Below are 57671 nucleotides of genomic sequence, written 5' to 3'. Positions count from 1 at the left end.
ACATTGCTCACTTCTCCTCAATGGGTTTATAACTGTTTTTAATATTAATATTCAAAAATTATTCAGCTTGTAGCTCAAGTAAGCGCTGATATAGCGCATTCTTTTTGACGCCAGTGATATCAGCGCCCAATGCAGCGGCTTTTTTAACCGATAAGTCTTCAAGCAAGCGCTGCAATAATTTATCATGAATACTGATGTCATCGGCATCCTGCGCCACATTCACGCCAGCGACGACCACGACTATCTCACCGCGCTGTTGATTGTCATCAGCTTTGACAAATTCCACCAAATCCCCAAGGGTGCTTTTATGGACAGTCTCAAAGGTCTTAGTCAATTCACGGCAAAAAGTGACTTCACGATCTGCGCCAAATACCGCCGCCATGTCTTCTAAACTGGCGATAATACGATGCGGCGCTTCATAAAATATCAGCGTTTCGGTACGTGAGTTTAATGCTGCTAATTGCTTTTGGCGACCGTGGGTTTTGGCAGGTAAAAACCCAATAAAGCTAAAGCGGTCTGAGGGCAATCCTGCGACTGACAGTGCGGCAATGGCAGCAGAGGCACCAATGATAGGAGAGACTCTAACGCCTGCGGCATGAGCGGCCTGTACCAGTTGATAACCTGGATCACTGATGAGTGGCGTACCGGCATCACTAATCAAAGCAACCGAATGACCTTGCTCGATCATCTCGATAATTTTGGGTGTTTGAATGGCACTATTGTGCTCATGGTATGCCCAAAGCTTGTTATGACCTTTTTGCTTGGTCGCGGTATCAGCGTCTGTCACGTTATTATCGGTATTATTTTTAGTGTTAGGAGCTTCTGACTCTTTTTCGTCGTCGGCTTTACTGCCTTTGGTATCAATGCCAAAATGCGACAATAGCTTACCTGAGGTACGGGTGTCTTCACAGGCAATGATGGCGACTTGCTTTAAAACATCAATGGCATGCGGCGTCATATCGCTCATATTGCCAATTGGCGTGGCAACGATATATAGACAAGCTGGCATCGCGGTAGGGCTAGACATGAAAACCTCGGAGTATTAAAAGCGGGAATTAAAATATGATGTGGCGCGCTGACTGACAAAACTGGTCAAAAATAGAACTTAAGCAAAGCATAAAACACCATACCAGCATCTGCACGCGAAAGTGGCTAGTTTAGCATGATGTGCTATGATAATTCTGAAATGTTAACCAGACCTATCGACCTTATGTGCAGTCATAAACCTTTGAGCCTCACTTCACCAAAGCAGCGCCAAGGCAGTCTATTCGAGCAGCAGGCGTGTGAGTTTTTACAATCGCAAGGATTGATTTTGATTGCCCAAAATTGGCAGCAGGTCAAAGTGGGTGAGCTGGATTTGATTATGCTGGAGACAGGTTCAGCATGCTCGACACTGGTATTCATTGAAGTGCGTCAACGGCAGCGTTCAGGTTTTGGTGGTGCTGCACTGAGCGTGACGGCAAGCAAACAACGTAAAGTGATTAAAACGGCGCAATATTTTTTGCAACAGCATCCTGAGTATGAGGATTATGACTGTCGGTTCGATGTCATCGCTTATGATACGGTAGGTACTCATCTTAAGACCAGTGGTCAAAATGTAGAAAATCAACCACAATGGCTCAAAAGTGCTTTTATAGTAGATACGTGATATTAGGATGCAAAAGCTACCCAACTAGAAGGTAGTAAGTACTTATCATCGAGTGAGCGTTACCAAAAACCTAACCGCTGATAGTAAAAATTAAGTAAAGTAGCTAAGTTGTTATTAACTGAATTAACAGTTGTCAAAACAAATGTTATTAGATTAAAACTGGCTCAATCAATTGACTTTATACGATCGTCACACTCATGTTCTAAGAGGTAAATCATGACACGGATGCATTTGCGCACTGCTATTTTTGGCTCATCACGCCGCACCGCGATAGGCGTTATGCTAATCACCAGCATCGTCACTACGGGCTGTACCACCAATTATTTGACCAACAGTACAGAAGGTACGTATGGTGTACCGATGACAGAGCGTACCATTCCGCAGAGACTACTGGATCGCAGTATCGAACATACCGTCAAAATCAATGTTTATGGGTTAAAAGAAGACCTGCAACAAACCAGTCGTATGGGTATTGATAGCTTTAATAGTGAAGTGTTATTGACAGGCGAAGTACCCACTGAGGCCATCAAAGTAGAAGTCGAAAAAGTCGTCAGCTCTATGCCAGATGTGCGCCATGTCTATAATGAGCTAAACGTCAGCGCGTCTAAAGGCTATAGCTCGACGGTTCATGATGGCTATATCACCTCAAAGCTGCTGGCAAAAGTAGCCGCGAGTGATGGTGTCAAAGCCTCACAGATCAAAGCCGTGACCAATGATGGTGTGGTTTATATTATGGGACGTATGACACCGACTCAGCAGAGTCACCTAATCGATATCGCCAATAGCACCGTTGGTGTGACTGAGCTGGTGCTGCTGACGACCGTCGTTGATGACAGGGGCGTAAAGATAAGTAAAGACGACATTATGTCTGAAAATAACTTGGTAAATCCTGCTTCAGCACCAGTCGTTGTGGACGGGGTAGCTGCTGCTAGCGTTAATAATTCTGAAGCGCCAGCGTCCGTTGGCACATCGACTCCTATCGTCGTGACCGAAGATGGCACAACCGTTGAGCAACCGTCATCAAGCCCCTATATAGACCTGTATCAAGATCCGTAAAAAGTGTTCTAAAATACAGCTGTTATTTATTAATAAAACAAAAAAACAGTGGCTAAATAGCTTGTAGCGTAAGCTATTTGCCCCGTCAGTTTAAACCGTGTTTAATGACAAGAAACCTAAACACGGTTAACAGGAAAAACACGAGAACGTTTGAGCCAGCCAGTAAGATATAAAAAGCGAAGAATAGACAAGACAGACCCTAATGCTTATTCGATAAGACGGCTGTCTCAACGCTATTACTTTTGATCCATGTATAAATATAATAGGGATACTGGCAATGAAGGATGCAAACAAGCGCTTAGAATATAATAAAAGCCGTCAAAAAATAAATAATGAAAGCATGATTAATAATACTGCTAGCAAAGTAGGCATTCTAAAATTCACAGGTGTCGCCGCCTTAGCACTGGGTAGCGTTGCCCTAGTCACCCAGAATGCGCAAGCCTTATCGCCACTGGCTATCGTCAATGGCATTACTGCTAGTGGCGGCGTTGGCGTCAGCAAAAACATTCTCTATGGTGATGAGCCCGATCAAGATTTGGATATTTATTATCCCAAGCCATTAGCACAAGCGATGAAAGTCCAAAGCGCCATCAATGATGGTGCGATTAATGATAGCTATCCGATGGTGGTGTTTGTCCACGGTGGCTCATGGGAGAGTGGTAATAAAGAACAGTATGCCTTTGTCGGTCAGAGTTTGGCGCAAGCAGGTTATGTCACCGCCGTAATTAATTATCGTAAAGCGCCTGAGCATGTGTACCCTGATTATGTCAAAGATACGGCGCAAGCGATTGCTTGGAGTATCAATAATGCTCCGAGCCTACATGCTGATCCTAAACGCTTAGCGGTAATTGGACATTCTGCTGGTGCATTTAACGCGGTTGCAGCGGTCGCCAATGAAGATTTTTTAGCGCCTTATGGTATTAAGCCAAAGGATATTACCGCGGTCGTGGGTATTGCTGGTCCTTATAGTTACGACTTCCGTAAATTTGATAGCGCCACCGCCTTTGCTGCTGATGCTACGCCAGACGAGGTCATGCCAGACCGTCAAATCAAAGGCGAGCAGCCCCCGTATTTATTGTTGACTGCCGAAAAAGACAAAGTGGTGTATGCGACCAATACGATTAAAATGACCAAAGCGTTGCAAGAGGCGGGCGTCACCGTAGAAAACGGTGAAATAAAAGGTGCCAGTCATGCGACCAGTATTGGTGCGATGGCACCGCCGCTACGTTGGGTCAATGATGTACGCGCGCAAGTACTGACGTACTTGGATAAAATGCTCAAATAATGGACGGCAATCAGAAGTTAGGTGCAGTTGCGTAAGACAGTACTGTAAGATGCTTAAACTCTTGTTATAATACCCGCATTCAAAATAAAATCATTTTTTACCATTATCAACAGGATATTTTATGAGCATGAACGCTGATGATTTGATTGCATTTTTACAGACTCACTTCCCAGACGCTTTTATTCAAGCTGCCAATCAAGGTAATAAGTTTGATGTACGCGTGGTTGATGCCAGTTTTGAAGGTAAGCGTGCCGTGCAACGTCAGCAGGCGATTTATGCATTAGTCAATGATAAGATCGCCAGTGGCGATATTCATGCGCTCAATATTCAAGCGCTGACGCCTGTTGAATGGGAAGTTCAATCCAAAGGCTAGACCGTTATACATATGATTGGGCTTATTAGACTGGCTATTATGTTGGCTGGGTGTGATTGGTCTGATTTTCACTATTTTTAATACTCATCGTTAGGTTGTCACTTCTATGGATCAATTTTTAATCACTGGTAGTAGTCGTATCGCAGGGGAAGTTACTATCTCAGGTGCCAAAAATGCTGCTTTGCCGTTACTTGCCGCTATGATATTGGCCGAGACGCCAACGACATTGCACAATGTGCCATCGTTACAAGATGTGCGGACGTTGATTGAATTGATCGGTGGCATGGGTATCAAAATCCAAAAGCAGGACGATACTGTCACCTGCGATACCAAAAATATCGATAATTTCTATGCACCGTATGATTTAGTAAAGACCATGCGTGCCTCAATTTTAGTGCTTGGACCATTGCTAGCACGTTTTGGTGAGGCAGAAGTGTCATTGCCTGGCGGCTGTGCCATTGGTTCACGTCCTGTTGACCAACACCTAAAAGCCTTTGAGGCGATGGGTGCTGAAATTAGTGTCGAAAATGGTTACGTAAAAGCACAAGCGCCAAAAGGCGGTAAGCTGATTGGTTGTAACTACTCTTTTGATATGATTACCGTGGGCGGTACTGAAAACGTCATTATGGCAGCTGCACTTGCCAAAGGTACGACCGTCTTAGGTAATTGTGCCCTTGAGCCAGAAGTCGTTGATTTGGCCAATATGTTGGTTGCGATGGGCGCTAAAATAAGTGGTATCGGCACCTCAATCATGACCATCGAAGGCGTTGAGCGCTTACACGGTTGTGAGTATTCAGTGGTGCCAGACCGCATCGAAACAGGCTCTTACCTTGCTGGCGCACTCATGACGCGTGGCGATGTGTTGACTAAAAACACCTCTGCGCTATTACTAACACCTGTGTTAGAAAAATTCGAAGACATGGGTGCCATTATTACCACTGGTGATGGTTGGATTCGTGCGCAGATGAAAGGTCGCCCTAAAGCGGTTGATATCCGTACTCAGCCGCATCCAGGTTTCCCAACCGATATGCAAGCGCAGGTCATGGCTATTGCGTGTTTGGCGGATGGTACGAGTACCTTTATCGAAAATATTTTTGAAAACCGCTACATGCATGTCCCTGAGCTTAATCGTCTAGGTGCTTCTATCCAAGTAGATGGTCATACGGCCGTAGTAAAAGGCGTCGAAAACTTCACCGCTGCCCCTGTGATGGCGACTGATTTACGTGCGTCTATGTCATTGGTGATGGCAGCGGCAACTGCTGAAGGTGAAAGTTTAATCGACCGCATTTATCATATCGATCGTGGCTATGAGCATGTCGAAGAAAAGCTGCGTGCGCTTGGGGTCAATATCGAACGTATCAATACTAATGACTAATATCGATTTGCTTATCAAATCCATGACCTAAATGATTGATACGATTGGCATTGATATGAATAGCTTAGCAATCTACCATTATTAGTAACCTACCACTAAAAGCCCCCTTCAGCGGGGGTGTTAACTGCACATGGACACGATGTCATTATGACTGAAGCAAGCAATAGCCTACCAAATGATGGTTTATTAAATGAAGTAAATGATGAGTTTTCAGGATTAACACTGGCCTTATCAAAAGGTCGTATTCTAGAAGAGACCATGCCACTGCTACGCGCAGCTGGTGTTGAGTTATTAGAAGATCCTGAAGCCTCACGCAAACTTATTTTTCCAACCTCAAACCCCAATGTGCGTGTATTGATTTTGCGTGCCAGTGATGTGCCAACCTACGTTGAACATGGCGCGGCTGACTTTGGAGTGGCGGGTAAAGATGTGTTGCTTGAGCATGGTGCCAACCATGTCTACGAGTTACTTGATTTGCAAATTGCTCAGTGTAAGCTCATGACTGCTGGCGTAAAAGATGCGCCGCTACCCAATCGTCGCCTACGTATTGCGACCAAATACGTCAATGTTGCCCGCGCTTACTTTGCCAGCCAAGGTCAGCAAGTGGATGTGATTAAACTGTATGGCTCTATGGAGCTTGCGCCGTTGGTCGGATTGGGTGATTTGATCGTCGATGTGGTTGATACAGGTAATACGTTGCGCGCCAACGGTCTTGAAGCACGCGATCATATTTGCGATGTGTCCTCACGCCTTATCGTCAATCAAGTGAGCTACAAGCGTAAATTTGCGTTACTTGAGCCGATTTTAGATAGCTTCAAAAACAGTATTGCCAGCGCTTCATAAATTAATTCCTAATGAATCAATGCTTTATCAAACGATACTAATCATTGGTAATCTTAAGCATTGTCATACAAATTTTTAAACCAGTTTAGCGCTATAAGATAGATATAGCGTGCTAAACTGGTTTTGTTGTATTTGCTTGCCAGAAAGTATGAGGTTAGTATAATCTGAACAAACTAAATATATAGAAGCTGGTATATCAGCCATCACAATTATTATTAATACTCAATACCCCTCATTTTTACATCGCTAATTTTCAGCAGTTTTTTATGCTCAGATATAGGATTAAGTCATGCGCCAACTAAGTACCCAAGATGCCGATTTTGACAGTCAATTGACAGAGTTACTTGCCTTTGAAACCGTCAATGATGCTGATTTACTTAAGACTGTTGATGATATCATCGCGCAAGTTCGGCATGATGGCGATCGCGTCGTACTGGCGTTAACCCAGCAATTCGATCAGCATCCAGCGACGACAATGCAAGAGCTAGAGCTGTCTAAAGAGGCGCTTGCTGAAGCGTTTGCGAATCTTGATGATACAGTAAAATTGGCATTGACCACCGCAGCAACGCGTGTGCAGGCCTTTCATGAGCGCCAAGTACAAGAGACTTGGCAGTATGAAGATGAGCTTGGTAATCGCTTGGGTCAAAAAGTCACCGCACTTGATCGAGTAGGCATCTATGTCCCTGGTGGTTTGGCCTCTTATCCATCTTCTGTATTGATGAATGCCATTCCTGCCAAAGTGGCGGGTGTTAAAGAGGTCATCATGGTAGTGCCAGCGCCAAAAGGCGTGCTCAATCCATTGGTGTTAGCAGCAGCGCATTTGGCACAAGTCGATCGTGTCTTTACCATCGGCGGTGCGCAAGCGGTTGCTGCCTTGGCGTATGGTACCGAAACGATTCCAGCGGTGGATAAAATCACTGGCCCTGGTAATAAATATGTTGCAGCGGCAAAGCGCGCGGTATTTGGTCAAGTTGGGATTGATATGATCGCTGGTCCCTCTGAAGTATTGGTCTATGCAGAAGGCGAGGCGCAAGATCGCGCCGATTGGTTGGCGATGGATTTATTGTCACAAGCTGAACATGACCGTATCGCTCAAGCTATCTTTGTCACGACCAGTGAACAGCAGCTTGCAGACGTCGCGGCTGAAATTGAAAAAGCGCTGGCAGAGTTGCCAAAAGCCGATATCGCCCGCGATTCACTAAAAAACCGTGGCGCACTTATTGTAGTCAAAGACCGCGTGGAAGGTATGGCGGTGATTAATCGGGTTGCCCCTGAACATTTAGAGTTGTCAGTTGATCATCCTGATACGCTACTCAACGATATTCGTCATGCAGGTGCTATTTTCATGGGACGTCACACGCCTGAGGCGATTGGTGACTACTGTGCAGGACCCAATCATGTGTTGCCAACCTCTGGCACCGCGCGTTTCTCTTCACCGCTTGGTGTTTATGATTTCCAAAAGAAATCCTCTATTATTTATTGTACTGAAGCCGGTAGTAAGCCATTGGCTGAGACCGCAGATATTTTAGCGCAACGTGAGGACTTAGAAGCCCATGCGCGTTCAGCCCGTTATCGTTATCAGTAACGTGGCTTAATGATTACTTTTGAATTGTACTTTTGAGATTTATATTTAATAATTTATGTGGCTAATAGTAGGATAACTTATGAGTGAGTTAAAGATAGACACCAGACTTTGGTCATCTAAAGCGCGTAATTTGTCACCTTACGTTCCTGGTGAGCAGCCTCAGCATGAAAATTTATGCAAATTAAATACCAATGAAAACCCATTCCCGCCGTCACCGAAAGTAGGCGAGGCAATCGCAAAAGTCCTAGAGCAGCAAGCGGATGATCTGCGTTTATATCCAGCGCCTGAGTCTGATGATTTGCGTGCCGCATTGGCACAACTCTATGATATTGATATCAACCAAGTGTTTGTTGGCAATGGCTCTGATGAAGTATTGGCGCTAGTATTTGCCAGCTTTTTCCTAAAAGAGCGCCCTGTTTTAGCACCTGATATTAGCTATAGCTTCTATCCAGTCTATGCGCAGACCTTTGGTATCGAGCTGGTACAAATCGCCTTGGAAGAAGATTTTAGTATTGATCCTGATGCTTATCGCCAGCCTTGTAGCGGCATCATCATTGCCAATCCAAATGCCCCAACTGGACTGCTATTATCGCTTGCCGATATTCGTAAGCTGGCTAGTGAGCACTCAAACTCAGTGATTGTAATTGATGAGGCTTATATTGATTTTGCGCGGGCAGCTGACGGTAGCTCAGATGCAGAAATTTCAGCAGTGAGCTTAATCAATGAGTTTGACAACATTCTTGTGACCCAAACTTTTTCCAAGTCACGTTCGCTTGCTGGATTGCGCGTTGGTATGGCTTTTGGTAATGCCTCATTGATTGAAGCCTTAACCCGTATGAAAAACAGCTTTAATAGCTATCCACTGGATAAGCTGGCGCAAGTAGGGGCGACTGCCAGTGTATTGGATGTTGAGTATTTTACCCAGACCTGTCAGCAAGTCATTGACTTACGCCAATCTCTAACAGCAGAGCTGACAGCGTTAGGTTTTGATGTGTTGCCATCGCATGCCAACTTTGTCTTTGCCCGCCCTAAAGATGGTAATGCTAATACGGTAGCGAATGCGTTACGTGAGCAAGGCATCATCGTCCGTCATTTTGACAAGCCACGCATCAATGAGTATTTGCGTATCACTACTGGTACAGCAGAGCAAAACAGCCGCTTGATAGATGCTTTACAGACGTTGCAAAAAGAGGCTGAAATCATTGCTGATTAATATCTGGTTCGCGATTTTGACAGTTAATAATTGAATGACGATGCTTATATTGATAAAAAGCCTGCCAACATTATGTTGAGCAGGCTTTTTGACGAATTTATCTAGTCACGTTTTTAGAACAATCTTAAGGGTATTTGTGGATATTTTCTTGAGTTAAAACGCTTAATAGATTACCGACTTTATCCAAACATTCTTGGTATTCAGCATCGCAATCAGAGGCGACAGTGATACCACCGCCTGCCCATAAGCTAATATGTCTTTTTTTATCCAACTCATTATGCGATGAAGTGTTAGCTTGCAGCGTACGAATGAGTACATTCCATTGACCACTACCATCAAAATTCATATAGCCCAATGTGCCGCAATAAGCACCGCGCGGCGCAGTTTCTAGTTCAGATATAATTTCAACCGCTCGCTTTTTTGGTGTGCCAGTAATTGAGCCAGCAGGCAAACTACCAAATAAAACGGCGAGTGGGTGAGTGTCCGTCTGTAATTCTGCGGTAATGGTGCTGACCATATGGTGCACATTGCTAAAACTCTCAATCGCGAATAACTGCGGCACTTTCACGCTGCCTATCTTGGCATATTTACCCAAGTCATTACGCAATAAATCGACAATCATCACATTTTCGGCGCGATCCTTTTCACTATCAGTCAGTCGCTGTTTATAAGCATGGTCTTGTTGAATATTGGTGCTGCGCGGCATGGTCCCTTTGATGGGCTTAGTGATGATATGGTGCTTGCCAGTATCCATATCTTTGGTAAATGTAAAAAACAACTCAGGCGAGCAGCTCAATAATTCAAACGGATGCTGGGACGCATTATCTTTGATTTCACGGTTAAAGGGATTAACCGCTAAGTATCCAGCAAAAGGTGCTCGGGTATTACGATGTAAAGCAGGTAAGTAATCAATCAGCATCGGCAAAGCGCTATTATCGCTAGGGTTATGATCAAAAAAACCTTGCCATTCTTGGGTTAGGTTGATTTGATAACAGTCGCCTTGCTGTAGATATTTTTGGGTTTGATTGAATGCTTGTCGATAGTCTTGTTTGCGCCATCGTGATTTTAACACTAAAGGAGCAGGCGTTGATGATGCTGTCAGTTGCGTTTTATTGAGACAGTCATCAGCCAGCTTTTTATCTACTATATCTAAATAAGAGACAAGTGCCGTGATTATTTTATTTTTTTGCTGATTATTAAAGTCGCTTTCAGAGTCGTTAGCAGTTGCCTTTATCGTTAATTCCCAACCTGTGTTGCCATGATTTTCCTCAGGTGCTAGGTAAATATCATAATGTCCTAATACGGCACAAGGCTGTGCTGCTCGCTCAATTTTGGCGGCTGGACTTAGCTCATGAGCCGCAATATCATAACCAATAAAACCTATCAAACCATGATGATAACTTGGTTTTTCATTTAAATCGCTTACTGATTCTGAGTTTTCATTATCAGTCTCATAAGTTTGACTATAACTGATTAATTCATCTTGCCAGTCGCTATAACTCATATGAGTGATATCATTGTGAACGGCGTCACGATAGGTTTTTGTGACTTGATAAAGGGTTGCTTGTTCGTTCGAATCTGGCGTGTTTTCAGCGCAATCATAAACAGACCAGCTTACTTTTGGCAATAAGCCAATCACCGGTCGGCCATCATTGTTGAGCCAAACCAACTGCCAGTTTGCCTCAGTATCTTGTGCGATTAAATACTGCTGTAGCAGCGGCATAAGTTCTGCAGCCGATAGGTCACCAAAACGCCAGCTAGGTTTAGTAGCTGGCGATGGGTCAGACATTGTCTGCTCAGTTTTGAGAGGATGTGCTGCGAGCATAGTTAGGCGTCAAACTTTTTAATGATTAATGTGGCATTAGTACCGCCGAAGCCAAAGCTGTTGCTCATTAGTGTCTCAAGCTTGGCTTCACGCATTTCGGTGACAATATCAAAGCCTTCAGCCGCAGGGTCTAAATTATCAACATTGATACTGGGCGCAATGAAGCCTTCTTGTAGCATCAATAAGCAATAGATTAATTCTTGCGCACCAACGGCACCGAGGCTATGACCTGTCATAGATTTGGTAGAGCTGATCGCAGGTACTTGACTGATATCATCACCAAATGCTTTAGCAATGGCTTTAAGCTCAGTGATGTCACCAAGTGGCGTACTAGTACCGTGGCTATTGATATAGTCGACAGTTTGCAAACCAGCTTCGGCCAGTGCTTGCTGCATACAGCGCACAGCACCTTCACCACTTGGCGCAACCATTTCAGCGCCATCAGAGCTGGCACCATAACCGACGATTTCAGCCAGTATATTGGCACCACGCGCTTGGGCATGCTCTAGACTTTCAACCACGACCATCGCACCACCAGCAGCAATCACAAAGCCATCACGATCTTTATCATAAGCTCTTGAGGCGCGCTGCGGTGTCTCATTATATTGAGTACTGACTGCACCCATGGCATCAAACATACAAGACTGTGTCCAATGTTCCGCTTCACTACCACCCGCGAGTATCACATCTGCTTTGCCTAACTGAATAAGTTCAGCCGCATGACCGATGCAATGGGTTGAGGTGGCACAAGCAGAAGTGAGCGAGTATGATACGCCTTGGATTTTTAGACCTGTTGCCAGTGCCGCTGATACTGAGCTGCCCATCGTTTTTGGCACAGCCATCGCGCCGACACCGCGCAGACCTTTATCCCGCATGGCATCTATGGCATTGACAATATTCTCTGTCGATGCGCCGCCAGAGCTTGCGACCACGCCCACGCGTGGATTATTGTTGATGGTTTCAAGCGACAAACCAGACTGCTCAATGGCGTTTAAAGCACTGATATAAGCGTATAGACTGGCATCACTAAAAAACCGCTTCAACTTACGATCGATACCACTGGTATCAAGCGTCGACTGGTCGATACTACCGCTAACGTGTGATTTAAACCCATGCTCAGCATAAGCCTCATTAAATGTAATGCCAGACTGCCCTTGCTTTAGAGCGGCAGTAACCGTGGCTAAATCATGTCCGATACAAGAGACGATCCCTGCTCCAGTGATAACAACGCGGCGCATATTCTATTCCTTATGAGTAACGATTTTTCACAATTACTTTTAATAATCGTTTTTAAGTATGTATTTCTATTATTTAATATTAGGATGTATTGAGCGTCAAAGCCTCATTTTACAATCATTGTGATGATCATAGTAAAACTATATGCTTGGTAACTGATTATTTATAAGTAACGAACTACTTATAAATAGAAGTACAAGTGTACTGTGAGTTATGGCACATGATAACGTATCGAGCGCCCAAAATCTTTCTACAAGTGCAAAATAACGACAAAATCGCGCTTGCTGTCTAAAGCCATCTATAAAGACCATTTGCTTGAAGACAGCTTATATCATGGTGTCAATCATACATTAAGTGATACTTTTGGATACAAAATTTGTGATTGCGATAACATTGTTCGCACTGACATCGATTATAGTGATTGACTAGAATGGCACATCTATTATTATAAATCGCTTACAATAAAACAAAATCACTCATCACATTAAGGACATCACGATGGCGAAGCGTAGCACTCTCTCTAAAGGTATCACTACCGTTGGCTCTTTTACTCGCAATAATCTAGAGCGCGTGGGCGCTATGATTGATAGTATGAATGCTAAGACGGGAAAACCGCGTCAATACAAAGCAGTCAACTTAGGCGATGAAGACTATCAGCAGGATTTGTTCCGTGAGCAAACGTTGAAAGCCACTCAGCAATTGTTAGGGCCACGTTTTGCCACTTATGGTAAATATGCCAAAAAAGTAGTGCCAAACAGTTTTTTTCAGTCGACGGTCGATGGCGCTTTTGCACAAGTGGCAAACCTTGCTTCTAACTGGAGTCAGATTGACTTACCTAATGAGCATCGTTTCGCCAATATCGCAAGCTTGGATGATGAAGAGCGTTATGCATTAGCCACTGATATCGCCAATCAAAATCGTGCATTGGCAACGATAGGGGGCTTGACAGGATTGGCTGGGCTTCCTGGTTTGCTTGCTGATACGCTTTGGCTTTTATTGGTATCATTACGTACCGTCTATCAGCTAGGTGCTGTTTATAATAAGCCGTTAACGGGTAAGCAAGGCGTTAAGATGGCTTATGAGCTGCTAGCAAATGCTGATCTGAGCAAGATGCAAGAAAAACAAGCATTGCTAGCAGGTATTGGTATCGGCAAAGGCTTATTGGATAATGCCCAAAGCAGTGGTCTACACAATGAGCTAAAAAACCTAGGTCTAAAGGATAAAAACGTCAACTTTTATGCAGAACAAGTTGACAGTATTGCCAGTCAGGTCGGTATTGACTTGGATAAAATCAATTTAACATGGATACGCAAATTCTTACCAGTTACCGCTGTTATCGTTGGTATGCGCTACAACAGCCAGCTCATTGATGAAGTGATTGGCGTGGCTCAAGCGACTTTTGCCCCAGAAGCCAAACTTGCCAATCGCGCAATCACTGATGATAGTGGTAATGAAGCTAAGGTAAACAAAACAGCTGACAATGACAAGCAGCAAGATGCTGAGAAAGAGTCAAGCAAGGATACCGATAGCAAGAAAGATACTGCTGAAGAAAAAAACAACCATCAAGAAGCTGATGAAAAGGTCGTGAAAGAAACGCAGAAAGACGACAATGATAAGCAAGGCGGTCAGAATAAATCCTCTGATAGCAAATCAAACAAGACGGCTAACAAGAAAAGCAAATAAGAGCGCCTAAATAATCAGACTTACCTGTTTTCTTTCTTCAGCCAGCTTGTATCATAGAAGGATTATGAGCTGGATATCTACTACTAATTTTGGCGATAGTGTCTTCTTTCTCTTGAAAAACAAGATAATATCGCCACTTAGTACTTATAAATTGCTATTTATTTATAGTTAAACATCCTATCTAAATCGTTCGTAACGCTACTTTCGATATACTGTATGACAATCTACTTTTTAGCTGATTTTTAATTAAAAATAGATAAAGTGTTATAGTAGTAGGGTGAATGCATATCTATCAAATGTTGTAAAGTGCAATCACGCATAAGTGGTTGAAATAGCAGCAACAACTCTTTATAATACACTGTCCTAAAAATGGGTGTACCAAAATCTGTCGTTAAAGTCAGATGGATGGTGCGTTTCCCCATTTTTTTGTTTTATACCAAACGGGAGAAGGATGCCTCATGGCAACAACTAACCAATTGATTCGTAAAGGTCGCAAAACCATCAAGGAAAAGTCAAAAGTTCCTGCGTTGGAAGCGTGCCCACAACGTCGTGGTGTATGTACTCGCGTATATACTACTACCCCTAAAAAACCTAACTCAGCCATGCGTAAAGTATGTCGTGTACGTTTGACTTCAGGCTATGAAGTATCAAGCTACATCGGCGGCGAAGGTCATAACCTACAAGAGCACAGTGTTGTTCTTATCCGCGGTGGTCGTGTAAAAGATCTACCAGGTGTACGTTATCACACCGTTCGTGGTGCATTAGATTGCGCAGGCGTTAAAGACCGTAAGCAAGGTCGCTCTAAATATGGTGCTAAGAAGCCTAAAGTTTAATAACTAATCGTTATTAGCTAAGCTTTTTTATACCAAACATTAACTGTGCATGGGTCTGGTGTTGACAGTATTATTAAGTTAGTAATTCACTGTTAAAACATACCGCCGTGCAGTAAGGCTGACTGACAACTCGATATAACGCCATCCAATATTAATTGGTGCGAGATTGTGAATGTCAGACACTCCTGAAGAAAAGGATATTTATTATGCCAAGACGTCGCGTCGTTGCTACCCGTGAGATCCTACCGGATCCTAAGTTTGGTAGCCAAACTGTTGCAAAATTCATCAACCATGTAATGAGTCATGGTAAAAAATCTACTGCTGAGCGTATCGTTTACGGTGCACTTGAAACAGTAAGCGAAAAACGTAAAATCGAAGATCCAGTATCTTTCTTCGAAGAAGTTTTAGAAAATGTACGCCCAATGGTAGAAGTGAAAGCTCGCCGCGTTGGTGGTGCAACCTACCAAGTACCAATGGAAGTACGCCCCTCCCGTCGTACTGCCTTGGCTATGCGTTGGTTAGCTGAAGCTGCTGCTAAGCGTTCTGAAAAATCAATGGCTTTGCGTTTAGCTGGCGAATTGAATGATGCTGCTGATGGCAAAGGCGCTGCTATGAAAAAGCGTGACGAAGTTCACCGCATGGCAGATGCTAACAAAGCGTTCTCTCATTACCGCTTCTAAGCTACTGTTTATTAGTAGTAGCTTTAGATTAGCTGGCTGAAGTCAGCTAATCTTACATTGTTATTTATTCTATTGATTGCCGCCATCGTTTATCTTGTTGTAAGTAGTTTTTGACTATCAACAGCGAGATGGCGGACATCTATCAAGATGTCTCTCTTAATTAAGCATGCTTGTCACAAGAGAGCATCCCAAATCTGATGCCGCACTATTCTTAGTATTTGCTCTTTTTTTGTCCGTATTAGGCTCAATAATCAGTAAGTAATATGAAGCTGACCGCTTTGTCATAGAGTATGAGGTAGAGACACAATACATTATTATATACACGACTTTTCCTAGGAAAACACTATGGCTCGTAAAACTCCCCTAAAACGCTATCGCAACATTGGTATCTCAGCGCACATCGATGCTGGTAAGACAACCACTACTGAGCGTGTTTTATTCTATACCGGTGTTAGTCACAAACTTGGTGAAGTACATGATGGCGCAGCCACTATGGACTGGATGGAGCAAGAACAAGAGCGCGGTATTACTATTACCTCAGCGGCGACGACTTGTTTTTGGTCAGGTATGGCAAAACAGTTTGACGAACATCGTATCAACATCATTGACACCCCAGGTCACGTTGACTTCACGATCGAAGTTGAACGTTCTATGCGTGTACTTGATGGCGCTTGCATGGTTTACTGTGCAGTAGGCGGCGTTCAGCCACAGTCTGAGACCGTATGGCGTCAGGCAAATAAATATAAAGTTCCACGTCTTGCATTTGTAAACAAAATGGATCGCGTCGGCGCTGATTTCTATCGTGTTATTGAGCAGATCAAAACTCGTCTAGGTGGTAATCCTGTGCCATTGGTTATTCCAATTGGTAAAGAAGATGATTTCGAAGGCGTTATCGATCTAGTTACGATGAAAGCTCTTTATTGGGATGAAGCATCTCAAGGTATGGAGTTTGAAGAGCGCGAAATCCCAGCTGAATTACAAGAAAAAGCAGAAGAGTATCGTGAGATTCTTGTAGAAAATGCGGCTGAAGCAACAGAAGAATTGATGAATGAGTATTTAGAAAATGGCGAGTTGTCTGTAGAGCAGATCAACGTTGCTATTCGTCAATTGACTATTGATAACCAAATCATTCCATTACTTTGTGGTACTGCCTTTAAAAACAAAGGTGTACAAAAGATGTTGGATGCGGTTATTCAGTATCTTCCAGCACCAATGGATGTACCTGCTATTAAAGGTATCCTTGATGACAAAGATGAAACTGAAGGCACTCGTGAAGCGTCAGATGAAGCGCCATTCTCAGCTTTAGCATTTAAAATCATGAATGACAAATTCGTTGGTAACTTAACCTTCGTTCGTGTTTATTCAGGTGTTTTGACGCAAGGCAGCAGTGTTTATAACCCAGTTAAAATGAAGCGTGAGCGCGTTGGTCGTATCGTACAGATGATGGCTAACTCTCAAGAAGAGTTGCAAGAAATCCGTACTGGTGATATCGCTGCATTGGTCGGCATGAAAGATGTAACGACTGGTGACACGCTATGTGATGAGCAAAATGTTATCACGCTTGAGCGCATGGAATTCCCAGATCCAGTTATCAGCCTAGCGGTTGAACCTAAGACCAAAGCTGACCAAGAAAGAATGTCAATCGCTTTAGGTCGTTTGGCGAAAGAAGATCCATCGTTCCGTGTACATACTGACGAAGAGTCTGGTCAGACAATCATCAGTGGTATGGGTGAGCTGCATCTAGAGATTCTTGTGGATCGTATGAAGCGTGAGTTTAACGTTGAAGCGAACATCGGTGCGCCGCAGGTTGCTTATCGTGAAACGATTCGTAACACGGTTGAGCAAGAAGGCAAATTCGTACGTCAGACTGGTGGTCGTGGTAAATTCGGTCACGTTTGGTTACGTCTTGAGCCACTTGATCCAGCGGGCGATACTGAATATGAATTCGCTGAAGAAGTTGTTGGTGGTACTGTACCGAAAGAATTCCATGGTGCTGTTGATAAAGGTATCCGAGAACGCATGAAAAATGGCGTACTTGCTGGTTATCCAGTGGTTGGCGTAAAAGCGACCTTGTATGACGGTTCTTACCATGACGTCGACTCGGATGAGCTATCATTTAAGATGGCTGGTTCTATGGCATTCAGAAAAGGCTTCATGGCAGCGGATCCAGCGCTACTTGAACCAATTATGAAAGTTGAAGTTGAAACGCCTGAAGATTATATGGGCGATATCATGGGCGATCTTAACCGTCGTCGTGGTTTAGTACAGGGTATGGAAGACCTACCTGGCGGTACTAAGCAGATCCGTGCCGAAGTACCATTAGCAGAAATGTTTGGTTATGCCACACAAATGCGCTCAATGTCACAAGGCCGTGCTACTTATTCAATGGAATTCCAAAAGTACGCTGAGATTCCAAAATCAGTTGCTGCTGACATCATCTCTAAATTCAACAATAAAGATGATGACGAGTAAGTAATCGTCTATTAAATATGACAATGTAGCTATTATCTCTATGTTGTCGTAGAAGAATACGCCAATAATTGGTTAAAAGACTTGTTATTGGCGGTGATTTTCTTATAATATCTGCACATTAGTATGTGTACCCTTTTAACAATTATCTTAATGTGGTCAAGATCGTCTTTGTTATCGTATTTATACGAGCTTAGCATTTGACCCCAAAAAAAGAGGAAATACCCATGGCAAAGGCCAAGTTTGAACGCGTAAAGCCACACGTCAACGTCGGTACAATCGGACACGTTGACCACGGTAAAACAACCCTAACAGCTGCCATCGCAACTGTAGCCGCAATCACCTCTGGTGGCGAAGCCAAAGACTACGCGTCTATTGACTCAGCACCAGAAGAAAAAGCACGTGGCATCACCATCAACACCTCACACGTAGAATATGACACCCCAGCACGTCACTACGCTCACGTCGATTGCCCGGGTCACGCCGATTATGTTAAAAACATGATCACCGGTGCCGCTCAAATGGACGGCGCAATCCTAGTCGTATCAGCAACTGACGGCCCAATGCCACAAACCCGTGAGCACATCCTGCTTTCACGTCAGGTTGGCGTACCGTACATCATCGTATTCATGAACAAATGTGATGTTGTTGATGACGAAGAATTGCTAGAACTCGTAGAAATGGAAGTTCGTGAACTTCTTAATGACTACGACTTCCCAGGTGATGATACCCCAATCATCCATGGTTCAGCCACTGAAGCCCTAAAAGGCTCACAAGAAAAATACGGCCAACCAGCGGTTGTAGAACTTCTTAACGTTCTTGACACCTACATCCCAGAGCCAGAGCGTGACGTTGATAAAGCATTCCTAATGCCAATCGAAGACGTATTCTCAATCTCAGGCCGTGGTACTGTAGTAACAGGTCGTGTTGAATCTGGTATCGTACGCGTAGGCGACGAAATCGAAATCGTCGGTATCCGTGACACTCAAAAAACCACCTGTACTGGTGTAGAGATGTTCCGTAAACTGCTTGACGAAGGTCGTGCAGGCGAAAACTGTGGCGTACTACTACGTGGTACTAAGCGTGAAGACGTACAACGTGGCCAAGTACTAGCTAAGCCAGGTTCAATCACTCCTCACACCAAGTTTGACGCTGAAGTATATGTACTGTCAAAAGAAGAGGGTGGTCGTCATACACCATTCCTAAACGGCTATCGCCCACAGTTCTACTTCCGTACTACTGACGTAACTGGTGCAATCCAATTACAAGACGGTACTGAAATGGTTATGCCTGGTGATAACGTTGAGATGGGCGTAGAGCTTATCCACCCAATCGCTATGGACAAAGGTCTTCGCTTCGCTATTCGTGAAGGCGGCCGTACGGTAGGCGCTGGTGTTGTTGCTAACGTACTAAACTAATCTATCAGTCTCAGTAATGAGATTGTAAGTTAGTCATAAAAAGCCATCCTTGTTTAAGGGTGGCTTTTTTTAGATCAAATGATCAGGAAATATGGTTATTCTTCGATAGTATGATCAAACCTTTCGTTGTCTTAGCAACATGATTAGCCAGTTATACCTATAACATTTATAATTTACTTTCCAATCTATTGTAATTCTTAGCGGAGCTTGCTATATTAACGCTGCTTCTTATTAGTCGCTTGTATCTTCATTTTGTTAAAGTAATGATGATTCAATAGCACATTCAAATAAGAGTAAAACTAGGTAAAAGTAATAATTTTACCGCTAAAGGCTTGCATTTTATATCAAATATTGTATAATGCTGTCCTTTACACCCATAGGCGATTGGCTCAATTGGTAGAGCATCGGTCTCCAAAACCGAGGGTTGTAGGTTCGAGTCCTACATCGCCTGCCATCTTCTTATCACATCTTTGTTATACCTCACCATCTCCGAAGCGAGTTCTTTATGAGCAATGATCAAGATAACCTCGAGACTAAGTTATCTGATGCCAAGGCGGGTGCTGGTGGAATGCTGTCTAAAGGTAAGCACATCTCAGCGGGCAATCAAACAACTGCTGTTGAAGTGGCTAAAACAGGCTCAATAAAAGATGTGGTACTGTGGCTACTTGCCGCAGCAGTATTAATCGGGGCGACGTTAGTTAATCAGTATTTACCTGGCTATTGGCAACCTGCCAATGATGTCTGGGTACGTATTGGTATTATCGTTGCCCTTATTATATTCGCCTTAGTATGCTTGGCATTAACGCATCAAGGCCGCGCTTTTAAAATATTATTGAAAGACGCTGCTGTTGAATTGCGCCGAGTGACATGGCCAGGTAAAGATGAAACGTTTCAATATACCTGGCAGGTCATTGTCATGATTGCCATTGTTGGTTTTCTGGTTTGGTTATTAGATAACTTTTTCAATTGGTTCGTTGGCATCTTTATTGGTTAGTCGCACGTATTAGTGAGTCTTACCCCAAAATTTACTTATAATGATCAGGAGCGTGATATGCGTTGGTATATTGTCCAAGCGTTTTCAGGATATGAAAAGCAAGTACAGCGTTCATTAACTGATCGTATTAATCGTAGTGACTTCGCTGAATCATTCGGTGACGTATTGGTTCCTACTGAAGAAGTCGTCGAAATGAAAGACGGCAAAAAGCGTAAGAGTGAGCGTAAGTTCTTTCCAGGTTATGTATTGATCCAGATGGAAATGAACGACAATACTTGGCATATCGTTAAAGAGTGCCCACGTATTATGGGTTTCATCGGTGGTACACCTGAAACACCAGCGCCAATTACGCAAGTAGAAGCGGATCGTATTTTAAACCGTTTGAATCAGACTGAAACTGACCCACGTCCTAAGACTCTATTTGAGCCGGGCGAAGAGCTGTTGGTTATCGATGGTCCATTTACTGACTTTAAAGGGTTGGTAGAAAAAGTGGATTACGAGAAGTCTAAACTACATTTAACGGTAAACGTATTTAATCGACCGACTCAGGTCGAGCTTGAATTTAGTAAAGTTGAGAAACTAGACTAAATCAGCAAAAAAGTTCATCAACCGGGGAGCTGTTAGTCAATAAGGTTTATACCACATTGATTTGGCGCTATTACCCATTTAGGAGAAAACCATGGCTAAGAAGATTGATGGTTACATCAAACTACAAGTCCCTGCAGGCAAAGCAAATCCTTCACCACCGATTGGTCCAGCATTGGGTCAAAAAGGCGTGAACATCATGGCGTTCTGTAAAGAATTTAACGCTGCGACCTCAAACCAAGAGCCGGGTCTACCGATTCCTACTGAGATCACTGTATATAGCGATAAGTCTTTTACTTTCATCATGAAGTCACCACCAGCTGCATACTTACTACGTAAGGCTGCTGGTATCGCTAAAGGTTCTGGTACACCAAATACCGCTAAAGTCGGTAAAGTTGACCGTGCACAACTAGAAGACATCGTTAAGACCAAAGATGCAGATTTAACTGCTGCTGATCTTGATGCTGCTGTTCGTACCATCGCTGGTACTGCACGTTCAATGGGTATTACCGTGGAGGGTGTGTAAATGAGCAAGCTAACCAAACGTCAAAAAGAAATTCAAAGCCGTATCGTACATGAAAAGCAGTATACAGTTGAAGAAGCGGTTCAAATCCTAAACGATTTACCACCTCTTAAATTCAAAGAGTCAATTGATATTGCGATTAACTTGGGTGTTGACCCACGTAAATCTGATCAAGTGGTTCGTGGCGCTACCAACCTACCTGCTGGTACTGGTAAAACCAAACGCGTTGCTGTATTTGCTCAAGGTGCTGCTGCTGAAGCCGCCAAAGAAGCTGGTGCAGATATCGTTGGTTTTGAAGACCTAGCAGAATCAATCAAAGCTGGTAACATGGACTTTGATATCGTTATTGCCGCTCCTGATGCAATGCGTGTTGTTGGTCAACTAGGTACTATCCTAGGTCCACGTGGTCTAATGCCTAACCCTAAAGTCGGTACGGTTACGCCTAACGTTGCTGAAGCGGTTACTAACGCTAAAGCCGGTCAAGCACAGTATCGTGTAGACAAAGCAGGTATCATCCACACGACTATCGGTCAAGTTGGTTTTACTGCTGAGCAAGTAATCCAGAATGCTGAAGCACTGATTGCAGATTTAAGACGTGCTAAGCCTGCTACTTCTAAAGGTACTTTTATTAAGAAAATTACCTTGTCTAGCACGATGGGTCCTGGTCTAAGTATTGATCCAGTTCCATATCGCACAGCAAAATAATTAGATATGTGCCTTTATTTGACGATTTTAAATGAAGGCTGCAAAAATATTTTAAAGAATTAGGTCAGCGTAGCAAATGCTATGCTGTCTAAGACCGTAGGTAGAGAGCGGTTTTACGTTTTTATTAATTGTTTTCGGATCATTAGTAATAACAATGAGCTGCTTTTGTTAATCGACGAAAGATGAAAATCTTAGTTGTCCTACGCAGACGGTGACCCACCCAGTTGTTGATAAGAGCCGATAGTTCAATCTATCACTTGATGTCATTCTGATAACGGTGCCGTAATCAGTCGTTATGAGTAAATTTATTATTAATAAATTTGCTGATAACGTGTCGTATCAAGTCAGTCTAAGCGATTCGTTTAATTATTGAATGCCAATGCTTAAGAGCTTAGGTTTAAATGATTAAATCTTCAGCTGATTGATAAGATTAAAGGAGTCAACTTATGGCATTAACGCTAGAGCAAAAACAACAAGTTGTGGCTGAAGTGTCTGAAGTTGCTGCTAATGCTTACTCAGCAGTAGCTGCCGAATATCATGGTATTGGTGTTGCAAAGCTTACTAAGCTGCGCGAACAAGCCCGTGAAAAAGGCGTCGTTTTGAAAGTGGTAAAAAATACCCTAGCAAAACGTGCGTTTGAAGGCACTAAGTTTGAGAGCATGTCAGACCGTATGACTGGTCCATTACTTTTGGCTTTCTCTATGGAAGATTTGGGATCTGCAGCTCGAGTCATTTTTGACTTCAGCAAAGATCACAAAGCTTTAGAGACCAAATTGGTATCAGTTGGTGGTGTTGTTTATGGTCCAGAAGAGCTAGAGCGCGTATCGAAGCTACCAACTCGCGACGAAGCAATCTCTATCTTGATGGCTACTATGAATGCACCAGTTACCAAGCTTGTTCAAACTATGAACGCTGTTCCTAGTAAGCTTGTTCGCACGGTAGCAGCAATCAAAGACGCAAAAGAAGCTGCATAATTGCTTGTTTTAACGTAACTTTGACATCGCCGATTGCACTTTATTGCCAACACTATTTGAAAATTTGGCAAGCAATCTAAGCGATTTTAAAATCAATTAATTTTTATCAGATAACGGAGAGTTCTCATGGCACTATCTAAAGATGACGTGTTAAACGCAATCGCTGAAATGTCAGTAATGGATATCGTTGAATTAATCAGCGCTATGGAAGAAAAATTCGGCGTAACAGCTGCTGTTGCTGCTGCACCTGCTGCTGCTGGTCCTGCTGCTGCTGCTGCTGAAGAAAAAGACGAGTTTGACGTAGTTCTTGCCAGCTTTGGCGAGAAGAAAGTTGGCGTAATTAAAGCCGTACGTGAAGCTACTGGTCTTGGCTTGAAAGAAGCGAAAGATTTGGTTGAAAGCGCTCCAGCTCCAATCAAAGAAGGCGTTAACAAAGCTGAAGCTGAAGAGTTGAAAAAGAAACTTGAAGAAGCTGGTGCAACTGTTGAACTAAAATAAGCCTCGCTTATCTTAGTGTTGTACAAAAAAAGCTGGTAATGCCTTGCATTGCCAGCTTTTTTTTACTATAATTCGTAGCTTGACCTTTTGTGTCTGCCAACAGTCGTATGCAACATCACGGTGGATACCCATCAAAAGGACAGACGATATACATGCAAGCACACATGCCAGTTTTTGAAATCAGTTAATTTAAGCTAAACGTCCATAGATGTTTGGCACTTTTTTGTGTCTGCATGCTTTCCCATTAACACTATAGTTTATACTGATTCTAAAAGTTATAGTTACCCCGATTATTATTAATTCTGAAAAGCTATTAAGTTTAGGTTGTCCGTTTCGCAGGGTATTACTGTCAGTAGTTAGGCTTATAGACGGTACATATCAGCGACGATATTAGTTTTGATAGAATTGTTGGTTTTGAAAGAGCCGGTTTTTTGAAAGAAAAATGACTAAATACAATCAGTTTTGATAGCAGATAACTTAGAAATACCCTTGAACGAGTCATTTTTTCTTACCTCTATGAGTAAGTTTTGCCTAAAAAGTAATATGTTTTAGATGATGTGATATTGAATTTGGTTGTCTGAGTGGTCATATATACTGACTTAGATACCGATCATAAAATGAAAGTAAGGGTGCTAAGTAAGCACTGATAGCAGAAGTAGTAATTGACAAAAGATATCAACTGAACACGATTACCTGTTTTATATTATCGTTTACGTCGCCAAGTTTGCATCGTATTTATGCACGCTGGCCACGCTTTTAATTTGTTTCCACGTTTACTGTAAGGACTCTCGATGGCATATTCTTATACTGAAAAAAAGCGTATTCGCAAAAGTTTTGCTGAATTGCCCACTGTGATGGACATTCCCTATTTACTGTCTATTCAAGTAGATTCTTACGAGCAATTTTTGCAAGAGCACAAAAAGCCAAAAGCTCGTGAGAATACTGGTTTGCAAGCTGCGTATTCCTCTATTTTCCCAATTGAGAGTCACTCTGGTAATGCAGAGCTACAATTCGTTGAATATTATTTAGGCACGCCTGAATTCGATGAGCGTGAGTGTATCTTGCGTGGCTCAACATTTGCTGCGCCGATGCGCGTCAAAATCCGTTTGATCATCAAAGACAAAGACAGCAAAGATAAAGACAGCAAAGCGGCTATCAAAGATATCCGTGAGCAAAGCGTTTACATGGGCGAGATGCCTTTGATGACGGCTAACGGTACTTTTATCATCAATGGTACTGAGCGTGTTATCGTATCTCAGCTACATCGTTCACCTGGTGTGTTCTTTGATCATGATAAAGGTAAGTCGCATTCAAGTGGTAAAGTGCTTTATAACGCACGTATTATCCCTTACCGTGGTTCATGGTTAGATTTTGAATTTGATGCCAAAGACTTAGTTTTTGCTCGTATTGACCGTCGTCGTAAGCTATTGGCTTCAATTATTTTACGTGCGCTTGGTCTAACAACGTCTGAAATCTTAGATTTGTTCTTTGATAAAGTAGCCGTTTATAAAGGTGAAGAGCAGTTCGAGATTGATCTAGTTGCTGATCGCTTGCGCGGTGAGATGGCTCAGTTCGACATCGTATCACCAGAAGGTGATGTCATCGTAGAGCAGGGCAAGCGTATTAATGCACGCCGTATTCGTCAGCTTGAAGAAGCAGGTATGACGAAGATTGCGATACCTGATGAGTATCTCTATGAGCGCATTTTAGCTGAAGATATCGTGGTAAATGACGAAGTTATCGCTAAAGCGAATACTCTAATTGACCATGAATTATTGGTTAAATTAAGTGCATTTGAAGCCAGCGAGTCTATCAAAGAGTTCAGCATTCTATTCACCAATGATATCGATCAAGGCAGTTATATTGCCGACACTTTGCGTGCTGATAGTACGTCAAGCCGTGAAGAAGCATTGATTGAAATCTATAAAGTCATGCGTCCAGGTGAGCCACCAACGGTTGAGACCGCTGAAAAACTATTTGACAGTATGTTCTTCAACGCTGATCGTTATGACTTATCGAACGTCGGTCGTATGAAGTTTAACCGTCGTTTAGGGTTAGAGTTTGATAATACTGATGATCCAGACATCCAACGCGCTCGTAGCGTATTGACCAATGCCGATATCGTTAATGTCCTAAAAGAATTGATTGAGATTCGTAACGGTCGCGGTGAAGTCGATGATATCGATCACTTAGGTAACCGTCGTATTCGCTCAGTGGGTGAAATGGCAGAAAACCAATTCCGTGTTGGTCTAGTACGTGTTGAGCGTGCAGTCAAAGAGCGTTTAAGCTCAGCGGAATCTGATAACTTGTCACCACAAGATTTGATTAACTCAAAACCTGTTGCTGCTGCCGTCAAAGAATTCTTTGGTTCAAGCCAGTTATCGCAGTTTATGGATCAGAACAATCCATTGTCTGAAGTTACCCATAAACGCCGTGTATCTGCACTAGGACCCGGTGGTCTGACTCGTGAACGTGCAGGCTTTGAAGTACGTGACGTTCATGACACCCATTATGGCCGTGTATGCCCGATTGAGACTCCTGAAGGTCCAAACATTGGTTTGATTAACTCATTAGCGACTTTTGCAAAGACCAACAGCTTTGGCTTCTTAGAAACGCCATATCGCCGTGTGGTTGATGGTAAAGTAACTGATGTCATTGAGTATCTATCAGCGATTGAAGAAGTAGGTACGGTCATTGCACAGGCTGATTCACCAGTAACCGCAGAAGGCGCGTTATCTGATGAAATGGTCAGTGTACGTAGCTATGGTGAATTTGTCCGTATGCCACCGGAAAAAGTGACGCATATGGATGTGTCGCCAAGTCAGGTTGTATCGGTAGCTGCTGGTCTAATTCCATTCCTAGAGCATGATGATGCTAACCGAGCGCTTATGGGCTCGAACATGCAGCGTCAGGCAGTTCCTACGCTACGTGCTGATAAGCCGTTAGTAGGTACGGGCATGGAGCGTCACGTTGCGCGTGACTCAGGTGTTTGTGTGATCGCTAAGCGTGGCGGTGTGATCGAAGACGTTGATGCATCACGTGTTGTGGTTCGTGTCAATGAAGATGAGATGATTGCTGGTGAAGCTGGTATTGATATCTATAACCTTGTTAAATACACGCGTTCTAACCAAAATACTTGTATCAACCAACGTATTATCGTCAACCAAGGTGATGCTATTGCTGTAGGTGATATCTTAGCTGATGGTCCGTCAACGGATCTTGGTGAGTTGGCATTGGGTCAGAACATTCGCATCGCATTTATGCCGTGGAATGGTTACAACTTCGAAGATTCAATATTGCTGTCTGAAAAAGTGGTGAAAGAAGATCGTTTCACCACGATTCATATTCAAGAATTAACTTGTGTAGCACGTGATACCAAGCTAGGTACTGAAGAAATTACTGCCGATATTCCAAACGTTGGTGAAGCAGCTCTATCAAGTCTTGATGAAGCAGGTATCGTTTATATCGGTGCTGAAGTCGACGCTGGTGATATCTTAGTTGGTAAAGTGACGCCAAAAGGTGAAACACAACTAACGCCAGAAGAGAAACTCTTGCGGGCTATCTTTGGTGAAAAAGCGGCTGATGTTAAAGACACGTCGCTACGTGTACCAACATCAAGTAAAGGCACGGTTATTGACGTTCAAGTCTTTACTCGTGACGGCGTTGAAAAAGATGCACGTGCAAGAGCAATTGAAAAATCACAGCTTGATAGCTATCGTAAAGATTTAAAAGAAGAGCTACGTATCTTTGAAGAAGCGGCTCGTGGTCGTATTGGTAATCTTTTAGATGGTCAAAAAGTCAGCGGTGGTTCTGGTCTAAAAGCCGGTACAGTGATGGCATTGGCTGATATGAAAGATATGAGCCTTGAGACATTACTTGATATCCAACCAGTTGAAGAAGAAATCTCTGAGCGTCTAACGCAAATCGCTGAGTATTTGGTTGATAAGCAAAAAGACATCGATGTGAAGTTTGCTGAGAAAAAACGCAAATTAACCGCTGGTGATGACTTACAGCATGGCGTACAAAAAATCGTTAAAGTATATCTAGCGGTTAAGCGTCGTATTCAGCCTGGTGATAAGATGGCGGGTCGTCATGGTAACAAAGGTGTGGTATCGCGCATTATGCCAGTTGAAGATATGCCTTATGATGAAAATGGTAATACCGTTGACATCGTCTTGAACCCACTTGGTGTACCATCTCGTATGAACATCGGTCAGGTTCTAGAAACGCATTTGGGTATGGCAGCGAAAGGCTTGGGTGAGAAGATCGATGGTATGCTCAAATCGCAAGCAGCGATCAAAGATTTACGTGACTTCTTAGACAAAATCTATAACCAAGTCGGCGGTGAGCAAGTTGATCTTGATAGCTTGAGTGATGATGACATCATGGCGCTAGCAGATAACTTGCGCGCTGGTGTACCAATGGGCACAGCAGTATTTGACGGCGCAAGAGAAAGCCAAGTTAAGGATCTGTTAGAGCTTGCTGGTATGGATCGCGATGGTCAACAGACGTTGTATGATGGTCGTACTGGTCAGAAGTTTGACCGTAAAGTAACCGTTGGTTATATGTACATGCTCAAACTTAACCATTTGGTTGATGACAAAATGCATGCGCGTTCAACCGGTTCTTACTCATTAGTGACGCAGCAGCCACTCGGCGGTAAAGCTCAGTTTGGTGGTCAGCGCTTCGGTGAGATGGAAGTCTGGGCGCTAGAAGCTTACGGCGCGACTTATACGCTGCAAGAAATGCTGACTGTGAAGTCGGATGACGTTGAAGGCCGTACGCGTATGTACAAAAACATCGTTGATGGTGAGCAGTATATGGATCCAGGTATGCCTGAATCGTTTAACGTACTGACCAAAGAAATCAAATCATTGGGTATTAATATTGAGTTAAAACAAACCCATTAAGCACGGCTGACTGAAGCTACCTTTAACATAGCTTCAGTTAATTATTATCCTTAGTGGTCAACCTAAAAGCAGTATGCGCATCGCTGCTGCTTTTAGTGATTTGTCTCAACCCTATTCATTGCCTTCATTCATCTTATTTGCGTCAATAATACGCTATCAGATGATTATAAAGATAACGGAGAAGCAACTTGAAAGATTTACTCGATATCATGCAAAGCCCTACCGGCAACGGTAATCAAGAGTTTGATAGCATTCAAATTACTTTAGCCTCACCTGACGTCATTAAGTCATGGTCACATGGCGAAGTGAAAAAGCCTGAAACTATTAACTATCGTACGTTTAAGCCTGAGCGTGATGGTCTATTTTGTGCCAAAATATTTGGTCCAGTAAAAGACTTTGAATGTTTATGTGGTAAATATAAACGCCGTAAGTTCCAAGGCGTTATCTGTGAAAAATGTGGCGTAGAAGTGACGACTGCGAAAGTACGTCGTGATCGTATGGGTCATATCGACTTAGCCAGCCCAGTGGCGCACATTTGGTTCTTAAAGTCATTACCAAGCCGCATCGGTCTATTGCTAGACATGACGCTTCGTGATATCGAACGCGTCCTATATTTTGAAAGCTATATTGTTACTGAGCCAGGTTTGACTTCTCTAGAGAAGTATCAACTGCTTGATGATGAAGATTATTATAAAGCGCTTGAAGAGTTTGGCGATGAATTCACTGCCAAAATGGGTGCTGAAGCGGTTCAAGACCTATTGAAAGATATCGATTTGGATCTTGAAATCGATGATTTGCGCGAAGCGATTCCGCAAACTGGTTCTGAAACCAAGCTTAAAAAGATGTCTAAGCGTCTTAAATTATTAGAAGCCTTCCGTGACTCTAATAACAAGCCTGAGTGGATGGTGATGAACATCTTGCCAGTACTACCACCAGATTTGCGTCCGCTAGTACCACTAGAAGGTGGTCGTTTTGCGACTTCAGATCTAAACGATCTATATCGCCGCGTGATCAACCGTAATAACCGTCTAAAGCGTCTGCTTGAGCTGAGCGCCCCTGATATCATCGTACGTAACGAAAAGCGTATGTTGCAAGAATCAGTGGATGCCTTGCTGGATAATGGTCGTCGCGGTCGTGCGATCACTGGTAGTAACAAGCGTCCATTGAAGTCTTTGGCAGATATGATCAAAGGTAAGCAAGGTCGTTTCCGTCAAAACTTACTTGGTAAGCGTGTTGACTATTCTGGTCGTTCGGTGATCGTTGTTGGTCCAACGCTACGTCTACATCAGTGTGGTTTACCAAAGAAAATGGCACTTGAATTATTCAAACCATTTACTTATAACAAATTATTGTCTCATGGTTTAGCGACCACGATTAAAGCTGCCAAAAAGATGGTAGAGCGTGAAGAGCCGCAAGTGTGGGATATGCTGGCCATGGTTATCCGTGAGCATCCAGTGCTTCTTAACCGTGCACCAACGCTTCACCGTTTGGGCTTGCAAGCATTTGAGCCAGTACTAATCGAAGGTAAAGCAATCCAATTGCATCCGCTCGTTTGTACCGCGTTTAACGCCGATTTTGATGGTGACCAAATGGCCGTTCACGTGCCATTGACGCTAGAAGCACAGCTTGAATCACGTGCGCTAATGATGTCTACCAATAACATCTTGTCGCCTGCGAACGGTGATCCAATCATCGTACCGTCACAGGATGTTGTACTGGGTCTATATTACATCAGTCGCTCGTCTATCAATGCCAAAGGCGAGGGCATGATTTTTGCCACCGTTAATGAAGCATTGCGTGCGATTGGTTCAAACGATTTGCATGTAAACGCTAAGATCAAAGTGCGTGTCACCGAGACGCATATCGATGAAGACGGCAATGAGACTAAAGAAATCAGCTTAAAAGAAACGGTTGCAGGTCGTTTATTGATCTGGAACATCATGCCTAAAGGTATGTCTTTTGATGAATGTAACCAAGAGATGACGAAGAAAAACATCTCTCGTTTGATCAACTCTTGCTACCGTAAAGTTGGCGTTAAAGAAAGTGTCATGTTTGCTGACCAATTGATGTATCTTGGTTTTGCCCAAGCGACATTGTCTGGTGTGTCTATCGGTATTGATGACATGGTTATTCCACCACTGAAAAAGCAAATCATCGAAGTGGCAGAAGGTGAAGTTCGCGAAATCGAAGATCAATTCGAGCAAGGTTTTGTGACCGCTGGTGAGCGCTATAACAAAGTAGTCGATATCTGGTCACGTACCAATGACAAAGTCGCTAAAGCGATGATGGACAATTTGGCCACTGATAAAATCATGAATGCCAAAGGTGAAGAAGAAGAGCAGAAGTCATTCAACTCTATCTTTATCATGTCAGACTCTGGTGCTCGTGGTAGTGCGGCTCAGATTCGTCAGTTGGCTGGTATGCGTGGTTTGATGGCTAAGCCAGATGGTTCAATCATCGAAACGCCAATTAAAGCAAACTTCCGTGAAGGCTTGACCGTACTTCAGTACTTTATTTCAACGCATGGTGCACGTAAAGGTCTTGCGGATACGGCACTGAAAACGGCTAACTCAGGTTACTTGACGCGTCGTTTGGTTGATGTGGCACAAGATTTGGTTATTACCAGTGATGACTGTGGTACTGAGCAAGGCTTGCTCATGAAACCACATATTCAAGGTGGTGAAATCATTGAGAAGTTAGGTGAGCTAGTACTAGGTCGTGTTACGGCTCGTGATGTGACTTATAACGATGATGCCGATAAGGTATTGATTCCAGCAGGTACTTTGATCGACGAGCATTGGGTAAACGTGCTTGATAACAATGCGATTGATGATATCTGGGTACGCTCAGTTATTACTTGTAATGTCGAGCATGGTGTTTGTTCACAGTGTTACGGTCGTGATTTGGCTCGTGGTCATAAAGTGAATATCGGCGAATCAGTCGGTGTTATGGCTGCACAGTCTATCGGTGAACCAGGTACTCAGTTAACGATGCGTACATTCCACGTGGGCGGGGCAGCAAGCTCAGCATCAGTGGATAACAGCATCTCAGTTCGTAGTGCTGGTCAAGCGCATTTCGAAAACATGAAAACGGTTCAACATACCGATGGTCACTTAGTCATCGTATCGCGTTCAGCTGAAATCGCCTTGACCGATGAGCTTGGTCGTGAGCGTGAACGTTATAAAGTGCCTTATGGTTCTAGCGTGCTTGTGAAACACGAAGATCAGGTTGATGCTGGTCAAACCATCGCTAAATGGGATCCGCACACGCATCCTATTATCACAGAATTTGCTGGTACTGCACGCTTCAGTGAGATTACGGATGGCTTAACTGCTACCGTAAAAGTTGATGATGCGACGGGTATGAGCTCATTTGAGATTCTTGCTACTCGTGACCGTTCAAGTTCAGCAAAAGACTTACGTCCTGCGATTATCTTGAACACTGATGAAGGTAAAGAAGTGGTTTACTTCTTACCAGCTGAAACCATCATTCGCGTCAGCGATGGTGAAAAAGTAGCAGCCGGTTCGATTTTGGGTCGTGTACCACAAGCCTCTTCAGGTACTAAAGATATTACCGGTGGTCTACCACGTGTTGCTGACTTGTTCGAAGCACGTCGTCCGAAAGATCATGCCATCATGGCAGAAATGACAGGTGTGGTTAGCTTTGGTAAAGAGACCAAAGGTAAAAACCGCTTCATTATCACCAATGAAGATGGTGAGATTCATGAAGAGCTAATCCCGAAATGGCGTCAAATCAACGTCTTTGAAAACGAAACGGTAGCACGTGGTGAAGTGATCGCTGATGGTCCACAGAATCCACATGATATCTTACGTTTGAAAGGTCAGACTGCACTTGCTGATTACATCGTTAACGAAGTACAGGATGTTTATCGCTTGCAGGGTGTAAAAATCAACGATAAGCACATCGAAGTGATTATTCGTCAGATGTTGCGCAAAGTTGAAATTACCGATGGCGGCGATTCAAACCACTTCAAAGGCGATCAAGCAGAGTACTCTGATATCAAAGCATTGAATGCTAAGCTGGAAGCGGAAGATAAATTCCCAGTACAGTTCGAGCGTCAATTACTAGGTATCACCAAAGCAAGTCTGGCAACAGAAAGCTTTATCTCAGCAGCATCATTCCAGGAGACGACCCGTGTACTAACTGCGGCTGCCGTGACTGGTAAAGTGGATGAGCTACGTGGTCTGAAAGAAAACGTCGTTGTTGGTCGCTTGATTCCTGCTGGTACTGGTCTTGCTTATCATAAAGCACGCAAAGAGAAAGCGGAGCAAAAACTGCTAGATAAAGATCTTAAAGCAGGGTTTGACAATGCAGCATTTGATATGTCAGCGAGCACGGATAGTAAAGACTTTGCAAGCTTTGATGAAGCCTTTGCACAAGAGCTTAATCAGGATAATTAATAGTATTAAGCGTCTTTGATTTATTGTTAATGTGATAAAAAGCCAGCCTAAGTTGCTGGCTTTTTTGTGTGTGCAATAAAGTGAGAAATGCATGGTACTGTTATCTAAAAAAATAGTACACTGGAAAATATGCCCTAATTTACACTTCATATAAGGATAAGTCGCAAATGGCAGGTAAAACCCGCGTTGCCAAATATCAAGCAGATCGAACCAATCAAAAACTGTATTTCTGTCGTCTATCCTGCCAAGCAGCGGGAAGTACCGATGATAAGCAGCACTATCAAGCCCATTGTGAAACTGCTATTTTTCATCTATACGGTGCCTTTCTCGCATTTACCCAAGAGCTAGGTTATTTTTATAGTTTAAACATGAGCGCACCAACATTGTCAGATATTGAGCAAGCATTGAGCGAGCGTACCCAAGTATCGCCTGAGATTCAGCGGTTACAGCAGTTACAGCAGCAGGGTTTTTTGGCCAATATAGAGCGTGCGTATCAGCGTTGTCTGTACGCCGTGCCACCAGATACTATCGTAGATCAAACACCAAGCAATACTGCCTCGCCTGATCTTATTGTTAACGTTGTGACCTTGTCGAATCAATGGCTGCCAGATGAGACGACCATACGAGAATGGCGTCAGCAGTTTTTAGAGCTGATTGAGCAACTACGTGCTGGTATGGTTGAGTTCTAAAAATAGTTATTAAAATTTTATCTCATTTTTATCACCATTTTTAAAATGAGGACATGTCCTAGTTGACTGATGACTGTCCTTTAATAGAGTGGTATTGAGCAAAGTATTGAGTATAAAAAAGGCTTATTTAGCGAGTGCCAAATAAGCCTTTTTTTGCGTCATAAGTTTATGTTATTAATGGTTGTCTACTCTGGTATCGGTGGCATGCGCTCAACGGGTGTTACCGATAAAGGGTTTTGCGGCACACTATCATTACTACGACTGTTACTAGGTTTGGCTGCTTGAGAGCTAGTTTGTGCTTCAACAGGCTCAGCTGGTGGTGATTTACGCTGTTGAGTCTGCGTCTTAACTGGTTTTTCTGATTCGCTGCTATCCGTATCTTCATCATCGGCCAGAATACCATCATCAGTCATTTCTATAATTCTTTGCGTTTGTTTTTTCGATTTGGCGCGGTTATTGATAGATACCCATTGATGAGGCGTGTCTTTAAGTTGGGCTTTCATAAAATCCATCCAAACGGGTAGGGCTGCCACACCACCATATTCGCGACGACCCATGGTTGATGGTTGATCAAAACCCATCCACACGACAGTTGCATTGGTAGGATGAAAACCTGCAAACCAAGCGTCTTTTGCTTCATTGGTGGTACCGGTCTTGCCACCAATATCATCACGTCCTAAAGCCTTTGCTCGTACTGCCGTACCACGCTGTACGACATCACGTAAGATATCTGCCATCTCAAAAGCGACTCTGGGTTGTAAGATTCGAGGTGCTTGCTTAGCCAGTGCATATTGAACCGCTGGTGCTTTTAAGCGATCGGCCTGTGGGCTAGCATCATAAACCTTTAAATTTAGCGCTTTACCGTTTTGTTCAATGCTATCAATATTATCACTGTTTTCTAAGTTTTGTTCTTTAACCGTCACTTCATCATCGATAACACTGTCTTCATTTTCAACTGATTTCTTATAATCTTCGATGAGATTTCTATTGAGGTCTTCAAGTTTTTCATTGAAGCAGGTGGCACACGCTTGGCGTGGGTTTGCCTGAAAGAGAAGGTTATTATTATAATTATAAATTTGTTCGATAAAATACGGCTGTACACGGTGACCACCATTCGCGAACGTGGCATAGGCTGTTGCCATTTGTAACGGTGTTGCTTGTCCTGCACCTAACGCTAACGACAAAGTCGTCGGTAGCTTTTCTTTATCAAGTCCGAATTCATCTAATAGGTCGCGCGTATCAGAGATACCAATGGCTTGTAAGAGACGAATAGAGACTAAGTTACGAGATAAATACAGTCCACGGCGTAAAGTGATTTCGCCTAAAAAACGTTGATCAGAATTTTTCGGTTTCCAGTCACCCACTTGAATCGGTCGATCCGAAACAATGCTATCTGGGCGATAGCCTTTTTCTAGAGCAGCGGTATAGACAAGCGGTTTAATGGTTGAGCCTGGTTGACGCCAGCCTTGTAGAGCACGATTGAATTTACTGTGATTAAAGTCAAAGCCACCGACCAATGCCTTAACAGCGCCAGTTTCTGGATTCAAGGAGACCAGACTTCCTTGTAGTTTGGGAATTTGTCCCAGCTGCCAATTACCATTCGCGGTCGGTATCAAACGAATGATATCGTTTTTATTGACAATTTGGCGGGCGTTGTCAGGAAAGTAACCGATACGATTGGCAGAAATATACTTGCGTGCCCAGCTCATCCCAGACCAACCAACGGTCACATTTTCACCAGAGGGCATTGTCGCCTCAAAACTGCGAGCATTGACCTTGGTGACTTTGGCAGGAGTCATATTGCTATAGCGGCGGAAATTTTCTAGCGGTTCATCATTTGCTTCAGCCCCGCGCCAACCATGACGATGTTCGTAAGCCACTAAACCTGTCAGTACCGCCGCTTCCGCATCTGTTTGTGCTTTGCTATCAACGGTAAGGCGTACCCGCCATCCACTATGCATCACTTGCTCACCATAGCGATCAACTAAGGTAGAGCGTGTCATTTCTGCCAAATACGGCATATTGACGTCGAGCTTCTCTTTATAGAGGTTAATGCCTACTGGTGAGCTGATCGCTTCGTCGCGTTGTGCTTTGCTTATATAGCCTAACTCGTGCATGCGTCCAATGATCCAGTTGCGGCGAGTCAGCGCGCGACTGGGATTGGCAACAGGATTGTATTTAGAAGGGGCTTTTGGCAGGCCTGCCAACATTGCTGTTTCAGCAATAGTGAGGTTTTCTAGGGATTTACTATAGTATTTTTTGGCCGCGGCGCGGATACCATAAGCGCCTTCGCCTAGATAGATTTTGTTGACATAAAGCGTCAAGATATCATTTTTACTGAGTTCATCTTCTATTTTACGTGCTAAAAATAGCTCAACCAATTTGCGATTTAAGGTGCGCTCTGGACTTAAGAAGTAGTTTTTGGCAACCTGCATAGTAATGGTAGAGCCACCCGTTTGGCTGTCGTCATCAGTTACTACTTCTGTCATCGCGCGACCAAGACCCTTAATACTAATACCACTGTGCTGAAAAAAGGACGCATCTTCTGCTGCTAAAAAAGCATGAGTCAAATTTTCAGGAATATCTTCAAAAGTAACGGGTAAAGACAAACGGTTACCATATTGGCCAATGAGTTTGTCATCACTACTATATATCTGTAATGGCATCTCTAAATTTGCTGTTTTAATCTCTTGAATGCTAGGCAGGGTAGGCGATAAATACATCGCCATCCCGTAAAAACCAATGGGCACAGCCAGTGCTAAGATAACTGCTAATGCCAAGCAGGCGATAACAAGCCCCACCAAAAAGTGAATGAGACGGGCGGTAGCATTTTTTTTGGTCATAAGAAGACTTATCAATTAAAATTTGCAACAGATAAAACATTATACCTTGAACAAAATCAGCAGGTCATAATAAATGTGTAAGTTGACCTTAATAACCTGTTTAAATGCTTGAATCTATCTGTTAAGTAAAGTATTGTACTGAATTATTACAAATAACTATCAGATTGTACACTTAATATAAGGTATAGAGTTTGTGAGGCTATTTACTTCCAAAAGTCAGAATTTAATTGGTGTGGATATCTGTGCCACTTCAGTAAAGTTGGTTGACATACAGCGCCAACAGGGCATGTTTCATCTAAAATCTTATGGTATTGAAAGACTGCCAGAAGGTATAGTCGTCGATAAACTTCTTGTAGATACTGAAGCGGTTGGTCATATTATTGCTAACTTAGCTAAACGTTGTCATGTCGCTGGTAGTAGTGCTGCAACTGCCGTGTCAGGGTCAGCAGTAATCACTAAAATTATTGATATGGATGCTGCGCTAAGCGACGTTGAGCGTGAAGCGCAGATACGTTTAGATGCTGATCAATACATACCTTATCCATTAGAAGACGTCAACCTAGACTTTGAAGTTTTAGGGCCTTCTTTAGCAAGTGATGACATGGTGCAAGTCTTACTTGCCGCATCACGCTCGGAGAATGTTGACCAAAGAGTTGATGCCTTAACCTTTGGTGGTCTTCAAACGAAGGTCATGGATATTGAATCCCATGCGATAGAGCGTGCTTTTGGACTCATGGTAAATAACTTACCAAATGCCCCTGAGTTAGTGGCTTTGATAGATATTGGTCACAATCAAACGACTTTATATGTTGCTAAGAACGGTGAGTTTATCTATAGCCGTGAACAATTATTTGGTGGTGTTCAGTTAACAGAAGCGATACAAAACCGTTATGGACTATCTGCTGAAGAAGCGGCTGTTAGTAAGCGTGAGCGTACCTTACCAGATGACTACTATCTTGATGTGCTGACGCCTTTTATCGAAAATGCTATTCAACAAATTACTCGCTCATTGCAATTTTATTTTTCTTCAAGCCAATACAGTAGTATCGATCATGTGGTCCTTGCTGGTGGTAGTAGCTCTATTTCTGGTCTTGCTGGCATGGCACAGCAAAAACTTGGGGTGACTGTCAGTATTGCCAACCCTTTTACCAATATGACTATTGCACCAAATATCGATAATGAGCAACTGGCCATTGATGCACCAAGTTTAATGGCTGCATGCGGTCTTGCGTTAAGGAGCTTCGACTAATGGCTCGTATTAACCTATTACCTTGGCGCCAAGAAGAGCGCGAGCGTCGCAATAAAGAATTTCTCACGTTAGTAGTGGCAGTGACTTTGCTTACTTTATTGGCTGCATTTGCTTCATGGAGCTACTTTAACAACGAGCTTGATGAACAACTTGATGCAAACGCATTGATTGAAAAAGAAAATGCGCTTCTAGATACGGCTTTGACTGAAATTGATAGTCTGGAGCAGCGCCGTGAGGATATTATTTCACGTATGCAAGTCATTCAAGACTTGCAGGGTCGACGTCCTGTGCCTGTTCGTTTATGGGATGATCTTGCTAAAGCCATCCCGCCGGCACTCTATTTGAATAACCTCAAACGTGAAGGCGATGTTTTGACGCTGACAGGTCGAGCTGATAATCCAAATATTGTATCAAGTTTGATTCGTAATCTTGATGATAGTAAATGGATGGGTGATTCAGCCGTTAGTAATATCCAACAAAATATCAGTGCTTATGAATCTGCACCAGTGCTTAATAATACGGTCACCGCTGGCGAACAGCCGCGTCCTATTTATCCTGAAGACAGTTATGTACAGTTTGTGATCACGACCAAAGTACAGTCGGAAACAGCCGTTCCTGTAGAAGGTGCTGACGGTACCACTGTACCTGGAGGTGAGTTATGAAGCTTAACCGTAAAAAAAGCCTGATTAAAACCAAAAAAACAGCCCTGAAACCAAAGCAACAGTTTGATTTACAGGAGTTTCGCCGCAGTTTTGAGTCGTTAGACTCTGAAAACTACGGCAGCTGGCCATTACCTGTAAAGGTAACGGTAATAGGGCTTATCATCACGCTCATCGCAGCGTTGGCGTGGGCTTTACCGATTAGTAGTAAAATCGATGAGATCAATGCTGCTGAGAGCCAGCAACAAACGTTACTTGATAGCTATCGTGAAAAAGAATCACGCGCGCGTCATTTAAAAGCTTACCAAGAGCAAGTTGTCCAAATGGAAGCTGAGTTCAATACCTTACTCGATCAGTTACCAAAAGATACTCGTGTATCAGAGCTGGTAGAGGGCATTAACATGACGGGTGTCGGCAGCAATATACGTTTTCAAGACATTTCAGTAGAGCCTGAGATTGAAAACGAATTTTTTATTGAGCAACCTATCCGCATTGCTGCTTTGGGCGAATATCATCAGTTTGGTAGCTTTATTAGTGGTCTTGCCGCCTTACCACGAATCATTACTATGCATGATTTTGAGGTCAGCAATCCTCAGCCGACATTGGATGTTTTACCGGAGCTTAATTTGGTATTACAAACCAAAACCTATCGTTCAAAAGAAGCTGACCCTGAGGGTGATGAAACGGTTGCTGTCACTGACGCTGCAACCACTGATAATGCAGGAGGCAACTAATGAATATTCAAAAACTGCCTACGCTATTGGTTTTAAGCATGGCTGTATTGTCCATGACAGGGTGTGCGGATCGCATTGGTATGGCAGAGCAATCAATGACCGATATCCGTAATCAGCCAGCTCAGCCTATTGAACCACCGCCCAAAGCTGAGCTAGTAGAAGACTTTGTTTATAGTGCCAGCGCACAGCGCAGTCCATTCTTACCACCGAGTTTAGTCAATGTCCAAGGTCCTACCACTTCCATCGATGGTGTGCGTCCTGACATTACCAGAGTGAAAGAACCTCTTGAGCAATATGAGCTATCGCAACTGATTTTTCGTGGTGTCGTAATTTCACCTGAAGGTCAGCGATATGCGTTGGTACAACGCCCTGATGGTTCAGTCGCGAGTGTTAAAGTAGGTGATTATCTTGGACTAAATGACGGCCGTATTGTTGAAATCACGCCGACCCAGATTAACTTGATTGAAATTGTGCCAGACAGCCGCGCTGGGTTTGTTGAAAAACCCCAGTCGTTGGTTTCACCCATAAGCTAAGTCGGCAGATTTTTTGAGGAATAAATAATGACAGTACGCAATAACAAGGTAACGATGATGAGCAACCGCGTATCTTCTGCTTTTGCCATTTCAGCATTGGCAATCAGCATGGTAGCAGTGAGTAATAGTGCCCATGCCGCACAGCGCATTAACGAAGTTTCTGTGGTACAAATTGCACCAGCAGTGACGCAAATGCGTTTGGGATTTGACGGTTTACCAGTGTTACCTGCCGCCTATCAGCTTGATAACCCTAGCCGTTTGGTACTAGATTTTGAAAAAGTGCAGAATGGACTTGCTAGTCGCTTTAATGAATACAATATTGGTATGATTGATAAGGTCACGACGTTGAATAGTGACAGTACTACGCGCCTGATTGTTGAGCTAAAACAGGCAGGTAACTATACGACATCGATTGAAGGTAACGATTTACTATTGACCATTACTGATCCTAATCGTCCAGTAATGACCAATGATCCTATCCAAGACGTACTCAATGACAATAATGCGATCACGACGACAGCAGTCGTTACACCGATTGTAGAAACCAGTAGTGCATCGGCAGTCAATATAGCCAGTAAAACGGTGGTTAAAAATCAAGTGCCTGCTGATACCATGGTGGTCAGAGTTAACCCATTATTAAGCCCACAACTTGCTGCATCGCAAGTGAGTAAGCAATATAGCTATGATGGTTTGAGTGCCGTCAATTTTGCCGCAGGAAATGATAGTGGTGGCAACGTTAGCATCACACTTACCAATGAAGCCATTCCCGTTGATGTCCAACGTCAAGGCAACAAGTTAGTGGTACGCTTAACGGGTAGCACCGTGCCAAGAAATTTATTGCGCCGTTTGAATATTAATAGTGGTCTGGTTGATAGTATTGATACTAAAAACCAAGGTCAAAATGGTGTAATTACTATTAATGTTAAAGAAGATTATGAGTATCAGGCTTATCAATCAGGCAATCAGCTGAATATTAATATCAGAAAACCTGAGCTACTACGTGAGCCAACACTTGAAGAAAAAGTCTATAGCGGTGAAGCGCTATCTATGGAGTTTCAAGACGTTGAAATTCGCAGTGTCTTAGATATCCTAGCGCAGTTCACAGAAATGAATATTGTGGCTAGTGATTCAGTCGCGGGCAATATCACCTTACGCCTGATTAATGTCCCATGGGATCAAGCGCTAGATATTATTCTAAGGAGTAAAAATCTTGGTAAGCGTGAAAATGGCAATGTCATTTTGGTTGCGCCTTCCACCGAGCTTGCTGAGCAAGAAGCACGTGAGCTTGAAGCGCAGCAAGCGGTTGAGTCTTTTGCGCCATTACGCACAGAATATATTCGTCTTAGCTATGCAAAAGCGCCAGATGTTTTGACACTTATTTCTCAAGGCAGTGGCTCATCAGGTGGCAGCAATGCAAATGCTGCTGATAACAATACCTTATTGTCTAATCGTGGAACGGTAACGGTAGATGAACGTACCAATACTTTAATTATTAAAGATGTGGCTGACAGTATCGAAAATATCCATAAGTTGATTGGTAAAATTGATATTCCAGTCCGTCAGGTCATGATTGAAGCGCGTATTGTGAGTGCCACTGATAGCTTTAGTAAAGAGATTGGGGTTCGTTGGGGTATCTTGTCAAATGGTGCTGCTAATAACCGTAATTTATTGGTCGGTGGTAGTAATCAAACGTTATGGGATTTAAAAGACTTTGATGTAGAAACGACGACGGTAAATGGTCAAACGGTTTCTTATCCTTCATACGATATTACTCGTCCTGATAACTTAAACGTCGATTTAGGGGTTGCCAACCCCGCTGGTAGTATTGCCTTTGGCTTGCTTAGTATGTCAGATGTGATGCTTGATCTTGAATTGTCAGCACTGCAAGCGGATAATCGCGGTGAAGTGATTTCTACGCCGAAGATTCTGACAGCAGACAAGCAAACGGCGAAAGTCTCTTCAGGGACGCAGATTCCTTATCAAGAAGCGTCTGCCAGTGGAGCAACTACCACTAGCTTTAAAGAAGCAGCATTGAGTTTAGAGGCCACACCAAATATCACCCCAGATGGTAAAATCGGTTTGCAATTGTTAATCACTAACGGTACGCCAACCATTATTAATAATCAGGTTGCTATTGCTGAAGACTCTATTTCAACCAATGTTATTGTCGAAGATGGTCAAACGGTTGTGTTGGGTGGTGTCTTTAAGAATCGTACCAGCAATGGTGTTGATAAAGTACCGTTCTTAGGAGACCTGCCTTATATTGGTCGCGCTTTCCGTAAAGACGTGCGTAGTAATTCTAAAGAAGAGTTATTGATATTTATCACGCCAAAATTAATCAATGATGGTATTAGCCGCATAGATTAATCATTTATTGATTGGTTTTCGCTCAAAAGAAGCAAGCATCAACGCTTGCTTTTTTTATGGAAAAATTTTCATATTGATTGAATTTTACTAACAATAATCAACGCTCATTACTAGCCAGAATATCAATGACGTTGTATCATAGCTAATTTAGCTGAGTAAGTATTATGGTGGAGGAATTGCCGTCGGTGTTTTTAGTAGGGCCGATGGGAGCAGGGAAGACAACCATCGGTAAATTGCTGGCTAAGCAGTTGGGGCGCACCTTTGTAGACAGCGATTGGTACATTGAATCGCAGACAGGGGCTGACATAGCTTGGATATTCGCTAAAGAAGGCGAGGCGGGCTTCCGTGAGCGTGAAACGCGCGCCATCGATGAGTTGACTCAAAAAGACCAAATCGTTTTAGCGACCGGTGGTGGCGCTGTGATGTGTGCTGAAAACAGAGCGTTTTTGCATCAGCGCGGTATCGTGGTTTATTTGAATGCGCCAGTTGATGTGCAAATGGCTCGCACGGCTAAAGACAAATCACGACCACTGTTACAGCAGCCAAATCCTAGAAAAATCTTGCAAGATTTATATAGCACTCGTGATCCCTTATATCGCCAAGTCGCTCATATTATTATGCCAACTGGTCATACTTATCCCCGTCATATGGTCAATCAGCTTTTACAGCAACTAGAGTCGTTTACTGACTCGACTGCTATAGCACCAGAAGATAAAGAAAATTAACCATAATGATAAACTTTATCAAGGCGTGTCCTCATTTAAAAATGGCGATAAAAATCAGGACGCGCCCTAGTTAAGCTCAGCTACTTTTATCTTATTCAAAATGCTTAGGGAGTGTTTAATGGCAACGCCACTGTTTCATGACGGTTTAACGGTTCATACGCAAAGCCATGACTATCCAATCGTCATTACTGAGAAAACAGCGATAGATCGCAACAGTATGGCAAAGCTGATCACACCTTATATTCGTGGTCGCCAAGTATTGATTGTCACTAATGATACTGTTGCGCCTTTATACCTAAGCGCTTTAGAGAAAGAGTTAACAGAGCAGTTCACTGTGCGTGTTTGCGTATTGCCAGATGGTGAGCAATATAAGCATCAGACCAGTATCAATCAAATTTACGATGTATTGATGGCCGAGCATTTTAATCGTGACGTTACGCTTATTGCTCTAGGTGGTGGCGTTATTGGTGATATGACGGGCTTTGCTGCAGCAAGCTTTATGCGTGGTGTGAATTTTATTCAGATTCCAACCACGCTACTGTCACAAGTGGATTCGAGCGTTGGTGGTAAGACGGGCATCAATCATCCTCAAGGCAAAAATATGATTGGCGCTTTTTGGCAGCCGCAAATGGTACTTGCTGATATGAGTACGCTCAAGACTTTGCCAGCGCGCGAGTTGTCAGCCGGGTTGGCTGAGGTTATTAAATACGCGCTCATTATGGATGTCACGTTCTTAGATTGGCTGGAAGTCAATCTGCCAGCGATGATGGATTTGGATTTAGCGGTACTTGGTGATGCCGTAAAACGCTGCTGTCAGTATAAAGCGGATGTCGTCGCGCAAGATGAAAGAGAGTCAGGCGTGCGAGCATTGTTAAACTTCGGTCATACTTTTGGTCATGTCATTGAAACACATGAAGGCTATGGCAATTGGCTACACGGTGAGGCAGTCGCTGCTGGCATGGTACAAGCCGCAGAGTTATCACAGAAAATGGGATGGTTAACGGCCGAAGACGTTGCTCGTATTAAGCGTATTTTAACCTTGGCAAATTTGCCTATCACCCCGCCACGCATTGATACACAAACGGCGCTAAGCTTGATGGGACATGATAAAAAAGTAAAGCACGGACAAATCCGCCTGATTTTGTTAAAATCACTAGGTCAGGCCGTATTGACCAATGATTTCGATGAAGATCTTTTGCACGAGGTATTGTCACAATACCGCGTATAATGTCTTAAAGCTTTAGTGCTCGTGAATACCCACTGAACGCAACGGTTTAAAGCAGGCTGGCTCGCCGCTATTCTACTTACTGCGCATCTCTTGAATGCAGTCAACTTTATTTTCACCAAGGATACTCCCATGGCAGCTTCAAGATCGACGCCGCGTACCGCTAGCCAGTCATATCGCCGTCAAGCGTTGATTTGGCTGATAATGACCTTGCTGCTGGGTGTGGTCACGGCTCTGATTTGGATGTTTAGTCAAACGCCAGCAATGGGTGCCAAAATTGAAAATGCCCCCATATCAGCACCGCAACCATTGAGTGCTGAGCTTGAGCAGCCTTTAAAAATAGAGTCGTTACACGAGCTTGATACCGACGTGCAGCCCATTAGTTTTGATACGACGGTACGTGATTTGCGCAATTATCCTGCTGAGTTTAAAGACAAACGTTATTTGTTGGCGAATAAAGGTAAATGGACAGTGCAGGTGATGAATGTCGCCGAAAACGATGTGATTGTCAGTTATCTAGAAGGCCGCGCAGACCGTAATAAATTTGCTTATTTCCGTTATCTTGATGATGAAAATCAAGTCCGCTATATGTTAACTTATGGGCTCATGAGTAGTCCACAAGAAGCGGTTGGCGCGGCAAAACTGATAGACTTTAAGTTGCCAGCCAATGTGCGTGTGTTGCCAGAAGAGATCAATCGTTATGTCGGTATCATCGATAATTATGAACGCCCTGATCCAGTTAAAGATTTGAGCACCAGACGCACACGTTCTGTTGATCTAAAACCGACTAAGCGCGAAGTACCAGTGCGCCAGCCACTGCCAGAAACGGATAATGGGGACAATGCTGGTCGTAGCAGTCAAGAAACTGCCAGTAACAGCGACAATGAAAGTATCCGTCAGTCAGCGGATACCTCCGATACTTTATCGGTCACTGAAGAGCGTATTGTTGGCAATGAAGAGGAAGTATCATCTGTTACTACGCCTAAAAATGAAGGTAGTGGAACTAAGTCTGAACCAGAGAATAAAAAGCCAGCGACATCAGGCACTGAAAATACCACTAAAAAACCCCCAGTAGTCGCAACACCGAAGCCGCCAAATAGTACCAGTAGCACAAATTCTGGCGCAAACGCTCCTAGCAAGAATAGCAATCCTCCTAAGAGCAATAACGACAGCATAAAAACACTGATAGAAGACAAAACTAATTAGAGTATGTTTGTCCTTTGACCATATCGTTGATAGTTATGATAACCTCGTTATCACTATGATTGACAAAAGCCCACTGACAAGCTGGTTAGTGGGTTTTTTTGTGGAGCATCATAAAGCATATAATTAGTGCTAAAAATACATTTCCAAAAGAAGTTGATCTTAATTAAGTATCTCAACTAAGCCTTGTCACAGATACTATGTATCAAAATTTGCATAGAACATTGAATCATCCTATAACCAATAGTAATAAGTTCTCTTACAAAATATGGTGGGTGAATCGATAGAAAAGACTAGATTTTTTGTCCGTCATTAACTAATATAACTGTGGGCGACGTTCTGTATAGTTATCGTAAAAATTGTTTTTTAACAATGAATTGGTAAACTTCTATCATTTAAAAGATACGTTACTAAAATTTTTTGTCTCAAGCGTTGTCACTTGCTATCTATAATTAAGCTATCGCAAGTGGCGCAACCTCTCTTATTATCGCTCTCTTTAGAGTGAATGAAGCGCTTGATTACAGAGCGTCAGATATTCAAAATTAGTCAAATGCACGGTTATTACATGCGTAGTCAATCAGTCTGGATTGCTAGGCATGGTGTGATAACAAGTGACACTCAAGATAGCGACATTGCGTTATTGATGACTACGTAACGGGTATACAGGGCTGTATGTCATTGCCAAGGGCGACCGTTTACTATCTTTTAATATGTTAATGATCTATTGAAACATCATTCAATGACTGGGAGTGCCAGAGCTTTCACCTCAGTCTCAAAGTATGATGTCTATGAGCGTCACACCATTTATTAATTCGGATATACGAATATTAATTATTAGCCCGTTCTGCTTACGGTCTTCAGTTTATGATCTGCATTGGATGCATAAATTGCCCGTTCACCTAAAAGGACTAGCCATGTCAATGATTTCCTCGCAAACCCACCTGGCCACGCCAGATGATTTTTCTGATAACTGTGGTTTTGGTTTGATCGCTCATATTGAGGGACAAGCCAGCCATGATTTGGTAAAAACTGCTATTCATAGTCTAAGCTGTATGACCCATCGCGGCGGTGTTGCTGCTGATGGTAGAACGGGTGATGGTTGTGGTCTACTACTGGCGACGCCTATTGAGTTTTTTAGAGGTATTGCTGCTGAGCAAGGGTTCGCGATTACTGACAACTTTGCAGTTGGTATGATCTTTGTCAATTTAGATGAGACAAAAGCTCGTGATAGCCAGCAAGTGCTGAGCGATGAGATTGTCGCCCAAGGATTAGAGGTTGCTGGCTGGCGTGATGTGCCGCTTGATTTGAGCATCGTCGGTGACATTGGCCGTGAGACTTTACCTGATTTTAAGCAAGTGTTTGTCAACGCCCCCGATGATTTGGCAGCGGATGACTTTAATCGTAAACTGTTTGTCGCACGCAAAAAAGCAGAGCAGCGCTTGGCTGATGATGAGCTGTTTTATGTGTGCTCATTAAGCTGTCAGACGATTATCTATAAAGGTTTGGTGATGCCATCAGACTTGCCAGCATTTTTCTTGGATCTACAAGATGCGCGTTTGGCATCGCATATCGTGGTATTTCATCAACGTTTCTCCACCAATACCTTGCCGCGTTGGCCTTTGGCGCAGCCGTTTCGTTATCTTGCCCACAATGGCGAGTTGAATACCATCACAGGCAATCGCAACTGGTCTGAGGCACGGACGCCAAAACTAAAATCAGACAAACTGCCCAATTTGAATGAATTGACGCCACTGGTGAACAGTACGGGCTCTGACTCATCAAGCTTAGATAATATGCTTGAAGTCCTCATGTCAGGTGGTATGAATCTATTCCATGCGATGTCGATTCTCGTGCCACCTGCTTGGCAGAATGTCGATAGCATGGATATGGATTTGCGCGCCTTTTATGAGTTTTATTCGCAGCACATGGAAGCGTGGGATGGTCCAGCAGGTTTGGTGATTCAAGATGGACGCTATGCGGTCTGTATGCTTGATCGTAACGGTCTACGCCCATCGCGCTGGGTGACGACCAAGAACGGCTACATCACCGTTGCTTCTGAAGTTGGTGTGTGGGATTACTCGCCAAAAGATGTGTTGGCAAAAGGACGCGTTGGCCCTGGTCAAATGCTCGTTATTGATACTTTAACGGGTCAAATTTTAGATACTAAAGCGATTGCGACATTACTGAAAAAAGCCCATCCGTACCGTAAATGGCTGCGTGAAGAAGCAACCCGTATCCGTGATGATGAGCGTTTAGAGGAAGAGTTAGCAGCGCAAACATGCCGTGGTAATGAGCTAAAAACACTGCAAAAAATGTATCACATCACCAATGAAGAGCGTACTGAAATTATCCGCCCCAACGCCGAAAATGGTCAAGAGCCCGTCGGTTCAATGGGTGATGATACGCCCATGGCAGTGTTGTCGCAGCAAATCCGCCATGTCGGTGACTTTTTCCGTCAGCAGTTCGCACAGGTGACCAATCCACCGATTGATCCATTGCGTGAATCTATCGTGATGTCATTGCAGACCTGCCTCGGTGCTGAAACCAATGTGTTTGCGCCATCAGCGCGAGATGCACACCGTATTATTTTATCGTCGCCGGTATTGTCCGCCAGCAAGATGCAGCAACTTGAGACCTTGGGCGATCCAGCCTTTAAAATGGCGCGTATTGATTTAAACTATGATCGCACCCTTGAGTTATCAGAAGCCATCATGGCTATCTGCGAGCAAGTAGCTAACAGCATCCGAGCTGGTCACACTTTGATTGTGTTGTCTGATAAAGACATCGATGCCGATAAAGTACCAGCCAATGCCATCATGGTGACTGGTGCGGTGCATCATTATTTGATTGGTCAAGGTATTCGTACTGATGCTAATTTAATCATTGAGACTGGTTTGGCGCGCGACTCGCATCAAGTGGCAGTCTTGATTGGTTTTGGTGCGACCTGCGTTTATCCTTATTTGGCTTATGATGTTATTGATGACTTAGTAGCGACTGGTGAGCTGCTTGGTGATCCGATTCAAGCGCGGGTTAATTTCCGTAAAGGCTTGGATAAAGGCTTGCTAAAAATCTTATCAAAAATGGGCATCTCGACCATTGTCTCTTATCGCGGCGCGCAGTTATTTGAAGCAGTGGGTCTCTCTGAAGAGGTGGTGAGCCTGTGTTTCAAAGGCGTACAGAGTCGTATTAAAGGTGCGACCTTTGCTGACTTAGCTGCCGATCAAGCACAGCTAGCGGCGAATGCTTTCAAGCGCCGCGCGCCACTCGATCAAGGTGGCTTACTGAAGTTTGTCTTCAACAAAGAATATCATGCCTTTAACCCAGACGTGATTAATAGCCTGCATACCGCGGTTCGTACGGGTGATTATGATAATTATCGTAATTATGCCAACTTAGTGAATAGCCGTCCTGTGGCGACCTTGCGTGATTTATTGCAATTAAAAACAGATAACTCTATCGATGTGAATGACGTAGAGGATATCTCAGCTATTCTGACGCGCTTTGACTCGGCGGGCATGTCGTTGGGGGCGTTGTCACCCGAAGCCCATGAAGCGATTGCCATGGCGATGAATACCATCGGTGGACGTTCAAACTCTGGTGAGGGCGGCGAAGATCCAGTACGTTATGGCACGCTGCGTAACTCAAAGATCAAACAAATTGCCTCGGGTCGTTTTGGCGTCACCCCAGCGTATTTGCGTTCAGCAGAAGTGATGCAAATCAAGGTTGCACAGGGTGCCAAGCCGGGTGAGGGTGGTCAGCTGCCGGGTGGTAAGGTCAATGCTCTGATTGCGCGCTTACGTTATTCTGTACCGGGTGTGACGTTGATTTCACCGCCACCGCATCATGATATCTATTCTATCGAAGATTTAGCACAGCTGATTTTTGACTTAAAACAAGTCAATCCAGATGCCTTGGTATCGGTGAAACTGGTCTCACGTCCGGGCGTTGGTACTATCGCGACTGGTGTGGCAAAAGCCTATGCCGATTTAATCACCATTTCAGGCTATGATGGCGGCACAGCAGCCTCTCCGCTATCGTCTATCCATCATGCAGGGTCACCATGGGAGCTAGGACTTGCTGAGACCCACCAATCACTACGAGTAAATGGCTTGCGTCATAAAGTTCGTATTCAAACTGATGGTGGTCTAAAGACAGGACTTGATGTGGTAAAAGCCGCTATCCTTGGGGCAGAAAGCTTTGGCTTTGGTACCACGCCGATGATAGCCGTTGGTTGTAAATACCTACGCATTTGCCATCTTAATAATTGCCCGACTGGGGTTGCGACGCAAAAAGCCAAGCTACGTGACGAGCATTTCATTGGTGAAGCAGAGATGCTCATTAACTTCTTTAAATTTGTAGCAACGGAAACGCGCGAATGGCTTGCCGCCCTTGGTGTGCGTAGTATGGAAGAGTTGGTCGGACGGACTGACTTGCTTGAAGTATTAGAAGGCAACACGGATAAGCAGCGTCATTTGGATTTAACGCCATTACTATTTAGCCATCCGGCCAGTAGTGGTAAAGCCCAAACCTGTCAGGTTGAGCGTAATGAGCCGTTTGATAAAGGCTTACTTGCTGAACAGATGATTAGTGATATGCTGCTCAATATTCGTCAAGGTAATGGCGGCGATTATAGCTATTATGTCGGTAACTGTGATCGCTCTATCGGCGCGCGTATCTCTGGTGAGATTGCGCAAGTATGGGGCAACCTTGGCATGAGTGATATGCCAATTAAGCTGCATCTGACTGGTACTGCTGGGCAGAGTTTAGGCGTCTGGAATGCAGGTGGTCTAAATATTGAGCTAGAAGGCGATGCCAATGATTATGTCGGCAAAGGCATGGCTGGCGGTGAGATTGTTATTTATCCACCAAAAGACTCAAGCTTTACGGCGCAAGAGACCGCCATCATTGGTAATACCTGCTTATATGGCGCAACGGGCGGCAAACTATATGCAGCTGGTACTGCTGGCGAGCGCTTTGGAGTGCGTAACTCTGGCGCGCACGCAGTCATCGAAGGCACAGGCGATCATTGCTGTGAATATATGACAGGTGGTATTGTCACTATTCTTGGGCGTACGGGTCTCAATTTTGGGGCAGGTATGACAGGTGGTTTTGCTTATGTGCTCGATATGGAAGGGGACTTCTTTGACCGTTGCAATCATGAGCTGATCGATCTGAATCGTATCTCAAGTGAGCAAACCGAAGAGCATCGTATCCATTTGCAGCAAGTGATCGAAGCGCATGTTAATAAAACAGGCAGCGCGTGGGGTCAGACGATATTGGCTGACTTTGAGCACTATGTTCGTAAGTTTTATTTGGTGAAGCCTAAAGCGGCAAACATTGCGAGCCTTCTCAAAACCACCATGGCTGACCCACAATAGCTTTGCTTGGATTATCCAATGTTCCGCTTTTAAAAGCCTTTTAACTTAGAGGTTTTCAGCAGGTAAGTGACAGTCACGATATAAACCTCTTAATTTTGCGATAAATGAGACATCGTTGACTGTCACCGCCCACTTTAAAAAAGCTTGATATAAAAAGCCTCATATTAAAGAGACAATACCATGGCAAAACGCTTAGAAAATAGTTTTCAGTTTTTAGATGTACCACGGCTTGAGCCGACCAAAAAAGACATCGCCACGCGCTCAACGGAATTTGTTGAAATTTATAAACCGTTTGAGAGTGAAGCCGTTGCGCAGCAGTCGCACCGCTGTCTGGAGTGTGGTAACCCTTATTGTGAATGGAAGTGCCCTGTGCATAATTACATTCCTAACTGGCTCAAATTGGCCACCGAAGGGCAGATATTTCAAGCGGCTGAATTGTGTCACCGCACCAATACGTTGCCTGAGGTCTGCGGCCGCGTCTGTCCACAAGATCGCTTATGTGAAGGCGCTTGTACCTTAAATGATGGCTTTGGCGCTGTGACCATTGGTAATGTCGAAAAGTACATCAACGATACCGCCTTTGCACTTGGCTGGCGTCCGGATATGTCTGATGTTGTTTGGACAGACAAAAAAGTCGCGATCATCGGTGCAGGGCCAGCAGGTTTGGGCTGTGCGGATATACTCGTTAGAAACGGCGTAAAACCAGTTGTGTTTGATAAGCGTCCTGAAATTGGTGGTTTACTGACTTTTGGTATTCCAGAATTTAAAATGGAAAAGGACGTCATGCGTAACCGCCGTGTCATCTTTGAAGGCATGGGCATGGAATTTCGTCTTGAGACAGAAATCGGTACTGATATTAGTATTGATGAACTGTTAAGCGAGTATGATGCGGTATTTATGGGCATGGGTACTTATACTTATATGCGCGGTGGCTTTGCTGGTGAAGAACTAGAAGGCGTTCATGATGCGCTAGATTACCTAATTGCCAACGTCAATCGCTGCAACGATTGGGAAAAAAATCCTGAAGAATATATCGACTTTAAAGGTAAAAGAGTGGTAGTGCTAGGTGGTGGCGATACTGCGATGGATTGTAACCGTACCAGTATTCGCCAAGGCGCTGAGCAAGTCGTCTGTGCCTATCGCCGTGACGAAGAGAACATGCCAGGTTCGCGCCGCGAAGTGGTCAATGCTCGAGAGGAAGGCGTTGAGTTTCTATTCAATCGTCAACCGACAGAAATCATTGGCTTAAATGGTAAAGTGAATGGCGTGAAAGTCGTCACGACTCACTTGGGTGCGCCAGACAACCGTGGTCGTCAGCGTCCTGAGCCGATTCCTAATTCAGAAGAAATTATCCCATGTGATGCCGTAATTATGGCTTTTGGCTTCCGTCCTAGCCCTGCTGACTGGTTTGAGTCTCAGCAAGTGGCAATGGACAGCTCTGGTCGCGTGCTGGCAGCAGAAAAGCAAACCTTTAAATTCCAAACCAAAAACCCCAAGATATTTGCTGGTGGTGATATGGTACGTGGTTCTGATTTGGTCGTGACCGCGATTTGGGAAGGTCGTGAAGCCGCTGAAGGTATTTTGGACTTCTTAGAGGTATAATGGGTTTGGTTTACATCCAATTATTGAACACTCTATTTCGATCTCAAACGTCTTTTGCCTTTTAACAGGTAAGAGACGTTTTTTTTGATATCAGCAGTAGATGATGGTTCGATATTACTTTTCATTGACTATATATTCTTCAATTAATAAGAGTACCTGTGCGTGAAACCAAAAATTTGGCAACGATTTACTGCACCATTCATTGAACCTTATGCGCGCTATCAGCACGCTGATATCTTGCACGCCATACGTATCGGTGCAGCCATTGTACTTGCGCTGTTAGCCAATCAAATAAGCCATTTTCCACATGGGGAATGGACGACGATCACCGTCTTTATTATTTTAGGATTGCTACAGTATCAAGGCGCTATTTATACCAAAGCCAAAGAGCGAGTACTAGGCACGGTTTTGGGTATTGTCGTGGCATTTGCAATCTTATGGTTCAATAAAGGGACGGGTGCTTGGCTAGGGATAGAGTACCTGCTTATTGGTATCATTAGTGGGATTATTGGTTATTTTTCGGTCAGGCGGCTAGGGTATACTGGATTACTCACTGGCATTACTATGCTGATGATCGTCTCTAATTTGAATCAAGTTAATATGGCGCAAGATGGTGTCTATCGTGCACTCAATATCTTAATCGGTACAGGTATTGCGGTCATGGTGACAGTGATCTTACCTCTAAAGTCGACGTTGATGTGGCGATTTTTATTGGCAAATAATTTAGAAGCCTGTAGTAATCTTTATGCTGGTGTCGGACATCATATTGATGCTGAAATAGTGGCTCCCAAGTCGCTTGTCTATACTAGAGCAAAAAGCTCAGCTAGCCTGTCTTATCCTCAAAATAGCACTACTGCAGATATGCCTGTCAATAAAGCGTTGATAAAATCGCTGCAGCAAATAAACAAGCGATTACTCGCAGTACGTCCACATATCGCTGCAACAGCAAGCGAGTCCGGCATTCATAAAGAGACGATAGAAACGATTCAGCGTACCCATCGCAATATCATCGGTACCATCGATTTATTGCTCAGTGCAGCACCGCGTTTGGCGAATATCGATATCGACGATGATAATCATACGCTACTGATTCACTATCAACACGAGCTCACCCAAGCCATGCAGCATATCGCGGCAGTACTACGCAGTCCAAGCGATCAGACTTTTCGACCTATTACGCGTATTGCGCTATCAGAATATCCTAGCGTACAGTATGCAACGTTTGAGTGGCAAGGATATTTTTGGTTGACGCAAACGTTGCAAGCACAACTGCAACAGTTAAGTGATCTGCTACAAATGACCAAACCGCAGTGGTATGCTGCTTCTGGTCTGCGCTATCAAAAGCGTGAACAGCGTAGAATGAAAGAGCAGGGGGGCGAGTCCGATTTACACTTGTAAATATAGGAGATGCTGGCAAGTATTTGTCAGCACCTTTCAGCATTACCAATAGCCAAATGCTATGTTGTTAGGGTGTTTTTTTGTCGTTATGTGCTAGCATGTTTTGACCTTCAGCGTCTTTTATCTTTTAATAGGTAAAAGGCGTTATTTTTTGATCATGACTTTATCATCGCTTTATCATCGATTTATCAATAGTTAAGCCAGTAGCTACAATTTAACCGATTTTTTCTTCCTTCACTTATAAGAGATGCCCTGCGTGAAACCGACTTTTTGGCAACGATTTACCGCCCCGTTTGTAGAGCCTTATGCCCGTTATCAGCATGCAGATGTTTTGCATGCCATACGTTTGGGTCTGGCTGTACTTATTGCGCTCTTGTTAAATGAGTTTACGCACTTGCCGCATGGTGAGTGGACGACCATTACCGTGTTTGTGATTTTGGGTTTGTTACAATATCAAGGGGCGATTTATACCAAGGCTAAAGAGCGGATATTGGGTACTTTGCTTGGGGTGGTGGTTGGGCTTAGCTTCTTATGGCTGATTAAAGATATCGGTGGCTGGCTGTGGTTGTATTATGGGCTGATTGGCATTATCAGTGGCATTATTGGTTATGTGGCGGTCAAGCAATTGGGCTATATCGGTCTGCTGACAGGTATTACCATGCTGATGATTGTGTCGAGTCCTGACCACAGCAATATTGCCCAAGATGGCTTATATCGCGCGTTCAATATTTTGCTTGGTGCAGGAGTAGCGGTGGCCGCAACGTTAATTTTACCGTTGAAGTCGACGTTGATGTGGCGGTTTTTATTGGCCAGTAATCTTGAAACCTGCAGCAATTTGTATGCAGGGGTGGGCAATCATATTGATGCGGATGTCTTAGTGCCCAAGCCGTTTAAGTATAGTAAGGCGACCAGTTCGGCCAGTATTATTTATCCATCGAACAGTTCTATACCAGATACACCGGTCAATAAATCTTTGGTCAAGGCGCTACAAAAAATCAATAAGCGTTTGCTAGCTGTGCGTCCGCATATTGCAGCGACAGCGAGCGAATCGGGTATTGAAAAGGAAACACTAGAAACCATTCAGCGTACCCATCGTAATATCATTGGTACCATTGATTTGCTGTTAAGTGCGGCACCGCGTTTGGCCAATATTGAAATTGACGATGAAAACCATATTTTACTTATCCATTATCAGCACGAATTGACGCAAGCGATGCAGCATATGGCAGCTGTATTGCGTAGTCCAAATGATGAAGTATTTCGACCGATTACGCGTATCGCGGTATCAGAATATCCAAGTGTAGAAAACTTAGGCTTTGAATGGCAAGGCTATTTTTGGCTCACGCAAACCTTACAAGTACAATTGCAGCGGCTCAGTGATTTATTGCAAACGACTAAGCCGCAATGGTTTGCCGCCTCTGGTCTGCGCTATCAACGCCGCGAGCAGCGCCGTATCGAGCACAAAGGTAGTGAAACCGATTTGCACTTATAAATTAGTCAATCCTATATAAATCAGATACGGTGTCAGGCTCGCTTAGTCTACTATTGGTAGTACTTTCGCTCGCCTTCCTTGTATCCAAATTATATTGAACCGACTATAAAAGCTAAATAACAGCCAATAAAGAATAAATAAAAAACGCTGACTCTCCCAAGTCAGCGTTTTTATTTAAACAATATTTTAGGGTGTGTTCTTCTAGCCTTCTATATTAACGACCAGTTTTTAGCTTATCCCAATACTGCTGATAGACTTGCAATGCTTCATCGCCGACATCTTCTTGGAACTCCGCTTTTGCCAGTACGTCTTTGCTCGGATAGATGGTTGGATTGTTTCTCACCTCTTCTGGCATCATCTCACGCGCAGCCATATTGGGTGACGCATAACCAATCTCTTCGCTGACGATTTTAGAGTTCTCAGGACGCAGCAAGTAGTCAATAAACTTGTGGGCTGCATCAACTTGTTTGGCGTTTTTCGGAATCACAAAATTATCCATCCACAAGATAGCGCCTTCAGTTGGATATTTATAAACCAAGCTGGTCAAGCCTTCGTTATTGGCGATAATTGCCTCGCCATTCCAACTCATACCAACCGTGGTTTCGCCTTCCATATAAGGCATACGCGAGGCATCCGAGTTAAAGGTCTTCACATTTGGCATCAAGGTCGTGAGCTTCTCATAAGCGGCTTTGATTTCGTCAGGATTTTTACTATTACCTGAATGCCCAAGGGTCAATAGCGCCATGCCAAACACTTCGCGCATATCGTTCATCAGCATCACTTGCCCTTTATACTCAGGACGCCATAAATCGTTCCAGCTATTTACGGTTGCAGGATCGACCTTGTCACCATTAATGGCAAGACCGGTGCTGCCCCACATATAAGGAATCGAATATTTGTTCTCTGGATCAACCTTGGTATTGGTAAAAGACGTATCAAGATTCTTAAAATTGCTCAATTTGGATTTATCGAGCTCTTGCAGCAAGCCTTCTTTGGCCATTTTTTCGACATAATATGTTGATGGGATGGCTAAGTCATATTGGCTAGAGTCATCGAGCAATTTAAGCTTGGCGTACATAGCTTCGTTAGAATCAAAGGTGGTGTAATTGACCCGAATGCCTGTCTCTTCAGTAAAGCCGTCAAGGATTTCTTGCGGCATATACTCTGACCAGTTATACAGATTGAGCGTTTCAGCACTCGCTGCTGTACCATCAGCCGCCGTATTATCTGACTTACTACAGCTAGCAAGTGCTAGCCCAACAGCCACGGCTAATAGTGCTTTTGGTAGTATACGAGCGCTACGAGCAATGTTGTGGGGCGATGATGAATGAGTCAAAATATCTCTCCTAAATAAGAATGATGCAAATGAGTAAAAAGTTAAATGATAGATAATGGAAGCTAAGGGCTAAATACCTAAGTGCTGAATATAAGGTATCGAGCCAGTTGTGAAACTATTATGGCTATGATTGTTAAGAATTTAAAGGGCAAGGAAGACATTCGTTCTTCATAATATTGCTAAAAGTGGCGCTGATGAATGGCTGAAGAATCTATAAAAGCACAAATATGAGATTTACTGCTGAATTTGAGTAAGATAATAAGCGTAAATAATCATGCTATGATGAGAGCTGCTTTACCCTTAAGCCATGAGTTTACAACGTGGTTTTTATAAGGTGCAAAGAGTACCGATAAAATAAAAATAATCGAATGTTAATTAAATGGTTCGAATTAAAAGAGGCAAAAGATGAATAATCGTAAACGCGCTGGACTGATTACTGCTGTGCTTGGCATAATTGCCTTTATGACCATGTTTAACGCTGGCTCGCCGACACCTATCGTTAATTGGCCGGTTGAAACGTACATGGGTTTGGCATTTACGATTGGCTGGTTGAGTAATGTGCCTGTTTGGTTGGCCTATATGCTGGCAGCGGTGGTGCTTATTTTGATTGTTGTTGGATTTTATAAAATCGGTAGTTGGGTTTATAGTTTAATGACGAAGCGTGATTAGATTTATCTAGGACGTGTCCTCATTTTTAAAATAAGGACACGTCCTAGATAAATAGCAATTTGCAAAGTCTGATTATTAAGACGTAATATGAAACTGCTCAAGTACCGACTGAATACCGCGCTCCTCAATCGTACCCGTAACAAAGTCTGCACGCGCAATCAACTCTTGCTTTGCATCACCCATCGCCACCGCATAGCCAACCAAGTCAAACATCTCTAAATCATTCATCCCATCACCAAACGCCATACACTCACTGGCATCTACCCCATAGTATTGACAGACGTCTTTAATGCCTCGCGCCTTGGATGCCTCTATCGGTAAGATATCTGCGCCGATATGATGCCAATGGACGAGCTTTAAATCGTACTGGGCAAAATCGACGTCCTGCATTTTCTCTTGTTGATTGTTAAAAAATACTGAGCATTGATAGACGGTAT

Annotated in this window: 42 protein-coding genes and 1 tRNA gene (2 of these 43 cut by a window edge); 36 read left to right on the top strand and 7 right to left on the bottom strand. The window is 43.6% G+C overall.

Annotated features, from left to right (window positions below; translation table 11 throughout):
• On the bottom strand, positions 1-4 hold the 5' portion of the coding sequence (locus JMW64_RS11975; RefSeq protein ID WP_201554850.1) for an adenosine kinase. Its footprint begins 1016 nt before the window's first position; only the first 4 of its 1020 coding nucleotides appear in the window; its start codon is at positions 2-4; the stop codon falls past the left edge of the window.
• Between the two features lie 54 nt (positions 5-58).
• Positions 59-1027: a 16S rRNA (cytidine(1402)-2'-O)-methyltransferase gene (rsmI, locus tag JMW64_RS11970; RefSeq protein ID WP_201554849.1), complete on the bottom strand. Its 969-nt coding sequence runs from the start codon at positions 1025-1027 to the stop codon at positions 59-61.
• Between the two features lie 135 nt (positions 1028-1162).
• On the opposite strand from rsmI, the gene JMW64_RS11965 reads away from it, so the two are divergent.
• From JMW64_RS11965 to hisC, 8 genes are all read left to right on the top strand, one after another.
• Positions 1163-1648: a YraN family protein gene (locus JMW64_RS11965; protein ID WP_201554848.1), complete on the top strand. Its 486-nt coding sequence runs from the start codon at positions 1163-1165 to the stop codon at positions 1646-1648.
• A 216-nt stretch (positions 1649-1864) separates the two neighbouring features.
• A complete protein-coding gene (locus tag JMW64_RS11960; RefSeq protein WP_201554846.1) occupies positions 1865-2704 on the top strand; it encodes a BON domain-containing protein in 840 nt (279 codons plus the stop codon).
• Positions 2705-2981: 277 nt separating this feature from the next.
• Complete coding sequence (locus tag JMW64_RS11955; protein WP_227694211.1) at positions 2982-3989, top strand: alpha/beta hydrolase; 1008 nt, start codon at positions 2982-2984, stop codon at positions 3987-3989.
• 127 nt (positions 3990-4116) lie between these two features.
• Complete coding sequence (locus JMW64_RS11950; RefSeq protein WP_201555144.1) at positions 4117-4362, top strand: BolA/IbaG family iron-sulfur metabolism protein; 246 nt, start codon at positions 4117-4119, stop codon at positions 4360-4362.
• A 106-nt stretch (positions 4363-4468) separates the two neighbouring features.
• Positions 4469-5737 (top strand): UDP-N-acetylglucosamine 1-carboxyvinyltransferase, encoded by a 1269-nt coding sequence (gene murA, locus JMW64_RS11945; protein WP_201540651.1) that lies wholly within the window; start codon positions 4469-4471, stop codon positions 5735-5737.
• Positions 5738-5884: 147 nt separating this feature from the next.
• Complete coding sequence (gene hisG / locus JMW64_RS11940) at positions 5885-6580, top strand: ATP phosphoribosyltransferase (protein ID WP_045447985.1); 696 nt, start codon at positions 5885-5887, stop codon at positions 6578-6580.
• A gap of 289 nt (positions 6581-6869) precedes the next feature.
• Positions 6870-8165: a histidinol dehydrogenase gene (gene hisD / locus JMW64_RS11935; protein WP_201554845.1), complete on the top strand. Its 1296-nt coding sequence runs from the start codon at positions 6870-6872 to the stop codon at positions 8163-8165.
• A 79-nt stretch (positions 8166-8244) separates the two neighbouring features.
• Entirely contained in the window at positions 8245-9378 is a 1134-nt protein-coding gene (hisC, locus tag JMW64_RS11930) for a histidinol-phosphate transaminase (protein WP_201554844.1), read from the top strand.
• A gap of 124 nt (positions 9379-9502) precedes the next feature.
• Here hisC and JMW64_RS11925 read toward each other — a convergent pair whose 3' ends face one another.
• Together JMW64_RS11925 and JMW64_RS11920 are read right to left on the bottom strand one after the other, a co-directional pair.
• Positions 9503-11167, bottom strand: coding sequence for an anthranilate synthase component I family protein (locus JMW64_RS11925; protein WP_227694209.1), 1665 nt, complete (start codon positions 11165-11167; stop codon positions 9503-9505).
• A gap of 38 nt (positions 11168-11205) precedes the next feature.
• Positions 11206-12441, bottom strand: a complete 1236-nt coding sequence (locus tag JMW64_RS11920) for a beta-ketoacyl-ACP synthase II (protein WP_201554842.1) — start codon at positions 12439-12441, stop codon at positions 11206-11208.
• 496 nt (positions 12442-12937) lie between these two features.
• Between JMW64_RS11920 and JMW64_RS11915 the strand changes: the two genes are divergently transcribed.
• From JMW64_RS11915 to JMW64_RS11845, 15 genes are all read left to right on the top strand, one after another.
• The gene (locus JMW64_RS11915) at positions 12938-14122 is read left to right on the top strand and encodes an EcsC family protein (protein WP_201554841.1); all 1185 of its coding nucleotides are present in this window, start codon (positions 12938-12940) and stop codon (positions 14120-14122) included.
• Positions 14123-14580: 458 nt separating this feature from the next.
• Positions 14581-14955 carry a 30S ribosomal protein S12 gene (gene rpsL / locus JMW64_RS11910; protein ID WP_011281154.1) on the top strand — a complete coding sequence of 125 codons (375 nt, stop codon included), beginning with the start codon at positions 14581-14583 and terminating at the stop codon, positions 14953-14955.
• 206 nt (positions 14956-15161) lie between these two features.
• The gene (gene rpsG / locus JMW64_RS11905) at positions 15162-15635 is read left to right on the top strand and encodes a 30S ribosomal protein S7 (RefSeq protein ID WP_021814163.1); all 474 of its coding nucleotides are present in this window, start codon (positions 15162-15164) and stop codon (positions 15633-15635) included.
• A 345-nt stretch (positions 15636-15980) separates the two neighbouring features.
• Positions 15981-18107, top strand: a complete 2127-nt coding sequence (fusA, locus tag JMW64_RS11900; RefSeq protein ID WP_055125899.1) for an elongation factor G — start codon at positions 15981-15983, stop codon at positions 18105-18107.
• Positions 18108-18331: 224 nt separating this feature from the next.
• A complete protein-coding gene (tuf, locus tag JMW64_RS11895; RefSeq protein ID WP_055124836.1) occupies positions 18332-19522 on the top strand; it encodes an elongation factor Tu in 1191 nt (396 codons plus the stop codon).
• A 378-nt stretch (positions 19523-19900) separates the two neighbouring features.
• Positions 19901-19976, top strand: a tRNA-Trp gene (locus tag JMW64_RS11890).
• A gap of 51 nt (positions 19977-20027) precedes the next feature.
• A complete protein-coding gene (gene secE / locus JMW64_RS11885) occupies positions 20028-20516 on the top strand; it encodes a preprotein translocase subunit SecE (protein ID WP_201554840.1) in 489 nt (162 codons plus the stop codon).
• Positions 20517-20573: 57 nt separating this feature from the next.
• Entirely contained in the window at positions 20574-21104 is a 531-nt protein-coding gene (gene nusG / locus JMW64_RS11880; protein WP_045443893.1) for a transcription termination/antitermination protein NusG, read from the top strand.
• A 91-nt stretch (positions 21105-21195) separates the two neighbouring features.
• The gene (rplK, locus tag JMW64_RS11875; RefSeq protein ID WP_010201717.1) at positions 21196-21627 is read left to right on the top strand and encodes a 50S ribosomal protein L11; all 432 of its coding nucleotides are present in this window, start codon (positions 21196-21198) and stop codon (positions 21625-21627) included.
• Positions 21628-22329, top strand: a complete 702-nt coding sequence (rplA, locus tag JMW64_RS11870; RefSeq protein WP_045443901.1) for a 50S ribosomal protein L1 — start codon at positions 21628-21630, stop codon at positions 22327-22329.
• 446 nt (positions 22330-22775) lie between these two features.
• A complete protein-coding gene (gene rplJ, locus JMW64_RS11865) occupies positions 22776-23303 on the top strand; it encodes a 50S ribosomal protein L10 (RefSeq protein ID WP_201554839.1) in 528 nt (175 codons plus the stop codon).
• A gap of 126 nt (positions 23304-23429) precedes the next feature.
• Complete coding sequence (rplL, locus tag JMW64_RS11860) at positions 23430-23801, top strand: 50S ribosomal protein L7/L12 (RefSeq protein ID WP_011514491.1); 372 nt, start codon at positions 23430-23432, stop codon at positions 23799-23801.
• Positions 23802-24592: 791 nt separating this feature from the next.
• Complete coding sequence (gene rpoB / locus JMW64_RS11855) at positions 24593-28711, top strand: DNA-directed RNA polymerase subunit beta (RefSeq protein ID WP_087814768.1); 4119 nt, start codon at positions 24593-24595, stop codon at positions 28709-28711.
• A gap of 188 nt (positions 28712-28899) precedes the next feature.
• Positions 28900-33132: a DNA-directed RNA polymerase subunit beta' gene (gene rpoC, locus JMW64_RS11850; protein ID WP_055124834.1), complete on the top strand. Its 4233-nt coding sequence runs from the start codon at positions 28900-28902 to the stop codon at positions 33130-33132.
• A gap of 167 nt (positions 33133-33299) precedes the next feature.
• Positions 33300-33821 carry a DUF6586 family protein gene (locus JMW64_RS11845; protein ID WP_201554838.1) on the top strand — a complete coding sequence of 174 codons (522 nt, stop codon included), beginning with the start codon at positions 33300-33302 and terminating at the stop codon, positions 33819-33821.
• Positions 33822-34006: 185 nt separating this feature from the next.
• Here the strand turns inward: JMW64_RS11845 and JMW64_RS11840 are convergent, their stop codons facing one another.
• Positions 34007-36664, bottom strand: a complete 2658-nt coding sequence (locus JMW64_RS11840; RefSeq protein ID WP_201554836.1) for a penicillin-binding protein 1A — start codon at positions 36662-36664, stop codon at positions 34007-34009.
• Positions 36665-36857: 193 nt separating this feature from the next.
• Between JMW64_RS11840 and JMW64_RS11835 the strand changes: the two genes are divergently transcribed.
• From JMW64_RS11835 to JMW64_RS11780, 12 genes are all read left to right on the top strand, one after another.
• Complete coding sequence (locus JMW64_RS11835) at positions 36858-37913, top strand: pilus assembly protein PilM (protein WP_201554834.1); 1056 nt, start codon at positions 36858-36860, stop codon at positions 37911-37913.
• Positions 37913-38575 (top strand): PilN domain-containing protein, encoded by a 663-nt coding sequence (locus JMW64_RS11830; protein WP_045443917.1) that lies wholly within the window; start codon positions 37913-37915, stop codon positions 38573-38575. The genes JMW64_RS11835 and JMW64_RS11830 overlap by 1 nt, the downstream gene beginning before the upstream one ends.
• A complete protein-coding gene (locus JMW64_RS11825; RefSeq protein WP_045453405.1) occupies positions 38572-39306 on the top strand; it encodes a type IV pilus inner membrane component PilO in 735 nt (244 codons plus the stop codon). The genes JMW64_RS11830 and JMW64_RS11825 overlap by 4 nt, the downstream gene beginning before the upstream one ends.
• Positions 39306-39839, top strand: a complete 534-nt coding sequence (locus tag JMW64_RS11820) for a pilus assembly protein PilP (RefSeq protein ID WP_055124829.1) — start codon at positions 39306-39308, stop codon at positions 39837-39839. Before JMW64_RS11825 ends, JMW64_RS11820 begins: the two co-directional genes overlap by 1 nt.
• Before the next feature lie 27 nt (positions 39840-39866).
• Complete coding sequence (pilQ, locus tag JMW64_RS11815; protein ID WP_193009078.1) at positions 39867-42206, top strand: type IV pilus secretin PilQ; 2340 nt, start codon at positions 39867-39869, stop codon at positions 42204-42206.
• A gap of 164 nt (positions 42207-42370) precedes the next feature.
• Positions 42371-42931: a shikimate kinase AroK gene (aroK, locus tag JMW64_RS11810; protein ID WP_045453412.1), complete on the top strand. Its 561-nt coding sequence runs from the start codon at positions 42371-42373 to the stop codon at positions 42929-42931.
• A gap of 118 nt (positions 42932-43049) precedes the next feature.
• On the top strand, positions 43050-44159 hold the full coding sequence (aroB, locus tag JMW64_RS11805) for a 3-dehydroquinate synthase (RefSeq protein ID WP_193009077.1): 1110 nt from the start codon (positions 43050-43052) through the stop codon (positions 44157-44159).
• Positions 44160-44288: 129 nt separating this feature from the next.
• Positions 44289-45362, top strand: a complete 1074-nt coding sequence (locus tag JMW64_RS11800) for a hypothetical protein (RefSeq protein ID WP_201554832.1) — start codon at positions 44289-44291, stop codon at positions 45360-45362.
• 911 nt (positions 45363-46273) lie between these two features.
• Positions 46274-50737 (top strand): glutamate synthase large subunit, encoded by a 4464-nt coding sequence (gene gltB / locus JMW64_RS11795; RefSeq protein WP_201554830.1) that lies wholly within the window; start codon positions 46274-46276, stop codon positions 50735-50737.
• Positions 50738-50917: 180 nt separating this feature from the next.
• Positions 50918-52339, top strand: coding sequence for a glutamate synthase subunit beta (locus JMW64_RS11790; RefSeq protein WP_201554828.1), 1422 nt, complete (start codon positions 50918-50920; stop codon positions 52337-52339).
• 162 nt (positions 52340-52501) lie between these two features.
• Positions 52502-53737 carry an FUSC family protein gene (locus tag JMW64_RS11785; protein ID WP_201554827.1) on the top strand — a complete coding sequence of 412 codons (1236 nt, stop codon included), beginning with the start codon at positions 52502-52504 and terminating at the stop codon, positions 53735-53737.
• Positions 53738-53984: 247 nt separating this feature from the next.
• Entirely contained in the window at positions 53985-55229 is a 1245-nt protein-coding gene (locus tag JMW64_RS11780; protein ID WP_201554826.1) for an FUSC family protein, read from the top strand.
• A gap of 214 nt (positions 55230-55443) precedes the next feature.
• Here JMW64_RS11780 and JMW64_RS11775 read toward each other — a convergent pair whose 3' ends face one another.
• Complete coding sequence (locus tag JMW64_RS11775) at positions 55444-56565, bottom strand: ABC transporter substrate-binding protein (protein ID WP_227694207.1); 1122 nt, start codon at positions 56563-56565, stop codon at positions 55444-55446.
• A 405-nt stretch (positions 56566-56970) separates the two neighbouring features.
• Here JMW64_RS11775 and JMW64_RS11770 point away from each other — a divergent pair, with 405 nt between their 5' ends.
• Positions 56971-57234: a hypothetical protein gene (locus JMW64_RS11770; protein WP_201554825.1), complete on the top strand. Its 264-nt coding sequence runs from the start codon at positions 56971-56973 to the stop codon at positions 57232-57234.
• Positions 57235-57309: 75 nt separating this feature from the next.
• Here JMW64_RS11770 and JMW64_RS11765 read toward each other — a convergent pair whose 3' ends face one another.
• Positions 57310-57671, bottom strand: partial view of a Cof-type HAD-IIB family hydrolase gene (locus JMW64_RS11765; protein ID WP_227694205.1) — the 3' end only. It continues 469 nt past the right edge of the window; only the last 362 of its 831 coding nucleotides appear in the window; its start codon lies beyond the right edge, outside the window — the gene reads right to left on this strand; the stop codon is at positions 57310-57312.

Origin of the sequence: Psychrobacter immobilis (assembly GCF_904846065.1) — a bacterium.
Lineage (GTDB): Bacteria > Pseudomonadota > Gammaproteobacteria > Pseudomonadales > Moraxellaceae > Psychrobacter > Psychrobacter immobilis_H.
Note: the sequence above shows the minus strand (reverse complement) of the source record. Positions and strands in the feature narration are given on the sequence as shown.

What these genes read in the sequence shown, in the direction of transcription:
- rpoB (WP_087814768.1), top strand. Translation starts at nt 24,593, where the DNA reads ATGGCATATTCTTATACTGAAAAAAAGCGTATTCGCAAAAGTTTTGCT.
- secE (WP_201554840.1), top strand. Translation starts at nt 20,028, where the DNA reads ATGAGCAATGATCAAGATAACCTCGAGACTAAGTTATCTGATGCCAAG.
- JMW64_RS11965 (WP_201554848.1), top strand. Translation starts at nt 1,163, where the DNA reads ATGATGTGCTATGATAATTCTGAAATGTTAACCAGACCTATCGACCTT.
- JMW64_RS11770 (WP_201554825.1), top strand. Translation starts at nt 56,971, where the DNA reads ATGAATAATCGTAAACGCGCTGGACTGATTACTGCTGTGCTTGGCATA.
- JMW64_RS11955 (WP_227694211.1), top strand. Translation starts at nt 2,982, where the DNA reads ATGAAGGATGCAAACAAGCGCTTAGAATATAATAAAAGCCGTCAAAAA.
- rplL (WP_011514491.1), top strand. Translation starts at nt 23,430, where the DNA reads ATGGCACTATCTAAAGATGACGTGTTAAACGCAATCGCTGAAATGTCA.
- nusG (WP_045443893.1), top strand. Translation starts at nt 20,574, where the DNA reads ATGCGTTGGTATATTGTCCAAGCGTTTTCAGGATATGAAAAGCAAGTA.
- JMW64_RS11915 (WP_201554841.1), top strand. Translation starts at nt 12,938, where the DNA reads ATGGCGAAGCGTAGCACTCTCTCTAAAGGTATCACTACCGTTGGCTCT.
- rpsL (WP_011281154.1), top strand. Translation starts at nt 14,581, where the DNA reads ATGGCAACAACTAACCAATTGATTCGTAAAGGTCGCAAAACCATCAAG.
- JMW64_RS11830 (WP_045443917.1), top strand. Translation starts at nt 37,913, where the DNA reads ATGGCTCGTATTAACCTATTACCTTGGCGCCAAGAAGAGCGCGAGCGT.
- JMW64_RS11825 (WP_045453405.1), top strand. Translation starts at nt 38,572, where the DNA reads ATGAAGCTTAACCGTAAAAAAAGCCTGATTAAAACCAAAAAAACAGCC.
- JMW64_RS11780 (WP_201554826.1), top strand. Translation starts at nt 53,985, where the DNA reads ATGCCCTGCGTGAAACCGACTTTTTGGCAACGATTTACCGCCCCGTTT.
- hisC (WP_201554844.1), top strand. Translation starts at nt 8,245, where the DNA reads ATGAGTGAGTTAAAGATAGACACCAGACTTTGGTCATCTAAAGCGCGT.
- aroK (WP_045453412.1), top strand. Translation starts at nt 42,371, where the DNA reads ATGGTGGAGGAATTGCCGTCGGTGTTTTTAGTAGGGCCGATGGGAGCA.
- rplJ (WP_201554839.1), top strand. Translation starts at nt 22,776, where the DNA reads ATGGCATTAACGCTAGAGCAAAAACAACAAGTTGTGGCTGAAGTGTCT.
- gltB (WP_201554830.1), top strand. Translation starts at nt 46,274, where the DNA reads ATGTCAATGATTTCCTCGCAAACCCACCTGGCCACGCCAGATGATTTT.
- JMW64_RS11790 (WP_201554828.1), top strand. Translation starts at nt 50,918, where the DNA reads ATGGCAAAACGCTTAGAAAATAGTTTTCAGTTTTTAGATGTACCACGG.
- JMW64_RS11920 (WP_201554842.1), bottom strand. Translation starts at nt 12,441, where the DNA reads ATGCGCCGCGTTGTTATCACTGGAGCAGGGATCGTCTCTTGTATCGGA.
- rsmI (WP_201554849.1), bottom strand. Translation starts at nt 1,027, where the DNA reads ATGTCTAGCCCTACCGCGATGCCAGCTTGTCTATATATCGTTGCCACG.
- JMW64_RS11950 (WP_201555144.1), top strand. Translation starts at nt 4,117, where the DNA reads ATGAACGCTGATGATTTGATTGCATTTTTACAGACTCACTTCCCAGAC.
- fusA (WP_055125899.1), top strand. Translation starts at nt 15,981, where the DNA reads ATGGCTCGTAAAACTCCCCTAAAACGCTATCGCAACATTGGTATCTCA.
- JMW64_RS11800 (WP_201554832.1), top strand. Translation starts at nt 44,289, where the DNA reads ATGGCAGCTTCAAGATCGACGCCGCGTACCGCTAGCCAGTCATATCGC.
- murA (WP_201540651.1), top strand. Translation starts at nt 4,469, where the DNA reads ATGGATCAATTTTTAATCACTGGTAGTAGTCGTATCGCAGGGGAAGTT.
- rpsG (WP_021814163.1), top strand. Translation starts at nt 15,162, where the DNA reads ATGCCAAGACGTCGCGTCGTTGCTACCCGTGAGATCCTACCGGATCCT.
- hisG (WP_045447985.1), top strand. Translation starts at nt 5,885, where the DNA reads ATGACTGAAGCAAGCAATAGCCTACCAAATGATGGTTTATTAAATGAA.
- rplK (WP_010201717.1), top strand. Translation starts at nt 21,196, where the DNA reads ATGGCTAAGAAGATTGATGGTTACATCAAACTACAAGTCCCTGCAGGC.
- JMW64_RS11925 (WP_227694209.1), bottom strand. Translation starts at nt 11,167, where the DNA reads ATGTCTGACCCATCGCCAGCTACTAAACCTAGCTGGCGTTTTGGTGAC.
- rplA (WP_045443901.1), top strand. Translation starts at nt 21,628, where the DNA reads ATGAGCAAGCTAACCAAACGTCAAAAAGAAATTCAAAGCCGTATCGTA.
- JMW64_RS11845 (WP_201554838.1), top strand. Translation starts at nt 33,300, where the DNA reads ATGGCAGGTAAAACCCGCGTTGCCAAATATCAAGCAGATCGAACCAAT.
- pilQ (WP_193009078.1), top strand. Translation starts at nt 39,867, where the DNA reads ATGACAGTACGCAATAACAAGGTAACGATGATGAGCAACCGCGTATCT.
- JMW64_RS11820 (WP_055124829.1), top strand. Translation starts at nt 39,306, where the DNA reads ATGAATATTCAAAAACTGCCTACGCTATTGGTTTTAAGCATGGCTGTA.
- JMW64_RS11960 (WP_201554846.1), top strand. Translation starts at nt 1,865, where the DNA reads ATGACACGGATGCATTTGCGCACTGCTATTTTTGGCTCATCACGCCGC.
- hisD (WP_201554845.1), top strand. Translation starts at nt 6,870, where the DNA reads ATGCGCCAACTAAGTACCCAAGATGCCGATTTTGACAGTCAATTGACA.
- tuf (WP_055124836.1), top strand. Translation starts at nt 18,332, where the DNA reads ATGGCAAAGGCCAAGTTTGAACGCGTAAAGCCACACGTCAACGTCGGT.
- aroB (WP_193009077.1), top strand. Translation starts at nt 43,050, where the DNA reads ATGGCAACGCCACTGTTTCATGACGGTTTAACGGTTCATACGCAAAGC.
- JMW64_RS11840 (WP_201554836.1), bottom strand. Translation starts at nt 36,664, where the DNA reads ATGACCAAAAAAAATGCTACCGCCCGTCTCATTCACTTTTTGGTGGGG.